48 protein-coding genes and 1 pseudogene (1 of these 49 cut by a window edge) are annotated in these 52,090 nt (G+C 67.2%); 24 read left to right on the top strand and 25 right to left on the bottom strand.

The features are described 5' to 3' along the window. The 5 genes from BLA15945_RS27880 to BLA15945_RS27860 all read right to left on the bottom strand — a co-directional run. On the bottom strand, positions 1-1,763 hold a 1,763-nt coding region (locus BLA15945_RS27880; RefSeq protein WP_265095825.1), incomplete at its 3' end, for an ESPR-type extended signal peptide-containing protein. A 961-nt stretch (positions 1,764-2,724) separates the two neighbouring features. After that, positions 2,725-3,627, bottom strand: a complete 903-nt coding sequence (locus BLA15945_RS27875; RefSeq protein WP_059239033.1) for a hypothetical protein — start codon at positions 3,625-3,627, stop codon at positions 2,725-2,727. A 95-nt stretch (positions 3,628-3,722) separates the two neighbouring features. After that, positions 3,723-3,941, bottom strand: coding sequence for a hypothetical protein (locus BLA15945_RS27870; protein ID WP_006480563.1), 219 nt, complete (start codon positions 3,939-3,941; stop codon positions 3,723-3,725). Positions 3,942-4,178: 237 nt separating this feature from the next. After that, on the bottom strand, positions 4,179-4,829 hold the full coding sequence (locus BLA15945_RS27865) for an NADPH-dependent FMN reductase (RefSeq protein ID WP_174993874.1): 651 nt from the start codon (positions 4,827-4,829) through the stop codon (positions 4,179-4,181). A 310-nt stretch (positions 4,830-5,139) separates the two neighbouring features. Further along, on the bottom strand, positions 5,140-5,445 hold the full coding sequence (locus BLA15945_RS27860) for an NIPSNAP family protein (RefSeq protein ID WP_059239038.1): 306 nt from the start codon (positions 5,443-5,445) through the stop codon (positions 5,140-5,142). A 281-nt stretch (positions 5,446-5,726) separates the two neighbouring features. Between BLA15945_RS27860 and BLA15945_RS27855 the strand changes: the two genes are divergently transcribed. From BLA15945_RS27855 to BLA15945_RS27845, 3 genes are all read left to right on the top strand, one after another. Continuing rightward, the gene (locus tag BLA15945_RS27855) at positions 5,727-6,515 is read left to right on the top strand and encodes a GNAT family N-acetyltransferase (protein ID WP_059239040.1); all 789 of its coding nucleotides are present in this window, start codon (positions 5,727-5,729) and stop codon (positions 6,513-6,515) included. Between the two features lie 361 nt (positions 6,516-6,876). Beyond that, complete coding sequence (gene kdpB, locus BLA15945_RS27850) at positions 6,877-8,961, top strand: potassium-transporting ATPase subunit KdpB (RefSeq protein WP_174993879.1); 2,085 nt, start codon at positions 6,877-6,879, stop codon at positions 8,959-8,961. A gap of 28 nt (positions 8,962-8,989) precedes the next feature. Continuing rightward, on the top strand, positions 8,990-9,688 hold the full coding sequence (locus BLA15945_RS27845) for a winged helix-turn-helix domain-containing protein (RefSeq protein ID WP_174993873.1): 699 nt from the start codon (positions 8,990-8,992) through the stop codon (positions 9,686-9,688). A 15-nt stretch (positions 9,689-9,703) separates the two neighbouring features. On the opposite strand, the gene BLA15945_RS27840 is transcribed toward BLA15945_RS27845, so the two are convergent. From BLA15945_RS27840 to BLA15945_RS27830, 3 genes are all read right to left on the bottom strand, one after another. Then, the gene (locus BLA15945_RS27840) at positions 9,704-10,276 is read right to left on the bottom strand and encodes a lytic transglycosylase domain-containing protein (RefSeq protein ID WP_226196202.1); all 573 of its coding nucleotides are present in this window, start codon (positions 10,274-10,276) and stop codon (positions 9,704-9,706) included. 185 nt (positions 10,277-10,461) lie between these two features. Continuing rightward, positions 10,462-11,820 (bottom strand): DUF3999 domain-containing protein, encoded by a 1,359-nt coding sequence (locus tag BLA15945_RS27835; RefSeq protein ID WP_174993872.1) that lies wholly within the window; start codon positions 11,818-11,820, stop codon positions 10,462-10,464. Then, complete coding sequence (locus tag BLA15945_RS27830; RefSeq protein WP_174993871.1) at positions 11,817-15,206, bottom strand: DUF2339 domain-containing protein; 3,390 nt, start codon at positions 15,204-15,206, stop codon at positions 11,817-11,819. The genes BLA15945_RS27835 and BLA15945_RS27830 overlap by 4 nt, the downstream gene beginning before the upstream one ends. A gap of 335 nt (positions 15,207-15,541) precedes the next feature. Here BLA15945_RS27830 and BLA15945_RS27825 point away from each other — a divergent pair. The 6 genes and pseudogenes from BLA15945_RS27825 to BLA15945_RS27800 form a co-directional block, all read left to right on the top strand. After that, positions 15,542-16,993, top strand: a pseudogene (locus BLA15945_RS27825) (quaternary amine ABC transporter ATP-binding protein); the annotation flags it as partial. Continuing rightward, positions 16,986-17,882: a choline ABC transporter permease subunit gene (gene choW / locus BLA15945_RS27820; protein WP_059239052.1), complete on the top strand. Its 897-nt coding sequence runs from the start codon at positions 16,986-16,988 to the stop codon at positions 17,880-17,882. The pseudogene BLA15945_RS27825 and the gene choW, both read left to right, overlap by 8 nt. A 109-nt stretch (positions 17,883-17,991) precedes the next feature. Further along, positions 17,992-18,990, top strand: a complete 999-nt coding sequence (locus tag BLA15945_RS27815) for a GlxA family transcriptional regulator (protein ID WP_046549694.1) — start codon at positions 17,992-17,994, stop codon at positions 18,988-18,990. A gap of 103 nt (positions 18,991-19,093) precedes the next feature. After that, complete coding sequence (locus BLA15945_RS27810) at positions 19,094-20,041, top strand: choline ABC transporter substrate-binding protein (RefSeq protein WP_059239056.1); 948 nt, start codon at positions 19,094-19,096, stop codon at positions 20,039-20,041. Between the two features lie 296 nt (positions 20,042-20,337). Then, positions 20,338-20,964 (top strand): trimeric intracellular cation channel family protein, encoded by a 627-nt coding sequence (locus BLA15945_RS27805; protein WP_174993870.1) that lies wholly within the window; start codon positions 20,338-20,340, stop codon positions 20,962-20,964. Between the two features lie 135 nt (positions 20,965-21,099). Then, positions 21,100-21,858 carry a hypothetical protein gene (locus BLA15945_RS27800; protein ID WP_059239060.1) on the top strand — a complete coding sequence of 253 codons (759 nt, stop codon included), beginning with the start codon at positions 21,100-21,102 and terminating at the stop codon, positions 21,856-21,858. A gap of 38 nt (positions 21,859-21,896) precedes the next feature. Here the strand turns inward: BLA15945_RS27800 and BLA15945_RS27795 are convergent, their stop codons facing one another. Continuing rightward, complete coding sequence (locus BLA15945_RS27795; protein ID WP_059240907.1) at positions 21,897-22,322, bottom strand: PACE efflux transporter; 426 nt, start codon at positions 22,320-22,322, stop codon at positions 21,897-21,899. Positions 22,323-22,469: 147 nt separating this feature from the next. On the opposite strand from BLA15945_RS27795, the gene BLA15945_RS27790 reads away from it, so the two are divergent. Then, the gene (locus BLA15945_RS27790; protein WP_174993869.1) at positions 22,470-23,414 is read left to right on the top strand and encodes a LysR substrate-binding domain-containing protein; all 945 of its coding nucleotides are present in this window, start codon (positions 22,470-22,472) and stop codon (positions 23,412-23,414) included. Here the strand turns inward: BLA15945_RS27790 and BLA15945_RS27785 are convergent. The 3 genes from BLA15945_RS27785 to BLA15945_RS27775 form a co-directional block, all read right to left on the bottom strand. Next, the gene (locus tag BLA15945_RS27785) at positions 23,401-24,549 is read right to left on the bottom strand and encodes a WD40/YVTN/BNR-like repeat-containing protein (protein ID WP_174993868.1); all 1,149 of its coding nucleotides are present in this window, start codon (positions 24,547-24,549) and stop codon (positions 23,401-23,403) included. The genes BLA15945_RS27790 and BLA15945_RS27785 overlap by 14 nt on opposite strands. A gap of 69 nt (positions 24,550-24,618) precedes the next feature. Beyond that, positions 24,619-24,888 carry a MoaD/ThiS family protein gene (locus BLA15945_RS27780; RefSeq protein ID WP_174993867.1) on the bottom strand — a complete coding sequence of 90 codons (270 nt, stop codon included), beginning with the start codon at positions 24,886-24,888 and terminating at the stop codon, positions 24,619-24,621. Positions 24,889-24,996: 108 nt separating this feature from the next. Then, positions 24,997-25,686, bottom strand: coding sequence for an aspartyl/asparaginyl beta-hydroxylase domain-containing protein (locus BLA15945_RS27775; protein ID WP_059239072.1), 690 nt, complete (start codon positions 25,684-25,686; stop codon positions 24,997-24,999). 210 nt (positions 25,687-25,896) lie between these two features. Here BLA15945_RS27775 and BLA15945_RS27770 point away from each other — a divergent pair, with 210 nt between their 5' ends. Together BLA15945_RS27770 and BLA15945_RS27765 are read left to right on the top strand one after the other, a co-directional pair. Further along, complete coding sequence (locus BLA15945_RS27770; RefSeq protein WP_059239074.1) at positions 25,897-26,241, top strand: DUF4148 domain-containing protein; 345 nt, start codon at positions 25,897-25,899, stop codon at positions 26,239-26,241. A 71-nt stretch (positions 26,242-26,312) separates the two neighbouring features. Beyond that, positions 26,313-26,588: a DUF4148 domain-containing protein gene (locus tag BLA15945_RS27765; protein ID WP_174993866.1), complete on the top strand. Its 276-nt coding sequence runs from the start codon at positions 26,313-26,315 to the stop codon at positions 26,586-26,588. Between the two features lie 177 nt (positions 26,589-26,765). Here the strand turns inward: BLA15945_RS27765 and BLA15945_RS27760 are convergent, their stop codons facing one another. The 3 genes from BLA15945_RS27760 to BLA15945_RS27750 form a co-directional block, all read right to left on the bottom strand. After that, complete coding sequence (locus BLA15945_RS27760) at positions 26,766-27,293, bottom strand: cytochrome b (protein WP_059239076.1); 528 nt, start codon at positions 27,291-27,293, stop codon at positions 26,766-26,768. 70 nt (positions 27,294-27,363) lie between these two features. Then, the gene (locus BLA15945_RS27755; RefSeq protein WP_174993865.1) at positions 27,364-28,779 is read right to left on the bottom strand and encodes an ATP-binding protein; all 1,416 of its coding nucleotides are present in this window, start codon (positions 28,777-28,779) and stop codon (positions 27,364-27,366) included. Further along, a complete protein-coding gene (locus tag BLA15945_RS27750; protein WP_174993864.1) occupies positions 28,776-29,435 on the bottom strand; it encodes a response regulator in 660 nt (219 codons plus the stop codon). Before BLA15945_RS27750 ends, BLA15945_RS27755 begins: the two co-directional genes overlap by 4 nt. Before the next feature lie 295 nt (positions 29,436-29,730). On the opposite strand from BLA15945_RS27750, the gene BLA15945_RS27745 reads away from it, so the two are divergent. The 3 genes from BLA15945_RS27745 (at position 29,731) to BLA15945_RS27735 (ending at position 32,398) form a co-directional block, all read left to right on the top strand. After that, a complete protein-coding gene (locus tag BLA15945_RS27745) occupies positions 29,731-30,081 on the top strand; it encodes a hypothetical protein (RefSeq protein WP_059239082.1) in 351 nt (116 codons plus the stop codon). Between the two features lie 62 nt (positions 30,082-30,143). Further along, positions 30,144-31,313: a bacteriohopanetetrol glucosamine biosynthesis glycosyltransferase HpnI gene (gene hpnI / locus BLA15945_RS27740; RefSeq protein WP_174993863.1), complete on the top strand. Its 1,170-nt coding sequence runs from the start codon at positions 30,144-30,146 to the stop codon at positions 31,311-31,313. Positions 31,314-31,315: 2 nt separating this feature from the next. Continuing rightward, on the top strand, positions 31,316-32,398 hold the full coding sequence (locus BLA15945_RS27735; RefSeq protein ID WP_059239086.1) for a lysylphosphatidylglycerol synthase domain-containing protein: 1,083 nt from the start codon (positions 31,316-31,318) through the stop codon (positions 32,396-32,398). A 28-nt stretch (positions 32,399-32,426) separates the two neighbouring features. On the opposite strand, the gene denD is transcribed toward BLA15945_RS27735, so the two are convergent. The 8 genes from denD to BLA15945_RS27695 all read right to left on the bottom strand — a co-directional run bounded on the left by denD (position 32,427) and on the right by BLA15945_RS27695 (position 40,581). Continuing rightward, complete coding sequence (denD, locus tag BLA15945_RS27730; protein ID WP_059239088.1) at positions 32,427-33,398, bottom strand: D-erythronate dehydrogenase; 972 nt, start codon at positions 33,396-33,398, stop codon at positions 32,427-32,429. A gap of 28 nt (positions 33,399-33,426) precedes the next feature. Continuing rightward, complete coding sequence (gene otnI / locus BLA15945_RS27725; protein WP_174993862.1) at positions 33,427-34,203, bottom strand: 2-oxo-tetronate isomerase; 777 nt, start codon at positions 34,201-34,203, stop codon at positions 33,427-33,429. 67 nt (positions 34,204-34,270) lie between these two features. Beyond that, positions 34,271-35,596, bottom strand: a complete 1,326-nt coding sequence (locus BLA15945_RS27720) for an MFS transporter (protein ID WP_059240909.1) — start codon at positions 35,594-35,596, stop codon at positions 34,271-34,273. Positions 35,597-35,713: 117 nt separating this feature from the next. Continuing rightward, complete coding sequence (gene otnC / locus BLA15945_RS27715; protein ID WP_059239092.1) at positions 35,714-36,352, bottom strand: 3-oxo-tetronate 4-phosphate decarboxylase; 639 nt, start codon at positions 36,350-36,352, stop codon at positions 35,714-35,716. Then, the gene (gene otnK / locus BLA15945_RS27710; RefSeq protein WP_174993861.1) at positions 36,349-37,638 is read right to left on the bottom strand and encodes a 3-oxo-tetronate kinase; all 1,290 of its coding nucleotides are present in this window, start codon (positions 37,636-37,638) and stop codon (positions 36,349-36,351) included. Before otnK ends, otnC begins: the two co-directional genes overlap by 4 nt. A 19-nt stretch (positions 37,639-37,657) precedes the next feature. After that, entirely contained in the window at positions 37,658-38,548 is an 891-nt protein-coding gene (gene ltnD, locus BLA15945_RS27705; protein ID WP_059239096.1) for an L-threonate dehydrogenase, read from the bottom strand. Positions 38,549-38,618: 70 nt separating this feature from the next. Continuing rightward, positions 38,619-39,323, bottom strand: a complete 705-nt coding sequence (locus tag BLA15945_RS27700; protein ID WP_059239098.1) for a FadR/GntR family transcriptional regulator — start codon at positions 39,321-39,323, stop codon at positions 38,619-38,621. A gap of 190 nt (positions 39,324-39,513) precedes the next feature. After that, a complete protein-coding gene (locus BLA15945_RS27695) occupies positions 39,514-40,581 on the bottom strand; it encodes a GlxA family transcriptional regulator (protein ID WP_059240910.1) in 1,068 nt (355 codons plus the stop codon). Positions 40,582-40,866: 285 nt separating this feature from the next. On the opposite strand from BLA15945_RS27695, the gene BLA15945_RS27690 reads away from it, so the two are divergent. From BLA15945_RS27690 to BLA15945_RS27655, 8 genes are all read left to right on the top strand, one after another. Next, positions 40,867-42,252: an L-serine ammonia-lyase gene (locus BLA15945_RS27690; protein WP_059239100.1), complete on the top strand. Its 1,386-nt coding sequence runs from the start codon at positions 40,867-40,869 to the stop codon at positions 42,250-42,252. Positions 42,253-42,267: 15 nt separating this feature from the next. Further along, positions 42,268-43,512, top strand: a complete 1,245-nt coding sequence (locus tag BLA15945_RS27685) for a sarcosine oxidase subunit beta family protein (RefSeq protein WP_006480591.1) — start codon at positions 42,268-42,270, stop codon at positions 43,510-43,512. A 14-nt stretch (positions 43,513-43,526) separates the two neighbouring features. Then, positions 43,527-43,826: a sarcosine oxidase subunit delta gene (locus BLA15945_RS27680; RefSeq protein WP_059239102.1), complete on the top strand. Its 300-nt coding sequence runs from the start codon at positions 43,527-43,529 to the stop codon at positions 43,824-43,826. Then, positions 43,823-46,834 (top strand): sarcosine oxidase subunit alpha family protein, encoded by a 3,012-nt coding sequence (locus BLA15945_RS27675; RefSeq protein ID WP_174993860.1) that lies wholly within the window; start codon positions 43,823-43,825, stop codon positions 46,832-46,834. Before BLA15945_RS27680 ends, BLA15945_RS27675 begins: the two co-directional genes overlap by 4 nt. Continuing rightward, on the top strand, positions 46,824-47,456 hold the full coding sequence (locus BLA15945_RS27670) for a sarcosine oxidase subunit gamma (RefSeq protein WP_059239106.1): 633 nt from the start codon (positions 46,824-46,826) through the stop codon (positions 47,454-47,456). Before BLA15945_RS27675 ends, BLA15945_RS27670 begins: the two co-directional genes overlap by 11 nt. Further along, positions 47,453-47,893 carry a dihydroneopterin aldolase gene (locus BLA15945_RS27665; protein ID WP_059239107.1) on the top strand — a complete coding sequence of 147 codons (441 nt, stop codon included), beginning with the start codon at positions 47,453-47,455 and terminating at the stop codon, positions 47,891-47,893. Before BLA15945_RS27670 ends, BLA15945_RS27665 begins: the two co-directional genes overlap by 4 nt. Positions 47,894-48,101: 208 nt before the next feature. Continuing rightward, positions 48,102-48,428: a helix-turn-helix domain-containing protein gene (locus BLA15945_RS27660; RefSeq protein ID WP_059239109.1), complete on the top strand. Its 327-nt coding sequence runs from the start codon at positions 48,102-48,104 to the stop codon at positions 48,426-48,428. Then, the gene (locus BLA15945_RS27655; protein ID WP_174993859.1) at positions 48,428-49,780 is read left to right on the top strand and encodes a HipA domain-containing protein; all 1,353 of its coding nucleotides are present in this window, start codon (positions 48,428-48,430) and stop codon (positions 49,778-49,780) included. Before BLA15945_RS27660 ends, BLA15945_RS27655 begins: the two co-directional genes overlap by 1 nt. Before the next feature lie 30 nt (positions 49,781-49,810). Here BLA15945_RS27655 and BLA15945_RS27650 read toward each other — a convergent pair whose 3' ends face one another. Next, positions 49,811-50,923, bottom strand: a complete 1,113-nt coding sequence (locus BLA15945_RS27650; protein WP_174993858.1) for an alkene reductase — start codon at positions 50,921-50,923, stop codon at positions 49,811-49,813. Positions 50,924-51,093: 170 nt separating this feature from the next. On the opposite strand from BLA15945_RS27650, the gene BLA15945_RS27645 reads away from it, so the two are divergent. Beyond that, entirely contained in the window at positions 51,094-51,969 is an 876-nt protein-coding gene (locus tag BLA15945_RS27645; protein WP_059239116.1) for a LysR family transcriptional regulator, read from the top strand. Positions 51,970-51,998: 29 nt separating this feature from the next. Here BLA15945_RS27645 and BLA15945_RS27640 read toward each other — a convergent pair whose 3' ends face one another. Then, positions 51,999-52,090 carry the 3' portion of a lysozyme inhibitor LprI family protein gene (locus BLA15945_RS27640; RefSeq protein WP_174993857.1) on the bottom strand. It continues 313 nt past the right edge of the window, so 92 of the gene's 405 nt are visible here — the last part of the coding sequence; its start codon lies off the right edge, out of view; the stop codon is at positions 51,999-52,001.

Below are 52,090 nucleotides of genomic sequence, written 5' to 3'. Positions count from 1 at the left end.
GTGGACAGCGAGCCGATCGAGCTGGTGGCCGACGAGAGGCCGGTCGACGTGGAAGTCGACAGCGACGTGATCGAGCTATTAGCCGACGACAAACCGGTCGAAGCCGACGTCGAAAGCGAGGTGACCGAGCTGTTGGTCGAGCTCAAACCGGTGGACAGCGAGCCGATCGAGCTGGTGGCCGACGAGAGGCCGGTCGACGTGGAGGTCGACAGCGACCTGACCGAGCTATTGGCCGACGACAGACCCGTCGAAGCCGACGTGGACAGCGAGGTGACCGAGCTGTTGGTCGAGCTCAGGCCGGTGGACAGCGAGCCGATCGAGCTGGTTGCCGACGAGAGGCCAGTCGACGTGGAGGTCGACAGCGAACCGATCGAGCTGTTGGCCGACGAGAGGCCCGTCGACGTGGAGGTCGACAGCGAGCCGATCGAGCTGTTAGCCGACGAGAGGCCCGTCGACGCCGAGGTCGACAGGCTTGCGATGCTCGACGTCGTCGTACTCGCGACCGAGTAGAGCTGGCTGCCGTTGATCGCATCGGTGCTGGTGGCGCTGACGAGGCCGGCTGCGACGTTCTGGATACGGCGTTCCGAGCCGACCTTGCCGACGCTGACGATACCGGCGGACGAGCTTGCGCCGGCATAGGTGCCGAACGTTTGGCTACCGATCGTCGTGCTGCTTACGCTGCCGGTACCGCCGGTTGTACCCGATGCGGTGCCGCTGGCGGTGGCGCCGGAGCCGATTGCGACCGAATTGGCGACGGTGGAGGTGGCGCCCGAACCCAGCGCGATCGAGCTGCCGCCCGACGCGGTTGCGCCGTTGCCGAGTGCGATGTCGTTCGCGGTAGTCAGCGAGCCGCTGACCCCAGCGACGGCGTTCGTGCCCTGTGCAATCGAGTTGTTTCCGTATGCCTTGGCGGTCGTACCCAGCGCGACTGCGCTGTTGGCTGCCGCCGTTGCGCCGGCGCCCAGCGCCATGCCGGCATCGATCACCGAGCTCGAATTGTCGACCGTTGCGCCGACGCCGAGTGCAACCGCACGCGTCGTGTTGTTCGACGTCGTGGCCAGCGCACCGACCGCGACGCTGCTGTTCTGCTGCAGATAGCCGTTCTGGTCGGCCGATGCGCCCGTACCGAGCGCGAAGCTTTGACCATAGCTCGTCGCGCCATTGCCGATCGCGATCGAGTTGATGTCCTGAGAGCCGCCCGTGGTCTTGGCACCCGTGCCGATGGCGATCGAACCGTCGGCTGCCGTTGCGGCATTGGCGCCCAGCGCTACGGATCCGACACCGCCTGCTGACGTGTTATAGCCGAGCGCGGTGCTCGACTGACCCGACGCGGTTGCCTGGAGGCCCGCAGCGAGCCCCCACTGAGCCGCATTTGAACCCATGCCGATGGCGACCGCTCCGGCGCCGGAAGCCGTCGTGAACGACCCGAACAGGGTCACCCCGGACAGGTTGTTGCCGTTGGCGCTACAGCCTGCGACGGAAGACCAGCCGCCGGTGCCGTCCTGAGGGTTGCTCCCCGCTGCATAGGTGCGCACACCGTCCGGGCCCGTACCGCTGCCGAAGCCACAATTGGCTCCGCCATTGCCTCCGCTGAACGAGTAGGTCCCCGCGTAGGCAGCGTGCCCAGCGCCAACCAGCAACAGGCTGACGAGCAATTTGACCGATGCAGAGCGTTTGCTCTTGCCCCGTGCCGAGTCGAGTTCAGATGCCGCGACCCAGGCGCCAAGGGCTTCGTTCCAGATCGAGCGGTATGTGCGGTTCATGTCCTGCTACCTCCAAATGTGCACGCCACACACCGGTCTCTTTTGTTAGAGGAATACTCCGTGCGCTCGCGCGAATCTCAAAATTGATGGGCGGAGTTTATTGGAGGTGAATTTTATAGATTGATAAAAAGTGATAAATAAGGGGTTTTGAAAGTTAAAAGATGGTTAATACATCGTGTTTTGATGTATCTATCGAGAATGATTTTGAAAGATGTAAGAATGTGTCGTGTAGGGTTTGAATTTTTCTGGAGAATCCTTGGTTTTTATATATAAATCAACGACTTGCTGTTGTTTTGTGCGGTAGGTGACATGCGTTTTCGTCTCAAAAGTAAGACAAATGAAATAGCAAACGTTTGCGCGCACCTCGATTCTTTCATCATTGTAATGTCAAGTGGCGTCTTGATTGATAATGTATTCATGGTTTTGTTGATTTATTGGGTTTCGATTTTGTATCTGGTTTGTTTCTGTTTTTATTGATTATCTATAAATCAATTAAATCTGAAATTCAGGATGTTGGACTGTGCTGATCTGCGCATTTCGCCAAGCGCAGTTGCCCGCGTGACGGGCGTTCCGGGCCGGTTGGCTCGTCGAATTTGTAAAAAAGTGCTACAGAGCGACAGATGGGACTTTCGGCATCCAGATATAGGATTTGTCCTATTGACGATATCGGTGATATCGGTGCTGCGACGGAATTGGGGCGCACGCCGGGCCGCCGAGGGCGCGGCTTCGGGACGGATGTCCCGCGCGATGCCGACGGGTTGTCAAAGACGAGGGGCGGCGGCCGGGGCCAGGCGCCCGAAATGTCAGATTCTGGGTGCGGCAATGTGTCCGCTACGCCGAGGGGGCGTCGGCGTGGCGGAGGGAAAAGGGGGCGGATCGATCGTGTCGGGCGTGTCGCATCCGGCCCACGAATGTGGGCCGAACCGGCCGCTTGCCGCATGGATTGCGGCAACGCTCGACCTTACTTCCTGAGAAACCGCAGCGCGAGCCGGGCCATCCGCGGCACGAACATCGGGCGCAGCAGGCGCCTGTCGTACCCGGCCATACGCCGGTCGTTCTCCACGAGACACAGCTCGATCAGCTCGCGCGGGTTCAGCGCGTCGCCGAGGTCGGCGGTGCCGGTTGCCGGAAAATTCGCGTCGCGCGCAGCGCCATCGGCATCGATGCCGCGCGCGATGTTCATGCGGTCGCGGATCAGTTGCACCCACACGGCCGCGACGCGGGCGAAGAACCACGGCCGGCGCCACCACGGCATGGTGCGCCAGTACCACGCGTACCAGTTCGCGAAGAACAGGATGTGGCGGCCTTCTTCCTGGATCACGGGCTCGAAGGTGTCGACGAGTTCGGGCGGGAAATAGCCGGAGCGCTGCGCGGAGCGGAACAGGCCGAACGCGAAGAAGCTGTCGATGCATTCGCTGAAGCCCGTCATCATCCACGACCACTCGGGATCGGCCGGCGCCGGGTAGGCCGGCTCGGGCGCGAGCCGGATGCCGTATGCCTCGACGAGCTTCGACAGTACGACCTTGTGGCGCGCTTCCTCGCCGCCGTCCATCTCGAGCGCGCGGCGCAGCAGCGGATCGTCGACTGTTGCCGCGTAGGTTGCCACGCGGATCGACGCGCGGCCTTCGGTCTGTACCGCGATGTCCCAGATCGGCAGCGACGTGAGCCGCCTGAGTTCATCCGGCTTGAGCGCCGGCCAGTCGATCACGGCCGGTTTGTACGGGTTGTGTGTGTCGAGCAGCATGCGGCAGAACATCTGCATGTGCGCATCGGAACCGATCCGGACCGGACCTTGCCTCTCGAAGGTCCAGTTGCGCATTGCGTGATCTGCGGCTGCATGCTCTTCCTGCAGCGTGTCACTCATGGCTGTTGTTATGCGATTACGGGTCGAAAGATTTTTGCATAGCTTCCGTAATCACGTATTTTCGAGCGGCCATGTGCGCGCCGGCCCCGCGCGCGTCACGCGTTCGTGTCGACCCAGAGGCGGCCCCAGCGCGACGCGTAGGCGAGCGCGTGTTCCTCTTCGAAGAAGAAATCGATCGCGTCGAACGACACGGAGCGCGGCGACGGCCCGCCGCTTGCCCGTTCGATCGTCAGGTTGGCGGCGAACAGCCCGTTCGGCAACCGGGCGGCGGCGGGGGCGACTTCATAGCCCTTGTAGCGGATCGTACGGTTCATGGCGTGCACGGAGAGAGTTCGGACTTTCAGCGTACGAAAACCTGCCGGCGACGTGAACCAATCTTTCGGCCAATGCTAATCACGCGGCAGGCTGAATCGTTATCGGGGCGGTACGCAGGGGAGGGGCGACGCGGGGGAGGCGACGGCGTGCATGGTCCGGCGCCGCGCATCCGAAGACGTGCCGCGCGCACCCGTCGAACCTCGTCGAGCGGGGGCGCGCGGCGCAATGCAGGGGGATTACTGGTTGGCGACCTTCAGCACGGGCGCGAGCGCATCGACCGATGCCGCATGCGAGGTCGCGCGATGCGACGCGAACGCGAGCGCGAATTCGGCGGCTTGCGCGCCGACCGTCTCGAGTTGCGCGACGACCTTCGGATCCGAGCAGCTGTCGGCGCTTTCGAAGCGCGTTTCCAGCGTGTTCACGGTTGCGCCGAACGGCGTCGGCCAGCCGCGCAGTGCATGAACGATCGACCGCAGCGACGTCAGCACCGTGCCGGCCGCCTGCCAGCCGTAGGCAGTGACGATCAGGCCGACTGCGCGGCCGTCGAGATACGGGCGTTCGTCCGTGCGCAGTTCCTCGAGCGTGTCGAGCGCGTTCTTCACGAGACCGGAGACGCCGCCGTGATAGCCCGGTGTCGCGATGATGATCGCGTCGGCCTGGCGCACGGCGTCGATCAGCTCGTGCTGCGCGTCGGTCAGCGTTTTGTGTTCGGGAGCGTAGTGCGGCAGCGTATGCAGGAACGGGCCGTCGAACAGGCGCGTACGGGCGCCGGCGGCCTGCGCGCCGCGCAGTGCGAACGACAGCGCGCGTTCGGTCGACGACGCGGCTCGGGTGGTACCGCCGATGCCGACGACGAACGGGCGGCGGTGTTGATCGAATGCAGTCAAGGGGCGCTCCTCGGGGATGGCTTGCCCGGCTAAGCACAGGCTTAAAACCAGATGGTAACGACCCTGTCGCCACTCTGAAAACGACTTTTCGTTCTATCGATATGCCGCGCGGCGGGGGCGACCGTGTGTGCGACCCCGCAGATCGATAGCAGAAATGCTTGGTTGGGACGGTACGCCGCGGTCGATAAGATGGGCCCGTCTCCTCCATGATGTCTCTACTGACATGGGTTGGCCCCGCCGCGCGGATGCAGGCGGGGCTTTTTTTCGTCCAGGCCAGGAAAAAGGGTGCGATGCCCCGGGCTGTCGCCCGTTATGCGAACACCGGCCGGAAGAAGCTGCGCTCGTAGCTGACGATGCACCGCGTTTCCTCCGCGTAACGGAACGCGGCCTGGCAGGCCGGATCGTCTTTCGAGCGCTCGCGATAGCGCTCGTATTCGGCGAGGCTCGGGAACGAGAACATCGCGAGCGCGATGTTGCTCGCGCCTTCGGACGGCAGAAAGTAGCCATGATGCGTGCCGCCGAACTGCTCGACGAGCGGAATCCACATCTTGCCGTAGGTTTCGAACTCGGCGAGCTTGTACGGATCGATGACGTAGCGGAGGTAGCAGGTAATCATGTGCACTCGCAATGCGGTGAGGGAGCCGCGAGTCTGGAGTGCGTTGCGGCACGTGTCAACGGCGCGCACGCAAGGCGTCGATTCGGTCGTGCGACGCGTTGCTTGCGTGAGCAACGATCGGTGCGCTTTCATGCGTTCGCAATGGCGAGCGCGGCGCGCCGGACGACACCGTCGTCATCGCGTCTGCCACGCCCGTTTCCCCAAACTTTTACGACATTTTTTCTTGCGACGGCGACCGGCGCGCTCATAGACTTCGTGCATCCCAACCACGGAGCATGGCAATGTCGATACCCTGGAACGCGATCGCCGAACGAACCCCTGCCGCGCCGCCTTCCGTGTGCGCCGATCGGGTGATCGTCCGGCGCTTCGATCCGGCAGTCGACAGTTATGCGCAACTCACGCCGATGCTGCATCGTGCGTTCGCGCGGCTCGGCGCGATGGGGCTGAACTGCACGTGCGTCGATCAGGACGAAGACGTTACGCGCCGCCGCGCGGAAGCGGGCGAGTGTTATGTCGCCGTGTGCGGCGGGCGCGTGATCGGCACGGCGACGCTGTATGCGACCGATCCGTCGTCGGCGTGCTCGCTGTACCGGCGCGAAGGCGTCGCGAGCGTGCGCCAGGTGGCCGTGGACCCCGAGTGCCAGAGCCGCGGGATCGGCGCGTTGCTGCTGTCGTTCGCCGAGCAGTGGGCCGCGTTGCGCGGCTATACGCTGCTCGCGCTCGATACGCCGCATCCGGCTGCGCACCTGCTGGCATTCTACGGCGCGCAGGGCTTCGAGGTGGTCGACGTGATGCGCTTTGCCGGCAAGCGCTACGAGAGCGCGATCCTCTGCAAGCGCCCCGTCGCGCGTATCTCGCGCCGCGTGTCGCCGGCGTCGCGGCTGGCGGCACGTGTCGCGGCCGTACGGCGTCTTGCGTATGCATTGCCGTCGCGCGTGGCCGCAGTGGCGCGGCGCGACCTCCGTGTGCGCCGCGGTGCCGGATGGGCGGCACGACGCGCGGCCGGCGCCGCAAGTTGCCGCTCGTCGCCGTGGCGGCCGCGTCAGCACGGGCGCTACACGTTCGGCTGAACGACGGGCGCCCGGTTCCTTTCCAGCTTTTGCCGCGTAGACATCGCGTGAGCGGAGTGTGGCGCTCCCGCTCGTGTACGGCCCTCGAGACACCCCCGCCGCATCGCGGCGAAACGGATGTTTACGCGCTTTTTATGCCCTGACGTGATCCTTTGCCGCGATCTTCACGCGAATCTTCATAAGATGGTTGCGTGGAAACGGAAGCCGCACGTGCGAATGCGTGCAGGCAGCCGGCTCGCCTGACCGATGCCGGCTGCCACCGCACCGCCGCGCCGGCAAAAGGAAAACCGCCATGTCTCTCGATCATGTGACAGGCCCGCGTCCCGAGCAGCGGGGCCATCCGCGCACCGCTGCGCGCTCGATGTTCGATCCCGCGCTCGTGCGTCCGGCGATCGCCGACGCGTTCAGGAAGCTCACGCCGCGCACGCAGTTCCGCAACCCGGTGATGTTCTGCGTGTACGTCGGCAGCATCCTGACGACGCTCCTGTGGATCGCGGCGCTCGCCGGCCAGGCCGAGGCGCCCGCCGGTTTCATCGTCGCGATCGCGCTGTGGCTGTGGTTCACCGTGCTGTTCGCGAACTTCGCCGAAGCGCTCGCCGAAGGGCGCTCGAAGGCGCAGGCCGCGTCGCTGCGCAGTGCGAAACACAACGTGGTCGCGAAGAAGCTTTCGGCGCCGCGTGCGAAGGCCGCCGTCGAGGTGATGGCGTCGACCGACCTGCGCCGTGGCGACGTCGTGCTGGTCGAGACCGGCGACGTGATCCCGGCCGACGGCGACGTGATCGAAGGTGTCGCGTCGGTCGACGAATCGGCGATCACGGGCGAATCCGCACCGGTGATCCGCGAATCGGGCGGCGATTTCTCGTCGGTGACGGGCGGCACGCGCGTGCTTTCGGACTGGATCGTCGTGCGGGTCGCCGTCAATCCGGGCGAGGCATTCCTCGACCGGATGATCGCGATGGTCGAAGGCGCGAAGCGCAAGAAAACGCCGAACGAGATCGCGCTGACGATCCTGCTCGTCGCGCTGACGATCGTGATGCTGCTGGCCACCGCAACGCTGCTGCCGTTCTCGATGTTCTCGGTCGAGGCGATGAAGGCCGGCCACGTGGTGACGATCACCGCGCTCGTCGCGCTGCTCGTGTGCCTGATCCCGACGACGATCGGCGGCCTGTTGTCCGCGATCGGCGTGGCCGGGATGAGCCGGATGATGCAGGCGAACGTGATCGCGACGTCGGGCCGCGCGGTGGAGGCGGCCGGCGACGTCGACGTGCTGCTGCTCGACAAGACCGGCACGATCACGCTCGGCAACCGCCAGGCGGCGGCGTTCGTGCCGGCGCCGTTCGTGACCGAGGAGGCGCTGGCCGATGCGGCCCAACTGTCGTCGCTCGCCGACGAAACGCCGGAAGGCCGCAGCATCGTCGTGCTCGCGAAGCAGCGCTTCAATTTGCGCGAGCGCGACATGCAGGCGCTGCGTCCGGTATTCCTGTCGTTCAGCGCACAGACGCGGATGAGCGGCGTCGACCTGTTTCCTGCCGGGGCGTCGCCCGGCGCGCCCGGCCGCGAGATCCGCAAGGGCGCGGCCGACGCAATCGCGCACTACGTCACGTCGCATGGCGGCCGGGTCACGCGCGAGGTCGAGACGGCCGTGACCGACATCGCGCGCCGCGGCAGCACGCCGCTGGCGGTCGCGGAGCGGCGCGACGGCGTGGCGCGCGTGCTCGGCGTGATCGAGTTGAAGGACATCGTGAAGGGCGGCATCAAGGAGCGCTTCGCGGAACTGCGCAAGATGGGCATCAAGACCGTGATGGTGACGGGCGACAACCGGTTGACGGCCGCGGCGATCGCGGCGGAGGCGGGTGTCGACGACTTCCTCGCGGAAGCGACGCCGGAAACCAAGCTCGCGACGATCCGCGAGTACCAGGCGGCCGGCCGGCTCGTCGCGATGACGGGCGACGGCACCAACGACGCGCCGGCGCTCGCGCAGGCCGACGTGGCCGTGGCGATGAACACCGGCACGCAGGCGGCGAAGGAGGCCGGCAACATGGTCGACCTCGATTCGAACCCGACGAAGCTGATCGAGATCGTCGAGATCGGCAAGCAGATGCTGATGACGCGCGGCTCGCTGACGACCTTCTCGATCGCGAACGACATCGCGAAGTACTTCGCGATCATCCCGGCAGCCTTCGCGACCACCTACCCGCAACTGCGCGTGCTCGACGTGATGCATCTCGCGTCCCCGGCGTCGGCGATCCTGTCGGCGGTGATCTTCAATGCGCTGATCATTGTCGCGCTGATTCCGCTCGCGCTGAAGGGCGTGCGCTATCGTCCGCTCGGCGCGGCGCCATTGCTGCGCAGGAACCTGCTGCTGTACGGCCTCGGCGGCGTGCTGCTGCCGTTCCCGTTCATCAAGCTGATCGACGTGGTGCTGGTTGCATGCGGATGGGCGTGAACAGGGTGACGCGCGGAGGCATGACCGCATGAGCGAGCCGACCGTCGTCATCGCGATCGTCGACGAAGACAGGTTCATCCGGCATTTCGTCCGCGTCGCGCTGAAGGCCGAACGCATGCACGTGTACGAGGCCGCGACCGGCGCCGCAGGCGTGGCTGCCGTGACCGCCCGTCCCCCCGACCTGATCGTCGCGGATACGAACCTGCACGATCTCGGTGGCGCCGAACTGATCCGTGCGCTGCGCGCGTGCTCGGATGCGCCGTTGATCGTGCTGTCGGCGCGGAGCGCGGAATGCGACAAGGTGGCCGCGCTCGACGCGGGCGCGGACGACTATCTGACCAAGCCGTTCGGCGTGGCCGAGTTGATCGCGCGGATGCGTGCGCAACTGCGGCGGCAGGCCGGCGGCGGGCGCATCGATGCGGTGCGCGTGCGCCTCGGCGACGTGATCGTCGATCTCGGCGATCGCCAGGTGGTGCGCGGCGGCGAACGCGTGCATCTGAGCCCGGTCGAATACCGGCTGCTGGCTGTCCTCGCGCATCACGCGGGACGGCTGCTGACACACGACCGGTTGCTGAGCGAGGTGTGGGGCAAGGCGCACGGCAAGGATGCGCACGACCTGCGCGTGGTTGTCGGCCATCTGCGGCGCAAGCTGGAGGCCGAGCCGCGGCGGCCCGAATACATCGTGACGGAGAGGGGCGTCGGCTACCGGCTTGCCGGCGCCGCGTAACGTGGAGCGGTGTGTTCAGGGGTTTGCGGCCGTCCGCAGTTCGTCGGCCGGCATGCCGCTCGACCGGCGCAACTGCGCATCGAATTGCTGCACACGCAGTGCGACGCGCTGCGCATAGCGCTTCGTACCGCCGTTGTAGCGTACGAGCGCGCTCTCGACGTCGCCGTCTGCATCGTCGAGATAGCCGCGGAAGATCGCTGCGCCGATCCGTACGTTGGTCGCCGGATCGGACAAATCCGTTACATGCGCGACGAGATCGCGATGCGCGGCGGGCAGTACCTGCATCAGTCCGCGCGCACCCGCGACGCTGGTCGCGTGGCGATCGAAGCCCGATTCGACCGCGATGATCGCGAGCAGCAGCGCCGGGGCGAGCCCGTAGCGGTCCGACTCGGTCTGCACCGCGCGGGCGATCGTGCGTGCTTCGGCATACGCGATGTGAAAGCGGTTGCGCAGCGCCGTGACGATCGTGTCGAGGGTGGGAGGCGGTGATGCATCGGGCGTGCTGGCGGCGCCGACCGGTGCCGCCGGCATGTCGTCGGCACGCGCGGGCAGTGTGGCCGATAGCGACAGCGCGATCGGGAAAAGCAACAGAAGCCGCTTCAGTGGCAGGGCCGGGCACATACGCATGCGTTGTGCCGGCCGGTCATGCGATGGATAGGTTTCCTGCATGTCGTCGCATCGTGGTTCCGATGCGACGACTGTACGCAGTTACGCGTTGCGAGCGTCGAAAGAAACAGGTGTGCCGGATAAACGCCGCATAAAGACGCGGGATGTCACTCGTCGCGGCCGCGCGCGTCGCCGCCGCCTTTCGCGAGCCGCCATGCGATCGTGCCGAGCACGCCCACCGCGACAACCAGCGCGCCCCACAGCACGTAGCGGCGCGTCGCGTCGGTATCGGCTGCCGGCACCGGCGCGACCGCCGATACCGGCAGCGCCGCGCCGACCCGCGCGGGCCGCACTTCGGGCGCCATGCCGACCAGCATCGCATCGCGGCTCGCGGCCGACGACACGAGCGACGCATCGCCGACGCCGAGCGTAAACGGCGGCGTGCCGCGCGCGACGAAGGTCAGCGCGGCAGGATGCCAGCCGACCGCGATGGCCGGCTGGCCGCCGCCGAACCCGCCGTTGCGCATGTCGACGACGATCCGCCATGCGCGATCCGTATTCGCCGCGAATTCGAGCGGCGGATTGCGCTGCTCGCCGGCCTTGCCCTGCAGCCGGAACAGCACGGCGCCCGCAACGTCGCGCCACGGCGCCTGTGCATCGGGGCGGCTCTGCAGCGTCGCGCGTGCGACGGTGTTCGGCTGCGGCAGGTCGATGCGTACGCGATCGACCGGATACGCGCCGTCGGTGTCGAACAGATACTCGCCCGGCGCGCTGCCGGCGTGCACACGCACGGCGTCGCGCCACTGGCGCGGCACGGATGCGGTATCGGTCCCGCGACTGTCACGCGGATGCGTCTCGACGTCGATCGACGCGATCGCGGGCGCGCCGTCGAGCCAGTCCAGCCGCAGGTAGCGCGGCGCCGCGCCTTCGAGCGCGATGCGTTCCTGCACCAGCATGTCGTCGCCGCGGCCGACCTTCAGCAGCTGTGTGCTGCCGAGCGACCGCCAGCTGCGCAGGTCGTCGCTCGCTTCGATCGCGACACGCCCCTGGTAGCTGGCGTCACCCACATGCACGAGCAGCGCATCGAGAGTGCCGTCCGCATGCGACAGGTCGACGAGATCGGCGCCGTGCTTCGTGCGCGCCGGTGCGGCGGTCGCCGCGCGCAGCGCGCCGTCCGGGCCGACCGTCACGCCGAGCGGCGCGTTGCCGTTATCGGCGCGGGCGGGCGGCAGCGGAAACCAGTGCACCGGCGTGCGCGCCGGCGGTACGGCGGGCGCGGCCGCGACGGGGGCATCGAGCGAATACGGCACCGGCTCGCCCGCACCGTTGAAGATGCGCACGTCGCCGAGATCGTCGCGCCGGCTCGCCGCATACACGGGCTGCGGCACGGTGAGCTGGTAATACGCGGCGCTGCCGTCGAGGTCGAGCGCGAAGCGTTGCGTGACGCGTCCGGCGTCCGGCGCACCGTCGGCGGCCGCGAACGACGCGAGCAGGCTCAGTCCGAGCAGGGCGGCGAGTCGCTTCATGGCTGGTCGTCCTGTTGCGCGGCGGCCTTCGGCGGCAGCGGCGAGAAATACCCGATCAACAGCAGCAGCACGCCGATGCCGATGAACGACACGATGCGCTCGATCCCGGTCACGTGCGACAGGTCGAACAGGAACAGCTTGACGACCGTCAGCGCGAGCAGGGCGGCGCCGACGAACCACAGCGGGCGCAGTCCGCGGCGCGTGGCCCAGATCGTGATCGCGAGCGCGCAGAGGGTCCAGTACACGGACACCGACGCCTGCACGAGCGTCGATTCGGCCATCGCGCCGAATTCGTACGGCACGCCGGCCCAGTGGTGCAGCGTGCGCAGCAGGATCGCGTTCAGCCACAGGAACGCGGTGGCGCCAGCCGCGCTCAGCAGTTCGACGCGGTACTTGCCGAACGACCAGCCGAGCTTGCGCGCACGCACGAACCACGATGCGGCAAGCGCATAGACGACCACGAGCACGAGATCGAGCGGATTGAAGAGCGGCACGCGCGCCCAGCTTCCGCCGTCCTGCGTGAAGTTTGCGTAGAAGGTCCACACCCACATCACGACGATCAGCGGCAGCGACGCGAACGCACAGATACGGGCGATGCCGTCGCGGCGCGTCAGCCACATCCCGGCGAACGCGAACAGGCTCCAGCCGACCATGAACACCTGCTGGATGCCGAACGACGACAGCACGGTGTCGACGTCGTAACCCAAGTGGAAACGGTGATGCAGCGTGCGCAGCATCAGCACGTTGAACCACAGGAACACGGTCGCGAGCGCCGCATAGTCGACGACGCGCGGATGCCACGCGATGCCGAGCGTTTTCAGGCGGCGCAGCCATACGGCGAATGCAACGAAGACGAGGCACTGCGCGACGTCGAGCGGATTGAGCAGCGGCAGCCAGAAGAGCGGCGCGGCGCTGCCGTCGCTGATCGTGCTGGCGAGGCTCCACAGCCACAGCAGCGCGGCGAGCGGCGCCGCGCCCCACACCTGGTAGGCGCGCGGGAACGCCGCGACGGGCCAGCGCAGGCGCGAGCCGGGGCCCGACACGAGCAGGAGCAGCGCGCCGAAGCCGTACGCCCACGCGCTCCAGCTCCATGCCCCTTCGGGGACGAACGCGCGCAGGCGCCAGAACCCTTCGAGCGACAGCAGCCCGCACAGGGTCCAGAACGTCAGCGTATGCAGCGGCGCGATGATGCCGGCAGCGATCGATGGCACCGTGCCGTTCGCGGTCCCGGCGCCGGCCGTGCCGCGCGACTGGCGCCACAGCAGCGCAAGACCCGCGCCGACGACGATGGGCCACGCGAACGCACCCATGCCGGACAGCGGCGCTTCATGCGCATCGAACGCGCGCAGCGCGAGCAGGGCGAGCACCGGCGCCAGCGCGAGCGCGGGCCATTCGGCGAGCGGCCACGCAAGCCGGCGGCGCGCGACATGCGCGAGCCACGCGGTGCCGGCGGCGAACAGCGCGGTCGTATCGACGACGAAGCGATCGACATGCAGGTCGACGTGACGGCTCGCATAAACGAGGATCTCGTGCAGCCCGCCGCTGACCCACCACAGCAGTCCCCATGCGGCAGCGGCAGCACCGATTTCAGGCATCCACGCGTGCCACGCGCGCGCGTCGTCGCGTCCGTGCAGCCACCAGCCGGTAAACACGCCGGCCAGCGCGATCAGCAGCATCGCGATGTACGGGCTGTTGAGTACGGGCAGCGTGGTGGTGTCGGCCGCCCCGAGGAGGCTGGTGAAGAACGCGCCGGCCGCGGCGACCTGCATCAGCAGACCGAAGCCGAACGGCAGCAGGCGCTTCTGGCGCACGGCGAGCCATACGATGGCCGCGCCTTCGATCGCCCACGCGGCGCTGGTCGTCGGGCCCGAGAATGCGAGCGGTACGGCCAGCGTCGCGAAGATCACCGCGAGCGCGAGCATCGATTCGAACAGCAATCCGAGGCGGTCGCGGCGCCGCGCGAGCCAGGCCGCGACCGCGACGTAGAACGCCGACAGCGCGACCGCGCTCCACGCGAGCCCGAATGGCATGCCCTTCACGAGCGACGCCTGCAGCGCGGTCGCGACGATCGGCGTGCCGAACACGAGCGTGCCGTCGACGTAGTGCCGTAGCGCGAGTTCGCGTTTCACCGCATACAGCAGCGCGATGCCGACATACATCAGGAAGAACAGGATCAGGAACGGCTCGGTGCTCGCGAACAGTGCGGGACGATAGGCCGTCACGCCCCACGCGGAGCCGATCGTGAACGTGAACACGAAGCCGAGCAGGTTCAGCGGGCGCCAGGCCTTGAACCACGCGATCGCGAAGATGCCCGCGTTCAGCAGCGCGTAGTAGCTGAACAGCGCGACGTGGTTGCCCTGGCCGGTCGACAGCAGCACCGGCGCGAGGAAGCCGCCTGCGCTGCCCATGAACGCGAGCGGCAGCGCGTTCTGCCGCACCGCGAGGAACGCGCTCAGCGCGCAGACCGCGACCATCAGCGGGAACGCGGCGCCGACGGGCAGCAGCGCGTAAAGCTTGGTCGCGGCGAAGATCGTCAGGTACAGGATGCCGACGCCGCCACCCTGCAGCACGAGGCCGTAAGCGGCGCGTCGCGCGCGCACGCGCCAGCCGATCGCGAGCAGCGCGGCCGCGGCGAGCGCCGTGCCCGCGAGGCGGAATTCGATCGGCAGCATGTTGTTGTCGGCCGCGTACTTGAGCAGGAACGCGACGCCGAAGAACAGCACGATGATCCCGACGCGCACCACCGTGTTGCCGCCCAGCAGCCAGTCGCGCGCGGCGCCGAATGCACGGTCGACGATGCCGGGTTCGCGCGGCGCGGGCGGGGCAGGGCGGGCCGGTGCGGCGGGGGGCGTTGCCGTGGTGTTGACGGGAGCGGGCGCCGGTGCGCCCGGGCGTGCCGCGGATGCTGGCGCGGGCAGTGCGGGCGGTACGGCAGGCGCCGGTACCGAGGTGGCGGCCGGTGTGCCTGCCCGTGCAATGGCAGGTTGTGCGGGTTGTACGGGCGGCGTCGGGACGGGCGTCGACGGCGGCGCGGATGCCGCACCGGCCGACGCCGTTTGCGCGACGCCACCGGCGGTTGCCGCGCCGGCCTTCGCGCCTGCCAACTGGGCGCGCAACGCGTCGAGTTCGCGCGTGAGCGTGTCGACGGTCGCTTCGAGGCGCGCGACGCGATCGGCAAGCGGCAACGGCGTGGGCGTCGGGGTCGCGGACATCGCGAACGCATCGGGCGCGGCTGGCTTGTTCTTGAGCTTGTGCTGCCGCAGCGCGTGACCGATGCAGAACCCGACGGCGGCCCCGAGCAGCGAGCCGTTCGCGGCCGAGAAATCCCCGATCAGGGCGGCGATGCCGCCCACGACGAAACCGATTACGGCGAATGCCCAGTTCAACGCCTTGCTCCCTCTCACTATCGTTATCGTCCATCGATCGCGGATCGCACCGGATCGAGGCGGTTTCAGCACGGCCGGCAGGCGAACCGGCATGCGCGCGCCGTATGGGTGGACCCTCGTGCGAAAGGCCTGCGGCAACGTCGCGATCAGCGTGTTTGCGGGGAATGTATCACAGCGGCCCGTCGCGGATTTCCGGGCTTCGCGCGGTATCGCGGCGTGCGCCGTCCGGTGTCGTCGAACGGCTTTTTGCACGGTCATGCTTTTTACCGGCGAATGCGATACGTGTTTTCGTCTGAGCAGATCGCCGCCGGATCGGACGTGAATTTGTCGGAAAGCGACGTGCGGCCGATGCGCATTGGCGCAAATTCTCGTGCGATGCGCGCCGCGCTGCTGCGCACAAGTCCGACGGGCGACGCCCGCCGTTGCTGGGTGTGCGCGTACTGCGCCGCCGCAATCGGGTGCCGCCGCATGGCGCGGCCCGCCAGGCGGGGCTGGAGCCCGTGTCGTATTTGCGCAAGCGTTTGTCGTAATTCGTCGGCAGGTCGGGGTTTTTTCTGGCAACTATGTAGGCACGCTATGACAAGCGCGAGTCCCCGCTACACGAGGAGAAGGTTTCGATGGATGCCCCCAAGGTCGTGGTCGAAGGTCTGTGCAAGGTGTTTGGAAGCAATCCGCAGCAGGCGCTCGACATGCTCGCCGCCGGCGCGACGAAAGACGATGTGCTCAAGCGCACCGGTCAGGTCGTCGGCGTGCACAACGTCTCCTTCGATGTGCAGGAAGGCGAAATTTTTGTATTGATGGGCCTGTCCGGCTCCGGCAAGTCCACGCTGATCCGCCTCGTGAACCGGCTGGTCGATCCGAGCGCCGGCAAGGTGATGATCGACGGGCTCGACGTCGCGTCGGCGCGCCGCTCGGCGCTGACCGCGCTGCGCCGCAAGGACATGAGCATGGTGTTCCAGTCGTTCGCGCTGATGCCGCATCGCACCGTGGTGTCGAATGCCGCATTCGGCCTGGAAGTCGCGGGCATGGGCAAGAAGGAACGCGAACGCCGCGCGATGGAAGTGCTCGAGCAGGTCGGCCTGGCGCCGTTCTCGCACAAGCTGCCGTCCGAGTTGTCGGGCGGCATGCAGCAGCGCGTCGGCCTCGCCCGTGCGCTGGCCGTGAACCCGTCGCTGATGATCATGGACGAGGCGTTCTCCGCGCTCGACCCGCTCAAGCGCCGCGAAATGCAGGATGTGCTGCTGCAACTGCAGAAGGAACAGCGCCGCACGATCATGTTCGTGTCGCACGATCTGGAAGAAGCGCTGCGCATCGGCAACCGCATCGCGATCATGGAGGGTGGCCGCCTCGTGCAGGTCGGCACGCCGCAGGACATCATCGCGAACCCGGCCGACGACTACGTGCGTGCGTTCTTCGACGGCATCGACACCAGCCGCTACCTCACGGCCGGCGACCTGATGCAGACGGGCGCCGTGCCGATCGTGTCGAAGTGCGATGCCGCGAACGTCGCGGCGACGCTGAACGGCAGCGCCGAATACGCGTTCGTGCTCGACGCCGCCCGCAAGATCCGCGGCTTCGTCACGCGCGACGCGATCGGTCAGGACACCCCGTCGGTGCGGCCGATCGAAAGCATCCGGCGCGACGCGTCGCTCGAACATGTCGTCGCGCGTGTGGTCGCCAGCCCGAATGCACTGCCCGTCGTCGACGACGACGGCTGCTACTGCGGCTCGGTCGATCGTGCACTCATCCTGAAGGCCATCACGCGTTCGCGAGGCTCCCATGTCTGAAATGATTCCGCTCGGTACCTGGGTCGACCAGTCCGTTCACTACCTGCTCGACCACGATGCGAAGACGTTCGACGCGATCGGTCAGGCGATCGAAGGTCTCGCGGCATTCGTCGAGCACAGCCTGCAGGCGATCCCGATGTGGCTGATGATGGCGATCTTCATCGGCGTCGGGCTGTGGCGGGTGGGCTGGCGCTTCGCGCTGTTCACCACCGCGTCGTTGCTGCTGATCTTCGCGACGGGTTTCTGGGATCAAACGGTCATCACGCTCGGCCTCACGCTGTCTTCGACGATCATCAGCCTCGTGCTTGGCATTCCGCTCGGCGTCTGGGCCGCGAAGAGCAAGTGGGTTGCCGCGATCGTGCGCCCGATCCTCGACCTGATGCAGACGATGCCGGCCTTCGTCTACCTGATTCCGGCCGCGATGCTGTTCGGTCTCGGCCGCGTGCCGGGGATCCTGTCGACGGTGATCTTCGCGATGCCGCCGGCGGTGCGCCTGACGAGCCTCGGTATCCGCCACGTGAACCGCGAGATCGTCGAAGCCGGCCAGGCGTTCGGCTGCACGCCGTGGCAGCTGCTGTACAAGGTGCAGTTCCCGAATGCGCTGCCGTCGATCATGCAGGGCGTGAACCAAACGATCATGATGGCGCTGTCGATGGTGATCATCGCGTCGATGGTCGGCGCGGGTGGTCTCGGCAACGACGTGCTCGCCAGTATCCAGCGCCTCGACATCGGCCTCGGTTTCGAAAGCGGTCTGTCGGTCGTGCTGCTCGCGATCATTCTCGACCGCATCACCGAAAGCTTCGGCCGCGCGCCGGGCACCGTGAAGGCACCGCTGTTCGCCGGTCTCAAGCAGCTCTTTCGTGTGAAGGCTGCGCCCGCACAGGCGTGACCTCCGGCGGCCGGAGTGCCTCCGGCCGCTCACCCTGAATATAGATAACGACTTCCGCGGCTTCGGCCGCGGGGGTGGCCCCCTGCAACCTCCTCGCCAGGAGACCGATGTGACGTCCGCCGTCGCTGTCGCGCCCGCCGCCTGCGTTTCACCGGTTTCGTCCCTCGCCCATTTCGGCTTCCTGACGCTGCCGAACTTCTCGATGATCGCGTTCTCGAGCGCGGTCGAAGTGCTTCGGATGGCGAATTACGTCGGGCGCGCCGACCACTACAAGTGGTCGATCTACTCGCTCGACGGCGCACCCGCACACGCCAGCAACGGTATCGCGGTGCGGCCCACGCAGGCGCTCGACTACACGAACCTGCCCGACGTGATGATCGTGTGCGGCGGCATCCGTATCCGCGACGTGGTAGACGAGGGCGCACGCGACACGCTCGCGGCGCTCGCCGAACGCGGGCTGCCGCTCGGCGGCATCTGCACGGGCGCGTACGCGCTGATGTCGAGCGGGCTGCTCGACGGCTATCGCTGTACCGTGCACTGGGAGAACCTGTCGGCGCTGCATTCCGAGTTTCCGCAGGTCGGCTTCGCCGACGAGCTGTTCGTCGTCGACCGCGACCGGCTGACCTGTACCGGCGGCACCGCGCCGCTCGACCTGATGCTGAATCTCGTCGGCATGCGCTTCGGCCAGCAACTGGCCGCGCAGGTGTCCGAGCAGTTCATCCTGGAGCGCATCCGCAGCTCGACCGATACGCAGCCGATTCCGGTGGATGCGCGTGTCGGCTTCTCGCGCGCCGAGCTGATCGAGGTCGTGCGGCTGATGGAAGCGAACATCGAGGAGCCGCTGTCGCTCGAGGAACTCGCGCGGCTCGTGCGGCTGTCGCAGCGGCACCTGCAGCGGATGTTCAAGGTGTATTTGAACGTATCGCCGACCCACTATTACCTGACGCTGCGCCTGAAACGCGCGCGCGACCTGCTGCGCACGACCGACGCGTCGATCGCGCGCGTGACGACGGTTTGCGGTTTTCATTCGCCGTGTCATTTCAGCAAAGCCTACCGCGCGCAGTTCGGCCACGCGCCGAGCTACGAGCGCCGGTTGCCGGGGCGCTGATCGACGGATGCATCCGGTCCGCGACGTCGCCGGGATCGCGGCGCGCGGCTTCAATAAACGATCCCGCATTCAAGCAAACGACATCACTTTGAGGAGAAGCAAGATGAAGCGCCTATTGATCGCAGCGGTGTGCGGAATCGGGATAACCGCGCCGATGTCGGCCGTTTATGCGGCCGATCCGCCCGTATGCAAGAACGTGCGCTTCGCGGATGTCGGCTGGTCCGACATCGCGGCGACCACGGGTCTCGCGTCGACGATGCTGCAGGGCCTCGGCTACAACCCGACGAAGACGATCGCCTCGGTGCCGATCACGTTCGCCGGGATCAAGAGCAAGCAGATCGACGTGTTCCTCGGCTACTGGTCGCCGACGATGGACCCGATCATCCAGCCGTTCACGAAGGCCGGCACGATCAAGGTGCTCGCGACGCCGAACCTGACCGGCGCGAAATACACGCTGGCGGTGCCCGACTATGTGTACCAGGGCGGCCTGAAGTCGTTCGCGGACATCCAGAAGTACGCGGACAAGCTCAACGGCAAGATCTACGGGATCGAGCCGGGCAACGACGGCAACCAGTTGATCAAGAAGATGATCGACAGCAACCAGTTCGGGCTCGGCAAGTTCAAGCTGGTCGAGTCGAGCGAGGCCGGGATGCTGGTCGAGGTGAACCGCGCGGCGCGCGACAAGCAGTGGATCGTGTTTCTCGGCTGGGAACCGCATCCGATGAACGTGCAGATGAAGATCGATTACCTGACCGGCGGCGACGACGTGTTCGGTCCGAACTACGGCGAAGCGAAGGTGCTGACGGCCACGCCGCCCGACTACTCGCAGCGCTGCCCGAACGTCGCGAAGTTCGTGTCGAACCTGCAGTTCACGACGACGATCGAGAACCACGTGATGGTGCCGATCATGAACAAGGAAGACCCGAACAAGGCGGCGGCCGAGTGGCTGAAGGCGAACCCGCAGGCGCTCGACAAGTGGCTCGCCGGCGTGACGACGCTCGACGGCAAGCCGGGTCTGCCGGCGGTGAAGGCCTACCTCGGCGTGCATTGAGCCTGACGCATCGGGCTGTGCGGTTTCGGCCGGAAGCCTGACGTGTTCTCGAGCCGGCGGAAGCGGGATGCCCATCCTGCTTCCGCCGGCTTTTTGCTTGTCGCGTCACGCGCGGCCCGTCGGTGAGCGGACGATGCGCTAGACTGCTCGATCCCGATCGAGGAGGCGGCAATGATCCGCAGTACGTTTGAAGTGTCCGGATGGCGGCAGGAAGCTGACAGGCGGCCGAACGGCGCGTCAGCGCGTCGCGACGCAGGCTGCAGCCGGACGATGCCGCATCGCGGCCATTCACGCGCATGAAGCGCATCGAACAAGTCGTGCTCGCCGCCGATCTCGCGGGCACGGTGGTGTTCGCGATCGAGGGCGCCAATGCGGCGATCGGCGCCGGGCTCGACCTGTTCGGCGTGATGGTGTTGTCGCTTGTCGTCGCGCTTGGCGGCGGCGTGATCCGCGACCTGCTGATTGGCGCGCGGCCGCCCAGTGCCGTCAGCGACTGGCGTTATCCGGCGCTCGCGTTCGCGGCCGGGTTGTTCGCGTTCGTCTTTCATGCGCGGGTGGCCGAGTTTTCGCCGTCGATGCTCACGACGCTCGATGCGGCCGGCCTCGCGTTGTTTGCGGTCGCGGGCGCGGTGAAGGCGCTCGAATTCCGCGTCCACCCGTTCATCGCGACGCTGATGGGCGCCGTGACCGGTTGCGGCGGCGGCGTCGTGCGCGACGTGCTGCTCGCGCGGATACCGGTCGTGCTGGTCACGGATATCTATGCGAGCGCGGCGCTGCTGGGCGCGGTCGTTGTCGTGTCGTGCAGGCGGCTCGGATGCCCGCCCGTCGGCGCGGCCGTGCTCGGCGGCATCGCGTGCTTTGCGCTGCGGATGGCGGCCGTGCGCTACGGCTGGCAGCTGCCGAAAATCGCCGCCGGCGCGTAAGAAGCCGTTCCAGAAAGATATTTCACGCTGTCGCATCCGCTTGCCTCCCGGCGGGGGATCGGACAGCATCGCGACGATTGAACCGGACCGGACGTCCGTTTCGCGCAGTGCAGTGGATCGCAATCGGGTATGCCTATGTCGCCTCTCGTCGAAGCAATCCTGGGCTGGACCACGCTGGTGCTTGCCGCACTCGGCCTGCTCTGCATGATGATCTGGCCGCTGACGCCGGACCGGTGGGTGTTCGAGGCCGGTTATGCGTGCGTGCCCGACGGTCGAAACCTGATCCTGTCGCCGCGGCGCATGCGCGTCGGTCACTTCGTGTGGTGGTCGTTCGGCTTTGGCCTGAGTGCGTTGGGACTGGCCTGCATGACCGGCGTACCGCTGCTTGCCGGAAGCGTGACCGGCGACGAATTGCAAGCATGGTACGAATGGCTCGGGCTCGGCGTCTTCGGTGTGTTCATCGTCGGAGTGGGCGCGCTGCTGATCTGGATCGGCCGCAAGCTGATGCGTTCGCGCTGGTTTGCCGGCCCGCTGCGCGAAACCCGCTTCTGCTGGCGTGACGACGAACGGTGGATCGATATCAGCACCACGCGCCTGCTGCGCAAGCCGGTGCTGAATACCTACGCGTGCCGCGATCTGGCGCATCTGCTGGTCGGCGGTCGGCGAAGCATCGACGGCGCAGTCGTGGGCGGCTCGCTGGTGAGGATCCAGAACGATCTGGCGCAGCTCGTGCTCGTGTTTCGCAACCACCGGCCGATCGACCTGATGGGGCGGATCAACGATGGCGAGCAAGCGCGCCGCACGGCCGGCATGATCGGCGCGTGGTGCGGCGTCGACATACAGCGGGTCGACGGCTTGCCGGACGTGACGCCGTTCAACTTCGACCGGATCTGATCGCCCCTGTCATCTACAACGAGCGCCATGCGCCCGCGTCACAACCCCTTCGTCGCCGCCGGCACATCGAATACGCGATCGAACGCCCACTGGAACACGAACGCGTAGCAGAAGAAAAATGCGAACAGCCCGATATCGACGACGAACGCGTCGAACCACGAGATGTCGAGCCACCACGACACGACCGGCACGAGGATGAAGATCAGCCCGCCTTCGAATCCGGTCGCATGCAGGATCCGCCGCCCGAGCGTACGCGCCGGCTGCCGGCGCGATGCTTCCCAGCGCTCGAACAGCGCGTTGAAGATCATGTTCCACAGCAGCGCGATCGCCGACATCGTCGCCGACAGCGCGCCCGAATAGACGAGATCCTGCTTGAAGATCGCCGCGATCGCGGGCGAGATGCAGGAAATGGCGATCGCTTCGTAGAGCACCGCCTGCGTGATCCTGCGCGGTAGGCCTTGCACGTTGTTCCTCCGGTTCGACGGCACCCGCCGCGGCATCGTGCCGCGACGTCCCGCAAGGCTACCCGCGTTGCACGCCCGCTTCAATTCACCTAATCTCACCCCGATTGAATCGAATTCAACCCGGCCGGATCCGGCCCGCGAGGCCCCGTGTTCTCGAAAATTCCCCTGACCGCATTGCGTGTATTCGAGTCGTCGGCGCGGCTCGGCACGTTCAAGGCCGCCGCGGACGAACTGTCGGTGACGCCGGCCGCCGTGTCGCACCAGATCAAGTCGCTCGAAAGCCGGCTCGGCGTGTTGCTGTTCGAGCGCGGCGCGAGCGGCGTGCGGCTGACGGCGGCAGGGGAGCAACTGTTTCGCACGAGCCACGATGCGTTGCTCGCGCTCGGTCGAGGGCTGGATGCGGTGCGACCCGACACTTCCGGCGAGCGCACGCTCGTGCTGACCACCACGCCCGCCTTTGCGGCGATGTGGCTGATTCCGCGTCTAGGCGCGTTTCGTCGCGTCGATCCGCACCTACACATCAAGGTCGAAACGGGCAACACGCTTGCCGATCTCGAACGCGATGCGCGGATCGATCTCGCGATTCGCGCGACGTCGCGCACGTTTCCCGCGCTGCACGAGATTGCGCTGATCGACGAGTATTTCGGCGCGTACGCGGCTGCCGGGTTCGATGCGCATCGCCCTGACGAGCCGCTCGACTTGATCGAGACCGTATGGGATACGCCGTTGCCGGTGTCGGTCGACTGGGCATCGTGGTGTCGCGCGGCGGGCCGCGAAGCGTGGCTCGAACGCGCGGTATTCCGTCACTACGACGACGAGCATTACGCGTTGCAGGCCGTGCTGCACGGGCAGGGTGTCGCGCTGCTCAGTTCGGTGCTGGCCGCCGAGCACGTCGAGCGCGGGGCGCTGATGCCGATCGAGCCGTCGGTGCGGCTCGACGGCGCGCGTTTCGTCGCGCTGTGCCGCCCCGGGCGGGAGCGCGAGCCGCAGGTCAGGCGGTTTCTTGACTGGCTCGAAGCGGAAATTGCACGCACGCGTGCGGCGGTGGCGCGGATGACGCCGGATGACCGCCGCGCCGCTACCCGAACCTGACGCCATACACCGGCGGCAAATGCGCCGACACTTGTTGCCAGTGTTCGCCGCCATCGACGGACGTCCATAACCCGCCGGTCGTCGACGCCATCGCGAGGCGCATGCCGGAATCGTCCACCGCGAGCCCGTGCCGGTACACGAGGTCGTATGCCGGCGCGGCCGGCAATCCGTTCGACAGGCTGTCGAAACTGCGCCCGCCGTCGCGCGTACGCGTGACGACGAACCGGCCGTTCACCGGAATCCGGCACGCGTCCTTCACGGCCGGCACGAACCACGCGGTGTCCGGTTCGTGCGGATGCACGGCCACCGCGAAGCCGAAGCTCGACGGTTGCGCCTCGATCCGCCGCCAGTGTTCGGCGCCGTCGGTCGAGCGGAAGATCGCGCAGTGATGCTGCGTCCACAGGACATCCGGGTTGGCCGCGCATTGCACGACGCGGTGCGGATCCTGCATGTTGGGCTCGCCACGCCGCTCGGGCGGCATGTAGTCGGCTTCCATGCCTTCTGCGGTCACGCGCCACGTCGCGCCGCCGTCGGCGGTCTGCCAGACGCCGCCACACGAGATGCCGACCGTCACATGCCGGCTGTCGCGCGGATCGACCATCACCGAATGGATGCCCGGCGCATCGTATCCGCCGCCGCCCCATTCGGCGCGTTCGGGGCGGTCCCACAGCGCGCGATTGAGCACCCACGAATCGCCGTGGTCGTCGGAGCGGAACAGTCCGCCGGGAATCGTGCCGGCCCACAGCACGCCGGGCTCGTCGGCGCCGCCGGTTTCGAGCGACCAGATCTGCTGAAGCGTCCACGGCGGTTGCGGCGCACCGGGCGGCTCGTCGTCGGGGTCGCCGGTGGCGGCATGCGCGCCAGTGCCGGCGGGGCGTGTGTCGGCGGGCTGCGGTGGATAAACCGGGACTGCGCATTCCTCCCAGTCGGTGGCGCCGGCTCGCAGGCGATGCAGCTTCACGCCGAAATGCCCGAGGTTGAGCGCCGCATACAGCGTGCCGTCGCGCGGGTCGGCGAGCGACATGCTGACGGGCTCGCCGATGAAATGCGGTTCGCCGAGGGTCCAGCGGCCGTTACCGTCGGGCGCCAGGACGAACAGGCCCTTGCGGGTGGCGACAAGCAGTCGATCGTTCATGTCGGATGTCTCCTGATGGTCCGGCCGGTGCAATGGCGCAGCCGGGTATCGGCCCGTGCATCCGTCCCTTTATCCGCCTGTCAGCGCCTGGACGACATACACCCGGCTGGCATTGCCGAGCGCGTCGGACAGATGCTGCCGGTCGCGTATCGGCTGGCCGTCGACGAATACCGACAGATGTTTCCGCAGCGCGCCCTGGTCGTCGACGATGTAGCCGCGCAGCCGCGGCTGTTCGCGGAAAACGGTGTCGAATGCTTCGCCGACCGTCTGCGCGTCGATGTCGCGCTCGGGCGTTTCGACATGCCGCTGGATCGACGCGGCGAAGAAGAGGTGCGCCATGGCGGTGGCTGGCAGGAGCCTCGCGGTGGGGACGGTCTGTAGTGTAGGCGATCTGCCGGTAGCCGAAAGTCGGGAGGGCGCTGCGCCCCGTGCGTTCCGCCCGGTGCGCTAGACCGGAATCGACCGCCCGCGGATCCGGATGCCCAGCCGCACGACGCCGATTACCGCGTTCGACAGCCAGGTGAGCAAGCGCGGCATCCCGCGCCGGCGGATATCGAGCAGCAGCACGATCCGCACTTCGTCGCTGTCGTTCCACACCTCGTGCATGAACGTGTCGTCCCACAGCAGGAAGCGGCCTTCGTCGAGCCGGTAGTCGCGGCCGTCGACCTTGAGCACGGCGGCCGGCGTACCGTCCGCGCGCTTCGGCATCGACAGCACGAGATAGCCGCGCAGGATGCCGCGAAACGGCCCGCGATGCGGCGGGATGTGCTTGCCGGGCGCGAGGAACGACAGCGATGCCGACAGCACGTCCGGCGATGCCGCGACGAGCGACGCGATGGTCGGGCAGCGCGACAGGTTGCGCGGGAACGGCTGGCCGTACGCCTGCATGATGAACATCCGCCAGTCGCGCGCATCGTTGGCCGAGATGTCGTACTGCTCGCGCATGATTTCGTGAAAGCGCGGGATGCGCGGCATGTCGCGCGCCACGTCGAGCGCTTCCGCCCGGATCGCGGGCCACGCGCGCACGAAACGCTCGGCGTCCGGGAACGCGGCCGTGTCGAGCACGGCGCCGCCATCGATATGGCGGTCGTACAGCGTGCGCAGCAGGCCGGCTGCATAGTCGTAAGCGACGGACATGGTCGATCGGAACGCGATCCGTATGAGGTGACGTCAGTCTGCCCGAACCGCAAAGGGCGCTGCGTTACGTCAGGTTACGCCGGCTGACGAATGAATGACAGTTTGATGAATGCGCGGCACGAGCGGACCGGAAGGCCGGGAATAAACGCAGCCCCTCCGTCGTCATACGGGTGTAGCACGTCGTCTCGTTGACTTCTGAAGGAGTGGAACATGAACAAGCATTGGCTGGTGGCCGCCACGGTGGCGGCAATGTCTCTCGCGGGTGTCGCGACGCAAGCGTCGGCACAGGCACTCACGCGCGCACAGGTCCGGCAGGAACTGATCGACGCGGAAAACAACGGGTTGCGCTTTGTGACCGATACGTCGTACCCCGATGTGAGCCCGCTGTTTCAGCAACAGGCCGACCAGATGCCGCAGCGTCAGGCCAGCACGGCGGTCGGCAGCGATCCGGCCATGTCGTCCGAAGCCGGCAAGCCGGCGGCGCTGTCGCGGCATCAGGGCTCGGCCGCATGCGTCGGCCCCGCGAGCTTCTGCGCGATCTATTTCGGAAGCTGATACACCCGCCTGCATCGGCAGGTCACGCATTCACCACGGTTGATCGATACGCAACATTGAAGGAGTTCATGATGAAAACATATATCGTACTACTGACGATGATCGGAGCGATCGTCGGTCAGTCCGCATTCGCGCAATCGGCCGCGCCGCTGACGCGCGCGCAGGTTCGCGACGAACTGATGCGTCTGGAAGCGGCCGGGTACGACCCGGCGAAGGGCGACGATGGCGAGTATCCGGCGGACATCCAGGCCGCGGAAGCGAAGCTCGCCGAGCAGGATCGTGCGCGGATGGCGGCGGCCGCCGCGCATGCGCCGGTGCCCGGCATGCCGGCGCAAACCAGCAACTAGGTGCCGACATGATCGTGTGTGAAGTCTGGCCGTCGTGTTCGCGGGACGGCAAACCACTTGCCCTTCGCGCCACGCGACGTGGCCGAAGGGCGCCGGCTGCGATGCCGCTCATTGCACGCCGCTTCGCGCGGCGTCGCGATCAGCTCGTCGGCCGGTCGCGATGAGCCGGCAGGTCGATCACCACGGCATCATGCGCTGCACGACCTGGTCGCGCAGCACGAAGCGGTGCATCAGCGCGGCCGCCACGTGCAGGCCGATGCCGGCGAACAGCACCCACGCGAGGATGCCGTGCACGTCGCCCATCGCGTGGCCGAAGCCGGAGCCGGCCGTCGACAGCGCCGGCAACGGGATGACGCCGGCCAGCGTCACGGCCCATGCGCGCGACGACGCGTTGATCCAGCCGAGCAGCGGCACCGCGATCAGCAGCACGTACAGCGCGCCATGCGTGACGCCCGACAGCGCGCGCATCGCGGGCGACAGGTTGCTCGCAGGCGGCCGATGCGTCGCGCGCCACAGCACGCGGCACGCCATTGCCGCGAGCAGCGCCGTGCCGACGATCAGGTGCGCGGCGATCAGGCCGACGGGTTGCGTGTCGCGATGCACGTCGGGCATCGTCCAGCCGATCGCGTATTGTGCGACGACCAGCGCCGCGATCAGCCAGTGAAGAAGACGGGCGACGGCGTCGTAACGGGCGGGTGCGGACATGAAGGCTCCTGATGGGCGGCAGGGATGGCAGGTTTCGGGCGGATTCTACGATCGAATCCTTAACGAAACGTTAAGCAGGCGCCGTCGATCGGCCCGCACCCGCCGACGGCAGTGCGATCGCCACGCCGAGGCCCCGGCCGCCGATACCGGACTCGAACTGCACGGTGCCGCCGAAATACTGCGCGATGCGTGTGACGATCGACAACCCGAGCCCGCTGCCGGGCGACTGCGCACCGGTGCCGCGATAGAAGCGGTCGCCGAGCCGTTCGTGCTCGTCGTGTGCGACGCCGGGCCCGTCGTCGCGCACGACGATACGTTGCAGTGCGCCGTCGTCGTGTACGCCGAGTTCGATGCGCCCGCCGTGGCGGCCGTACTTGACGGCGTTGTCGACGAGATTGTCGAGCAGGATGCCGATCAGGATCGGATCGGCGTCGATCGCGCGTGCGGAGAGATCGCCGGTCACGATGGCAATGGCTTTGTCCGCGGCCTTCGCCAGATGGCGATCGATGGCCGCATCGACGAGTTCGCGCACGACGACCGCACGCGTCGGGATGCGTTCGTACTCGTCGAGCCGCGCGAGCAACAGCAACTGTTCGGCGAGCCGCGCACTGCGGTCGACGCCTTGCACGACGCGCTGCATCGCCAGTTGCTTGCGCGCCGGATCGTCGGTCGCGATCGCCACCTGGGCCTGCACCTTGATTGCGGCGAGCGGGGTCTTGAGTTCGTGCGCGGCGTCGGAAGTGAACGCGCGCTCGCGCACGATCGATTGCCGCAGCCTTGCCAGCAGGCGGTCGATCGCGTCGACCAGCGTGCGCACTTCGTCCGGTACGGTCGCGACGCCGAGCGGTTCGAGCGATCGCGCATCGCGCGCGCCGATCAGCGCGGACAGCGTCTTCAACGGCGCGAGGCTGCGGCCGATCGTGACCCAGAGCAGCAGCGCGAGCACCGGCAACGCGACAATCAGCGGCAGGACGATGCCGCGTGCGATGCCGGTCGCCAGATCGCTGCGCGTATTGATGGTCTCCATCACCCGCACGCGGCGCCCCGACGTGTTGTCGCGCAGCGCGTAGGTGCGCCACTGCATGTCGCCGATCGCGATCGTCTGCGGCGCGCCGTGCGGGTCGCGCGCATCGGGCCGCCCTGCCGCGGCAGCGGGAAGGCTCGACGCAACGACGTTGCCTTGCGCGTCGCGCACGTCGAACAGCACGTCGCGTGGCAAGCGGTCGCCGTCGTTGTCGGACCCGTGTCCTGGCGCGCCGAATGAGAGTTCGACGCGCGCGTCGGGCGGCACGCGGGCAAGGCGGTCGAGGTCGGCCGGTGCGAGATTGACCAGCAGCGACGCGTACTCGGCGAGGCGGGCATCTTCCCATTCGCCGATCTCGCGCGTCGCATAGTGGATGCTGCCGAACACGGCGACGAGCCATACGACGGTCACGCAGCCGATTGCCATCAGCGACACGCGGCGTCGTATCGAGCGGGCGATCATGCGAGGTCGACGACGTAGCCGATGCCGCGGACGGTGCGGATCAGTTCCGCGCCCAGTTTCTTGCGCAGGTTCGAAACATGGACCTCGATCGCATTGCTTTCGATGCCTTCCTGCCAGCCGTACAGGCTGTCCTCGAGGCGCGCGCGCGACTGCGGCATGCCCGGGTGGCTGACGAGCTGAACGAGGATCGCCCACTCGCGCGACGTGAGCGCGATACGCGACGCATCGCGCGTCACCGTATGGGCGGTCAGGTCGATCGTGATGTCGCGCCACACGATTTCATCGCCGGCGCGGCCCTGCGAGCGTCGCACGAGCGCGCGGCAGCGGGCGAGCACTTCGGACAGCTCGAACGGTTTCGCGAGATAGTCGTCCGCGCCGTCGTCGAGGCCGCGGACGCGGTCGGCCACGGTGCCGCGCGCGGTCAGCACCAGCACGGGGACCGTATCACCCGCGTCGCGCAGCGCGCGCAGCAGTTCCGTTCCCGATTTCCCGGGCAGGCCGAGGTCGAGCACGACGAGCGCGAAGCGCGTCGTCGCGAGCGCCGCGGCGGCCGTGTGACCGTCGCGCAGCCAGTCGACGTGATAACCGGCGTGGCTGAGGCTGATCTCGAGGCCGCTGCCGATCAGGTCGTCGTCTTCAACAAGGAGGAGTCGCATGGTCGATTGATGTGCAGGCATTCGCGATTGTACGAGCCTGGCCGCGTGCGCCGTGCAATGGAATGTAATCGGACCCCGTTCAAATGCTGCGCGATTCTGAAGAACGCTTAAGGTTGGGCGCCGGCAATCCCGCTACCATCGGCCACGACATTTCTCGGGCGGTTCTCCGCTTCCCCCGATCCCGAACCGGGTCGGGCATGTCCGGCACGTGCCGGATGCACCCGCCCGCCAACCCGCGACCCTTTCGATCGACGTACGGTCGATGCGCATCGCCCGTACGGGAGGTTCAATCCTGATGGCACCCTCGACGACCGGGCGATGGCGCGCCTATCTGCTGATCGCCGCACTGGCCGGCATGTTCATCCAGTGTTTCGTGCTGGTTTCGTTGCTTGCATGGCGCGTACCCGAATCATTTTTCACCACGATGACGTTTCGCTTCTGGATCGTCGTGGCCGTTGCCACCGCGATCCTGTCGGCCCGTAAGCTTGCCGGCGCGGCATTCAAGGCCGCAGTCGCATGCGGCTACGTGCGGGTGACCGGAATCGATCGCCGCACGGTAGTTGTGTCATCTGATTGCGCGTACCGTCGGTTGGTCGTTCTTCATATCCGGCTCAACGGGAACCGATACGGCGGCGTGCACGGGTGAGTCCGCGTGCACGCGGCCGTTCCCGGGCGTCGCGGTTGTACGGGTCACCACTGGGGAGAAGCATGGTTTTGCTGCATGTGCTGCGCGCGCTGGCCGGCGCAATGTCGATTGCCTGCGGGTTGGGCGTGTTGCTGGGCATTGCGTACACGCTCACGGCCAGCGTGCTCGTCGGCCGGTTCTTTTCCCGGGCGGCGGCGGAACCGCGCACGTATCCGGGCGTCACCGTCGCGAAGCCGCTGCATGGCGACGAATGGGATCTCGTACAGCATCTCGAAAGCTACTTCGTGCAGAATTATCCGGGGCCGGTCCAGCACCTGTTCGGCGTGCACGATGCGGGCGACGCGGCACTCGCGGCCGTCGAGACGCTGCGCGCACGTTACCCGGACGCGAACATCAAGGTCGTCGCCGATGCGCGGCTGTACGGGCCGAACCGCAAGATCGCCAATCTCGTGAACATGCTCGAACACGCGGAGTATTCGGTGCTCTGTTTTGCCGACAGTGACGTGGTGGTCGAGCGCGATTATTTGCGCGCCGTCGTCGGCGCGCTACAGCAGCCGGATGTCGGCATCGTGACGAGCGTGTATCGCGGCGTCGCATCGCCGGGGTTCTGGCCCGGAGTTGCCGTCGCGATGACGAACTACCATTTCCTGCCGGGCGTGATCACCGGGCTCTTCATCGGGCGCGCGCGGCCGTGCTTCGGACAGACGATTGCGATCACGCGCGAGACGCTCGAACGCATCGGCGGGCTGGCGCGTTTCGCGCATCACCTGGCGGAAGATCACGCACTTGGCGAAGCGGTGCGCCAAGCGGGCGCGCAGGTCGTCATTCCACCGTTCGTCGTCGGGCACGCGTGTGTCGAAGAGACGTTCGCCCGGTTGTACGCTCACGAGTTGCGCTGGAGCTGCACGATTCGCGCGGCGGACCGGCTCGGTCATCTCGGCTCGGTACTGATGCATCCGGTGCCGCTCGCGCTGCTGGCGGTGCTGTTTTCCGGCGGCGCTGCCGCCGCGTGCGCGCTGACGGTCGCGGCGCTGGCGGCGCGCGCACTGCTGATGCTGAGAACGAGCCGCGCAACCGGCGCCGGCCTGCGCGGCGCACTCTGGCTGCCGTTCGTCGATCTCCTGCAATTCGTGATCTTCGTCTCGAGCTTCTTTGCGTCGCATGTGGTGTGGCGCGGCACGCGGTTTCGCGTCGACCGGGAAGGCCTGCTGTCGCCGGCGGGGGAATCGTGACGATGGCGCCGAACACCGGCACCCCCCGTGCGGACCCGGGCGCCTCGCGCGGCGACGCACGGCTTCGCCATGCGGGGCGCGTGGCCGCGCTCGGCGGGCTGGCGCTCGCGGTGTGGCTGATCTGGCGCGAGCATCCGCTGGACATCCTGCATCGCCTGCAGATCGCCGGCGCCGGGCTGCTGGTCGCTGCGCTCGCGCACATCGTGCCGATGCTCGCGAATGCGTGGGACTGGCGGATGCTGATCCGCGGCCCGCGCCGGCCGTCGTTCATGACGATGCTGAAGCTCGTGTGGATCCGCGAATCGATCAACGGGTTGCTGCCGGTCGCACGCATCGGCGGCGAGATCGTGTCGTTCGGCTTGCTGCGGCAGGCCGGCGTGCGCCCGGCGACCGCCGTGGCGAGCCTCGTCGCCGACATGCAGCTGACGCTGATCAGTCAATTGATCTTCGCACTGGTCGCGATCGGCTACGTGCTCGAACGCGTGTCGTCCGATGCCGCACGCGTGGCCGCGAACCTCGCGATCGGCATGGCCGCGCTGGTGCCGGTGCTGCTGCTGTTCGCGCTGGTGCAGCATGCGCGGCCGTTCGAGCGCGCGATGCGCGTGCTCAATCGCGTCACGAGCGGCAAGGTGGTGGCGCTGGTCGGCGAATCGGCGCGTACCGATCAGTCGATCCGGTTGATCTGGAGAAAGACGGGCATCGTCGTGCGCTACCTGGGGATCTGGCAGACGCTGCAGTTCGCGGGCTATGCGCTGGAAATCTGGCTGGCGCTGTATTTCCTCGGCGCCGATCCGACCTTTGCGCAGGCGCTCGCGATCGAGGCGCTGATCCAGCTGGTGAGCAGCATCGCGTTCCTGATGCCGGGCGGCCTCGGCGTGCAGGAGGGCGGGTTCGTGCTGATCGGCGGGCTGCTCGGGTTCGACCCGCCGACCTGCCTGGCGCTGGCCGGCGCCCGCCGCGTGCGCGACCTGCTGTTCTATCTGCCGGGCCTGCTCGCGTGGCAGTGGGCGGCCGGTTCGTCGAACCGGCCGGGCGGCACGAAGCCGGCATCGTTACCCATCGGGGAATCCGCCCGGCCGCGCTGACGCAGCCGGGCGCGACGCGGCGCGCGAATCAGCGCTGTGCGTCGGCGATATGGCTGCGGATCACGTCGGCAAACGACGTATCGCCCTTCAGCCCGAGTGCTTCCGCACGCGACGTGTCCCAGCGACCCGGCCAGCTGCCGACGATTTTCTCGACCCGCTCGTCGGGCGCATGACGAATCAGCTTCACGACGTCGTCGCCCGCGACTTCGCGCAGCGCTTCAATCATCTCGTCGACCGATACCGACAGGCCCGGCAGGTTGATCACGCGCTTGTTGCCGAGCCTCGCGCTGTCGATCTCGCAACCGGCGACGAGCGCTTCAATCGCGCCGCGCGGCGACAGCAGCCACAGCCGCGTCGAACCGGGCACCGGGCATACGCTTTCCTCGCCGTTCAGCGGTTCGCGGATGATGCCGCTCGCGAACGACGACGCGGCCGCGTTCGGGCGGCCCGGCCGCACGCTGATCGTCGGCAGCCGCAGCACCCGGCCGTCGACGAAGCCGCGCCGCGCGTAGTCGCACAGCAGCAGCTCGGCGATCGCCTTTTCGGCGCCGTACGACGATTGCGGATTCAGCGCGGTGTCGTCCTGCACGACGTCGGGCAGCGCGCCGCCGTACACCGCGACGGAGCTCGTGAATACGACGCGCGGCTGATGGCCGCGTGCGCGGCACACGTCGAGCAGCGTGCGCGACGCGTCGAGATTGATCCGCATGCCGAGATCGAAATCGGCTTCGGCCTGCCCGCTGACGATCGCCGCGAGGTGGAAGATCGCGTCCGTCTGCGTGTCGATCGCGCTTTCGAGCACCGCGCGATCGGCGATGTCGCCGACGATCGACGTCACGCGCGCATCGTCGAAATCGTTGCCCTTGACGACATCGAGCAACACCAGCTCGTCGATCTTGCCGGTCCGGCCGTCGGGGCCCGTCAGTTCGCCGCGTTCGAGCAGCTTGCGCGCGAGACGCTGACCGAGAAAGCCGGCGCCGCCGGTGATCAGTACTTTCATGTTCGTTACCCTCTGAGGAATGCTTGAATTACAGGTACGGCCTGAGCCAGCCGAGGCCCTCGGACGTGCCGGCCTTCGGGCGGTATTCGCAGCCGATCCAGCCGTCGTAGCCGAGTGCGTCGATCAGCGCGAACAGGTACGGGTAGTTGAGTTCGCCGACATCCGGCTCGTGGCGCTCGGGCACGCCCGCGATCTGGATATGGCCGATGCCCGCGAAATCGCGCTTGAGCTTCATCGCGAGATCGCCTTCGACAATCTGGCAGTGGTAGCAGTCGAACTGCACCTTCAGGTTCGGCACACCGACTTCCGCGCAGATCGCCTGCGCGTCGTCCTGGCGGCTCAGGAAATAGCCGGGCATGTCGCGCTGGTTGATCGGTTCGATCAGGATCGTGATGCCGTGCGCGGCGGCGGCCTGTGCCGCATGGCGCAGGTTCGCGAGGTAGGTGTCGCGATGGCGCGCGCGGTCGGCGCCCGGCGCGACCATGCCGGCCATCACGTGCAGCTTCCGGTTGCCGAGCACGCGCGCATAGTCGAGCGCCTGGTCGATACCGCGGCGGAACTCGTCCTCGCGGCCCGGCAGCGACGCGATGCCGCGTTCGCCCGCGGCCCAATCGCCCGGCGGCGCGTTGAACAGCGCCTGTTCGAGGTTGTGCGCGTCGAGGCGCGCGCGGATGTCCTCGGCGGCGAAATCGTACGGGAACAGGTACTCGACGGCCTTGAAGCCGTCGTACGAGGCAGCGGCGAACCGTTCGAGGAACGCATGCTCGGTGTACATCATCGAGAGGTTGGCGGCGAAGCGTGGCATGGCAGCGGGTCCTGTGAATGAGTGGGGCGGGGCGCCATGCACCCCGCGTCGAACGAAGGCGGCCGGATCAGCGGTTCACGAGTTTCGCGGGCGTGAGCCACACGGCGATCGCACCGATCACGAGCATCGCGGCCAGCACGTACATGCCGGACGACGTGCTGTGCGTGACGTCCTTCAGGTAGCCGATCACGTACGGGCTCGCGAAACCGGCGAGGTTGCCGACCGAGTTGATGATCGCGATGCCGGCCGCCGCCGCGGAGCCCGCGAGGAACGCGGTCGGCAGCGACCAGAACAGCGGGGCGCAGGTCAGCACGCCGCCTGCCGCGAGCGACAGGAACACGATCGACACCGCCGTATTGTGCGAGTACGACGCGGCGACCGCAAACCCGACCGCGCCCATCAGCGCCGGCACGATCAGGTGCCAGCGGCGCTCGCGGCGTTTGTCCGCGCTGTGGCCGAACAGGTTCATCACGACGATCGCGACGAGGAACGGGATCGCCGACAGCAGGCCGATCTGGAGCGTATCGGTGATGCCGGTCGATTTCACGAGCGTCGGCATCCAGAACGTGAGGCCGTACTGGCCCGTGACGAACGCGAAGTAGATCAGCGACATCCACCACATGCGCGGGTCCGAGAACACGGCCTTCAGCGAATGGCCGTGCTTCTGCTGTTCTTGCGGCTGCGCGGCGATCTCGTCCTCGAGGAGCTGCTTCTCGCGCTCGTCGAGCCACTTCGCGCCGCGGATGCTGTTGTCGAGATACAGGATCGTCGCGATGCCGACCAGCACGGCCGGCACGGCCTCGATCATGAACATCCATTGCCAGCCGTGGAAGCCCGAGCCGCCGTGAAAGCGCTCCATGATCCAGCCCGACAGCGGGTTGCCGAAGATGCCCGACACGGGAATCGCGGACATGAACACCGCGATGATCTTCGCGCGGCGATGCGACGGGAACCAGTACGTGAGGTACAGGATCACGCCGGGATAGAAGCCGGCTTCCGCGAGGCCGAGCAGGAAGCGCAGCACGTAGAACTGCGTCGGCGTCTTCACGAACGCGAACAGCGCGGACAACAGGCCCCACGTGATCATGATCCGCGCGATCCAGATGCGCGCGCCGAGGCGGTGCATCAGCATGTTGCTCGGCAATTCGAACAGGAAATAGCCGAGGAAGAAGATGCCCGCGCCGAGTCCGAACACGGTTTCGCTGAACGCGAGATCCTGCGACATCTGCAGCTTGGCGAAGCCGACGTTCACGCGGTCGAGATACGCGACCACGTAGCAGAGCATCAGGAACGGCACGATGCGCCAGAACACTTTCTTGTAGGTGCGGTCGAGTTCGGCCGCATGGGCGGGCGCGGCGGGCGAGCGGCTTGCGGCCGCGTCGAGAGCAGTCATCGTCGTCTCCATGAATATCGTGTGCCGGCGGCGCGTACGCCGCCGGATCGTGTGTGTGCTGACGGAAGGGCCCGCGCACACGGCGGGCATGGGAATCGGTGCGTGACGCGCGCCGGGTTACCAGCGTGCGCCGAAGGTCTGGCGCAGTTCGTCGAGCGCAGCGTCGGACAGCGGCTCGGGCTTCGGTTGCGTCATGAGCCACAGCCGTGCCGTTTCCTCGAGCTCTTCGAGGGCATACGACGCTTGCGATACCGACGGCCCCCACATCACGGGGCCGAGGCGCTCGAGCAGCACGCCGCGCACCTGACCGGCCAGTGCCGCGACTTCGGCGGCGACGGCCGGGTCGCCAGGGCGCCGGTAGCGGATCAGCGGAATGTGGCCGACCTTCATCACGTAGTACGGCGTGATCGGCGGCAGCACGTCGGTGTCGCGCCACACGCCCGCGAGCGTCAGCGCGACGAGGTGCGTCGAATGCGTGTGGACGATGCCGTTCGCTTCTGCGTTGCGCGCGTAGATGCCGCGATGCAGCGCGAGCGTCTTCGACGGCTTGCCGCCCGATACGGGCTGGCCGTCCGTGCCGACCTTCGCGATGTCGTTCGGGTCGAGCCGGCCGAGGCACGCGTCGGTCGGCGTGATGAGCCAGCCGTCAGGCAGGCGCGCACTGATGTTGCCGGCGCTGCCGACCGCATGGCCGCGCGCATACAGGCTCGCGCCGACCACGCAGATCTCTTCGCGCAGTTTCGCTTCGTTGCTCATCGCTCGGCTCCGTCCAGCGCGCGCAGCGCCTTGTCGAAAAAGTCCGTCGTGCCGAAGTTGCCGGATTTCAGCGCGAGGCCGAGCGGTTGCGCGTCGATGGTGGCCGTGGCCGGCACGCCCGGATCGATCTGCGCGCCGATTTGCAGCGACTTCACGTCGAGCGCCTGGACGACCGCGCCGGACGTTTCGCCGCCGGCAACGACGAACTTGCGCACGCCGAGTTCGCGCAGGCCGCGGGCGATCGCCGCGAGCGTGCTTTCGACGAGATGGCCGGCCGCCTCGACGCCGAGCGCGTGCTGCACGGCCTTCACTTCGTCGGGCGTCGCGGTCGCGTAGATCAGCACGGGTTGCGGCAGGTGCGAGCGCGCAAAGGCGAGCGCCTGGTCGACGACGGGTTCGCCGCGCGACGCCGCGAGCGGATCGATGCGGAAGCTCGGCCGGGTCGCGCGCCACGCGGCGACCTGCGCGTTGGTGGCTTTCGATGCGCTGCCGGCGAGCACGGCCGACAGCCCGTCGATGCGCGGCAGCGATGCCGCGTTGTCGCGCTCGGGCAGTTGCTCCGCGCGGCGGAAATTCGCGGGCAGGCCGAGCGCGATGCCCGAGCCGCCGGTGACGAGCGGCAGGCCCGCGCACGCTTCGCCGAGTACGTAGAGGTCGCGGTCCGACAGCGCGTCGGCGATCGCGAAGCGCGCGCCTTCCGCACGCAGCTGTTCGATCCGCGTACGGACGGCAGCCGCGCCGAGCGCGATCGTGTCGTAGCGGATCAGGCCGACCGCCGACTTCGTCTGCCGCTGCAGCACGCGCACGAGGTTCGCGTCCTTCATCGGCGTGAGCGGATGGTTTTCCATGCCCGATTCGTTCAGCAACACGTCGCCGACGAACAGGTGGCCGCGATAGATCGTGCGGCCGTTCTCCGGGAACGCCGGGCACGCAATCGTGAAGCCGCCGCCGGCCGCATCGAGCAGTGCGTCGGCCACGGTCCCGATGTTGCCCGCGTCGGTCGAGTCGAACGTTGAGCAGTACTTGAAGAAAAACTGGCGACAACCTTGCGCGCGCAGCCATTCGTACGCGGCGAGCGATTGCGCGACGGCGTCGGCCGCGGGGATCGTGCGCGACTTCAGCGCGACGACGATCGCGTCGGCATCGAGCGCGGCGCCGTCGGCGGGCACGCCGATCGTCTGCACGGTGCGCATGCCGCTCTTGACGAGCATGTTCGCGAGATCGGTCGCGCCGGTGAAGTCGTCGGCGATGCAGCCGAGCAGGGGACGGGAAGCGGTAGCGGTCATGGCAGGAACGTCGTTCGAATCAGCGGGCGGGCGGCAGCGTGATGCCGGGGAAAGTCTTGATCACGGCGGAGTCGTCTTCGCCGCCGTGGCCGGCGCTCGATGCGCTCATGAACATCTGGTGCGCGGTGGCCGACAGCGGCAGCGGGAATTTGCTGCGGCGCGCGGTATCGAGCACGAGGCCGAGATCCTTCACGAAGATGTCGACGGCCGACAGCGGCGTGTAGTCGCCGTTCAGGATGTGCGGCACGCGGTTCTCGAACATCCACGAATTGCCTGCGCTGTGCGTGATCACGTCATACAGCGCATCGGCGTCCACGCCTTCGCGCAGGCCGAGCGCCATTGCTTCGGCGGCCGCCGCGATATGCACGCCGGCCAGCAGCTGGTTGATGATCTTCACTTTCGAGCCGATGCCGTGCGCGTCGCCCAAGCGATAGACCTTGCCGGCGATCGCGGCGAGCACGTCTTCGCAGCCCGCGTACGCGGCGGCCGGGCCCGACGTCATCATCGTCATCTCGCCGGAGGCCGCGCGTGCGGCGCCGCCCGACACGGGCGCATCGAGCATCTGCAGGCCGGCGGCCTCGATGCGTGCGCCGAGCGCGACCGCGAATTCCGGCGCGACGGTCGCGCTCGCGATCACGACGCCGCCCGGCTTCATCGCCGCGACCGCGCCGTGTTCGCCGAACAGCACCGTTTCCGTTTGCGCGGCATTGACGACGAGCGTGACGACGACGTCGCACTGCGCGCCGAGTTCGGCCGGCGTCGCGCAGGCCACGCCGCCTTCGGCGGCGAACGCCTGCAGCACGGTGTCGCGCACGTCGCATGCGTGGACGCGCAGGCCGGCGCGCAGCAGCGAGCGTGCGACGCCGAGGCCCATCGCGCCGAGGCCGATGACTCCAACATTTCGTGACATGGTCAACCTTGATCGATTCGGGAGAGGTTCGTGACGGCGGCGGCGCCCGGCCGGGCAGCGGCCGCTGGCTTCAGCAGATGCCGGCTTCAGCGAGACGGCGGGCGGCGTTGTACATGTGCGTGCGCGCCGCGTTGCGCGCGGCCATCGGGTCGCGCGAGCGGATCGCGTCGGCGATCGCCGCATGTTCTTCACGCACCTGGCGCGAGAAGTCCTCGCGCGTCGCCTCGTTGCGCCGCGTGACCTTCACGCCGGCTTCGAGGTACTGGTTCAGGAACTGCAGCGTCTTCAGGAAATACGGGTTGCCGGTGACGGCCGCGATCGTGCGATGGAACGCGACGTCTTCCGCGACGCCGTCGCGCCCTTCGGCCACCGCATCGTCGATCTTGCGCAGCGCGTCGTCGATGTCCGCCATGTCGTCGGCGGTGTGGTGCAGCGCGGCTTCGGCCGCGACTTCAGCCTCGATCGCGCGGCGCACCGCGAGCAGGTGCGGCAGCGAGCTCGCCTCGACGGCTTCCGCGTAATCGATCCGCAGCGGCCGGATCGCGCCGTGCTGGTTCACGAACACGCCGCTGCCCTGGCGCGGCTCGACCACGCCTTCGTTCTTCAGCCGCGAGATCGCTTCGCGGATCACGGTGCGGCTCACGCCGAATTCCTGCGCGAGCACCGCTTCCGTCGGCAGTTTGCCGCTGGCCGAGAAACTGCCGGCTTCGATCTGCTTGAGCAGTTGCTGCGCGACATGGTCGCTCATCGCACGGGCGGGAATTTTCTCGAACATGATGCTCAGGTTTGTAAGGTGATGTGGTCATCATACAAATTTGAACGAGCATCAGCATCCGGGATAACCCTCGATTTACGACGCGCAACGTCAGTCAAATTGCGTGGAACCGGTTCCAAATGAATCGAAACCGGTGCGAACGTGTGTCGTTCGGCGGTCGGTCAGGGAAGGGGTGGGTGCCCCGTGGCCGTCAGTCGGCGATGTCCTCGACGGGATCGGCCGCCGCCGGTTCGGCGGCTTCGGCCACTTCGCCGCCGCGTTCGCGGTAGGTCGCCGGCGGCACGCCGAACTGCTTGCGGAATTCGCGCCCGAGGTGCGATGCGTCGGCGAATCCGCAGCTCGACGCGATATCGGCGACCGTGCGGTCCGAGCTCGTCAGCAGCCACGCGGCCGTGCGCAGTCGCACCTGCTTCGCGAACGCCTGCGGGCTCTTGCCGGTCTCGGCCTTGAACAGCCGCTCGAGCTGCCGCGTCGACAGATCGAGCTTGCACGCGAGTTCCTCGAGCGGCAGCGCGCGCCCGACATGCTGTTCCATCAGGAGAATCGCGCGCTTGACCTTCGGGTGCGTGGCCGGTTCGAGGCCCGGCGGATGCGGTTGCGGCGCGTTGCCTTTCTGCATCTCGCCGACGAGCAGGATGCGCAACGCTTTCTGCACCGTGGCGTGATCGAAATGGCGCAGCAGGATCGCGGCGGCGACGTCGATCGACGCACGGCCGCCAGAACAGGTGATCCGGCGCCGGTCGATCACAAACAGCCGGTCGGCGATCAGCAGGTCGGGATCGGCTGACGGAAAGCGCTCGATGAAATCCCAGTAGTGGAACCAGCTCACGCAGGTGCGGTAGTCGTCGAGCACGTTCGCGCGCATCAGCGTAAACACGCCGGTGCAGATCCCGACGATCGTCGCGCCGCGCGCCGCCGCGCGGCGGATGAAGTCGAGCGTTTGAGGGCCGGCTTGCGGCCCCGAATGCAGCAGCCCGCCGACCACCACCACGTAATCGAACGGCTCGGCCGCGTCGAACGTCTCCCACGGCGTGATCTGGATCCCGCAACTCGCGCGCACCGGCGCGAGCGTCTCGCCGATCACGCTCCACGCGCAGCGCACGGGCTTGCTGTAGTCGCCGTCGTCGGCCGACAGCCGCAGCATGTCGACGAAGCCGGAGAAGGCCGTCAGCGTGAAGTTCGGCAGCAGCACGATGCCGAAGCGGATGCGCTGCGGCGCAGGTTCAGCGAGGGGGGAAGCGGGTACGTCGGGTGTCATCGCGGCCAATCTCGTCACGCCGGGCGGGCGGTCTCACTCGTTTCACTCTGTTTGCAGGTTACGGCTGCCGGGGCGGCACGGATGCAGCCAGCGTCGCCGATCGGCTGCGGCCGGACTTGTGGTTTTTCGTCGCGAACCATCGCCAAAACGCACTTCCGGCCCGGCCGGTGCGGGGTTTGGCGGCGTTATCCCACGCCGATGCCGTTTTTGTTCTATCGGCCGATTTTACGCTTTGATGTACTGATGCCCAACGACATTTCACGCATGCCACCCAGAGGAAGCCAGATGAACGTCAGCGCGTTCGACCTGTTCAAGATCGGTATCGGCCCGTCCAGTTCGCATACGGTCGGCCCGATGATCGCCGCGTGCCGCTTCGCGTCGCACGTCGAGGACGCGAACCTGCTCGGCTTCGTGCGCCGCGTGCGGGTCGAGCTGTACGGTTCGCTCGGCGCGACCGGCAAGGGCCACGGCACCGACAAGGCCGTGCTGCTCGGCCTCGAGGGCCACCTGCCCGACACGATCGATCCGGACCTGATCGAGCCGCGCCTCGCCGCGATCCGCGCGGAGAAGTCGCTGTCGCTGCTCGGCAAGCAGACGGTGCGCTTCGAGGAAAAGGAACACATCGGCTTCTATCGCAAGCTGATGAGCGGCACGAGCATCGTGCACCCGAACGGGATGCGCTTCCAGGCGTTCGACGAGCACGGCCAGCTGCTCGTCGAGAAAGAGTATTACTCGGTCGGCGGCGGCTTCGTCGTGAACCGCGACGGCGATCGCGTGAACGGCGTGCGCGCGGCGGTCGAGGTGCCGTACCCGTTCCGCACCGGCGACGACCTGATGCGGCAGTGCCGCGAACACGGGCTGTCGATCGCCGAGCTGATGATGCGCAACGAATGCGCGCTGCGCTCCGCCGACGAAGTGCGCGCCGGGCTGCTCGCGATCTGGCGCACGATGGCCGCCTGCGTCGAGCGCGGCTGCAAGGTCGAGGGCGACCTGCCGGGCCCGATGCGCGTGAAGCGCCGCGCGGCCGAGATGAACGGCCACCTGCGCGCCCGTTCGGAAGAGTCGCTGCGCGACCCGCTGTCGATGCTCGACTGGGTCAACCTGTATGCGATGGCCGTGAACGAAGAGAACGCGGCCGGCGGGCGTGTGGTCACCGCGCCGACCAACGGCGCGGCCGGCGTGATCCCCGCGGTGCTGCACTACTACGTGAAATTCGTGCCGGGCTCGAACGAAGCCGGCATCGTCGAATTCCTGCTGACGGCCGCGGCGATCGGGATCATCTACAAGGAAACCGCGTCGATCTCCGGCGCGGAAGTCGGGTGTCAGGGCGAGGTGGGCGTTGCGTGCTCGATGGCCGCCGCCGCGCTCGCCGCCGTGATGGGCGGCACGCCCGACCAGGTCGAGAACGCGGCCGAGATCGGCATGGAGCACAACCTCGGGATGACCTGCGACCCGGTCGGCGGGCTCGTGCAGATCCCGTGCATCGAGCGCAACGCGATGGGCGCGATCAAGGCGCTGAATGCGTCGCGCATGGCGCTCAAGGGCAACGGCCAGCACTACGTATCGCTCGATTCCGTGATCAAGACGATGCGCGAAACCGGCGCCGACATGAAGACGAAATACAAGGAAACGTCGCGCGGCGGTCTCGCCGTGAACGTCATCGAATGCTAACGAAGGATCACTAACATGAGCCGCTACTCGATATTCAGCCTGTTCCGCAACGGCCTCTCGTATCACGAGAACTGGGAAAAGCAGTGGAAGAGCCCGGAACCGAAGAAGGAATACGACGTCGTGATCGTCGGCGGCGGCGGCCACGGCCTCGCAACCGCGTACTACCTCGCGAAGGAACACGGCATCACGAACGTCGCGATCCTCGAGAAGGGCTGGATCGGCGGCGGCAACACCGCGCGCAACACGACGATCGTGCGCTCGAACTATCTGTGGGACGAATCGGCCGCGCTGTACGAGAAGGCGATGAAGCTGTGGGAAGGCCTGTCGCAGGACCTGAACTACAACGTGATGTTCAGCCAGCGCGGCGTGATGAACCTGGCCCATACGCTGCAGGACGTGCGTGACACCGAGCGCCGCGTGAACGCGAACCGGCTGAACGGCGTCGACGCGGAATTCCTGACGCCCGCGCAGATCAAGGAAATCGAGCCGACGATCAACCTGAACAGCCGCTATCCGGTGCTTGGCGCATCGATCCAGCGCCGTGCAGGCGTCGCGCGTCACGACGCGGTGGCGTGGGGCTTCGCGCGCGGTGCGGACCGCGCCGGCGTCGACATCATCCAGAACTGCCAGGTGACGGGCATTCGCCGTGAAGGCGGCGCGGTGGTCGGCGTCGATACGGTGAAGGGCTTCATCAAGGCGAAGAAGGTCGCGGTGGTCGCGGCCGGCAACACGACGACGCTCGCCGACATGGCCGGCGTGCGCCTGCCGATCGAAAGCCACCCGCTGCAGGCGCTGGTGTCCGAGCCGATCAAGCCGGTCGTCAACTCGGTGATCATGTCGAACGCGGTGCACGCGTACATCAGCCAGTCCGACAAGGGCGACCTCGTGATCGGCGCGGGCATCGACCAGTACACGGGCTTCGGCCAGCGCGGCAGCTTCCACATCATCGAAAGCACGCTGCAGGCGATCGTCGAGATGTTCCCGGTGTTCTCGCGCGTGCGGATGAACCGCCAGTGGGGCGGCATCGTCGACGTGTCGCCGGACGCGTGCCCGATCATCACCAAGACCGACGTGAAGGGCCTCTATTTCAACTGCGGCTGGGGCACCGGCGGCTTCAAGGCGACGCCGGGCTCGGGCTGGGTGTTCGCGCACACGATCGCCCGCGACGAACCGCATCCGCTGAACGCGCCGTTCGCGCTCGACCGCTTCTACACGGGCCACCTGATCGACGAGCACGGCGCTGCCGCCGTCGCGCACTGAACGAGGAGAAACACATGTTGCTGATCGAATGTCCGTGGTGCGGGCCGCGCGCCGAATCCGAGTTCTCGTGCGGCGGTGAAGCCGACATCGTGCGCCCGGTCGCGAACGAGAACATGACCGACCGCGAATGGGGCGAGTACGTGTTCATGCGCGAGAACAAGCGCGGGCTGCACAAGGAGCAATGGCTGCACACGCAGGGCTGCCGCCGCTGGTTCAAGGTCACGCGCGACACGGTGACCTACGATATCAAGGGCTACGAAAAATTCGGTGGCGCCGCTGCCGGCAACGCACACGAAGAGGGTACGAGCAAATGAGCCAGAAAGACCGTCTCGGCACCGGTGGCCGGATCAATCGCGCGATTCCGTTGACTTTCACGTTCAACGGCCGCACGTACCAGGGCTTCCAGGGCGACACGCTCGCGTCCGCACTGCTCGCGAACGGCGTGCACTTCGTCGCGCGCAGCTTCAAGTACCACCGCCCGCGCGGGATCGTGACGGCGGATGTGGCCGAACCGAATGCCGTCGTGCAGCTCGAGTCCGGCCCGTATACCGTGCCGAACGCGCGCGCGACCGAGATCGAGCTGTACCAGGGGCTCGTCGCGACGAGCGTGAACGCCGAGCCGACGCTCGAGAACGACAAGTACGCGATCAACCAGAAGTTCTCGCGCTTCATGCCGGCCGGGTTCTACTACAAGACGTTCATGTGGCCGCGCAACATGTGGCCGAAGTACGAAGAGAAGATCCGCGAAGCGGCCGGCCTCGGCAAGGCGCCTGAAGTGCTCGACGCCGATCGCTACGACAAGTGCTACGCGCATTGCGACGTGCTCGTGGTCGGCGGTGGCCCGTCGGGCCTCGCCGCCGCGCATGCGGCCGCGACGGCCGGCGCGCGCGTGATCCTCGTCGACGACCAGCGCGAACTCGGCGGCAGCCTGCTGTCGTGCCGCGCGGAGATCGATGCGAAGCCCGCGCTGCAGTGGGTCGAGAAGATCGAGGCCGAACTGCGCAAGCTGCCCGACGTGACGATCCTGTCGCGCAGCACCGCGTTCGGCTACCAGGACCACAACCTCGTGACGGTCACGCAGCGCCTGACCGATCACCTGCCGGTGTCGATGCGCAAGGGCACGCGCGAACTGCTGTGGAAGGTCCGCGCGAAGCGCGTGATCCTCGCGACCGGTGCGCACGAGCGTCCGATCGTGTTCGGCAACAACGACCTGCCGGGCGTGATGCTCGCCGGCGCGGTATCGACCTACGTGCATCGCTTCGGCGTGCTGCCGGGCCGCAACGCGGTCGTGTTCACGAACAACGATCGTGCGTACCAGACCGCGCTCGACCTGAAGGCATGCGGCGCGAAGGTGACGGTCGTCGATTCGCGCGCCTCGTCGAACGGCGCGCTGCCGGCTGCTGCCAAGCGGCAGGGCGTGACGGTGATGAGCGGCGCGGTCGTCACGGCCGCATCGGGCAAGTGGCGCGTATCGTCGGTCGACGTCGCGTCCCTCTCGAACGGCCAGGTGGGCGGCAAGCTGCAGACGCTGCCGTGCGACCTCGTCGCGATGTCGGGCGGGTTCAGCCCGGTGCTGCACCTGTTCGCGCAGTCGGGCGGCAAGGCTTGCTGGAACGACGAAAAGGCGTGCTTCCTGCCGGGCAAGCCCGTGCAGGCGGAAGCGAGCATCGGTGCGGCGGCCGGCGAATTCGGCCTGGCGCGCGCGCTGCGGCTCGCCGTCGATGCAGGCGCGGAAGCAGCGAAGGCCGCGGGCTTCGCGGCCGCGCAGCGTCCGCCCGCACCGCAAGTCGCCGAAGCGGTCGAAGGCGCACTGCAGCCGCTGTGGCTCGTCGGCAGCCGCGAGGCAGCCGCACGCGGGCCGAAGCAGTTCGTCGATTTCCAGAACGACGTGGCGGCTGCCGACATCCTGCTCGCCGCGCGCGAAGGCTTCGAGTCGGTCGAGCACGTGAAGCGCTACACGGCGATGGGCTTCGGCACCGACCAGGGCAAGCTCGGCAACATCAACGGGATGGCGATTCTCGCGGGCGCGCTCGGCAAGACGATTCCGGAAACGGGCACGACGACGTTCCGCCCGAACTACACCCCCGTGTCGTTCGGGACCTTCGCCGGCCGCGAGACGGGCGATTTCCTCGACCCGATCCGCAAGACGGCCGTGCACGAATGGCACGTCGAGCACGGCGCGGCGTTCGAGGACGTCGGCAACTGGAAGCGGCCGTGGTATTTCCCGAAGAACGGCGAAGACCTGCATGCGGCCGTGAAGCGCGAATGCCTCGCGGTGCGCAACAGCGTCGGCATCCTCGACGCGTCGACGCTCGGCAAGATCGACATCCAGGGCCCCGACGCGGTGAAGCTGCTGAACTGGATGTACACGAACCCGTGGAACAAGCTCGAAATCGGCAAGTGCCGCTACGGGCTGATGCTCGACGAGAACGGGATGGTGTTCGACGACGGCGTGACCGTGCGCCTCGCCGACCAGCATTTCATGATGACCACCACCACCGGCGGCGCCGCGCGCGTGCTCACGTGGCTCGAGCGCTGGCTGCAGACCGAATGGCCCGACATGAAGGTGCGGCTCGCGTCCGTCACCGATCACTGGGCGACGTTCGCGGTGGTCGGCCCGAAGAGCCGCAAGGTCGTGCAGAAGGTGTGCCAGGACATCGACTTCGGCAACGAGGCGTTCCCGTTCATGAGCTACCGGAACGGCACCGTCGCGGGCGCGAAGGCGCGCGTGATGCGGATCAGCTTCTCGGGCGAGCTGGCCTATGAAGTGAACGTGCCGGCGAACGCGGGCCGCGCGGTGTGGGAAGCGCTGATGGCGGCAGGTGCCGAGTTCGACATCACGCCGTACGGCACCGAGACGATGCACGTGCTGCGCGCGGAGAAGGGCTACATCATCGTCGGCCAGGATACCGACGGCTCGATCACGCCGTACGACCTCGGGATGGGCGGGGTCGTCGCGAAGTCGAAGGACTTCCTCGGCAAGCGCTCGCTGACGCGCTCCGATACCGCGAAGGAGGGCCGCAAGCAGTTCGTCGGCCTCCTGACCGAAGACGAACAGTTCGTGCTGCCGGAAGGCGCGCAGATCATCGCGAAGGACACGCAGGTGTCGGCGATCGATCCGACGCCGATGATCGGCCACGTGACGTCGAGCTACTACAGCCCGATCCTGAAGCGCTCGATCGCGCTCGCGGTGGTGAAGGGCGGCCTGAACAAGATGGGCGAGAGCGTCGTGATTCCGCTGGCCAACGGCAAGCGCATCACCGCGAAGATCTCGAGCCCGGTTTTCTACGATACCGAAGGGGTGCGCCAGCATGTGGAATGAAACGAGAAACCAGACGCAGGTGGCGGGCGCGGGCGGCGTGACGCTTGAATCGCCGTTCGTCGGTGCGGCCGACGTGCTGAAGCCGCACCAGGCGCGCGCGTCGAAGAAGTTCATGCTGCGCGAGCGGCCGTTCCTCGATCTCGTCAACGTGCGCGGCGAGTTGAGCGATCCGGCGTTCGTCAGCGCGTTCGAGCGCGTGGTGGGCTGCCGGCCGCCCGCGCAGCCGAACACGGTCGCACGTGGCGCCGATTACGACGTGCTGTGGCTCGGCCCCGACGAATGGCTCGTGCGGTCGAACGGGCCCGTTCAGGCGGGCGTGCTCGAGGCGAAGCTGGCGGAGGCCGTGCAGGGTGCGTATGCGGCGGCCGTCGATGTCGGCAGCGGCTATACGGTCGTCGAGATCAGCGGCGAACGCGTGCGCGACGTGATCGCGCGCGGCTGCCCGCTCGATCTGCATCCGCGCGTGTTCAAGCCGGGCCAGTGCGCGCAGTCGCACTACTTCAAGTCGCCGATCACGCTGATCCCGACCGGCGACGACACGTTCGAGATCGTCCTGCGTCGCAGCTTCGCCGACTATTTCGTGCGCATCATGCTCGACGCCGCGGCGCCGCTCGCATCATGAAGCCGTTCGACGAACCGTTCGTGGCGATCGACGCGCCGCGCCTGCGCGGGCGCGGCTGGAGCGTGTTCGTCGACGAACTGAAAGTACCCGCGCGGATCGGCATTCATGCGCACGAGCATGAATCGCCGCAGCCGATCGTGATCGATGCGCGGCTCGGGTATCGCTGCGAGCCGAGCGAGCAGGGCGAGTGGATCGACTACGACGGCTATTGCGCGCGCGTCGCGTCGTTCCTGTCGCACAAGCCGCATACGCGGCTGCTCGAAACGCTCGTCGCCGATATCGCGGTGCTGTCGTTCCGTGAGTGGCCGGCGCTGGAGTCGCTGACGCTGTCGGTGTACAAGCCGAAGATCCGGCCCGGGACGAAGCGCGTCGGCGTATCGCTCGACTGGACACGCGGCGATTACCTGCGGTGGACGGGGGCGGCGGGGCAGCTTTGAGGTCAAGGCAGCGCGGTCGTCCCGGTTCGTCGAGAACAGTAATTCCTGAAATATGAGAATAGTTTGAGGGCTGGGAGTTCGGGTTGCTTTGTTCCTGAAATACAAGAACAATCGGCGGCCTGAAGCTTTTGCGAGTATAGTTCTGGTGTTTTCGTAACAATGGTGCCAAACCTGGCTGGCGCCACTTTGTTCCTGGAATTCCGGAATTATGGCCCGTACCTTACCTCGCCCGATTGCGAACCCCGATCCGCTGGCACTGGATCTGGCCGCGCTGGGGGCGCTCGTGCGCAACCGGCGAGCGCAGAACCAGATGCGGATCGACGACGCGGCCGATATGCTCGGTGTCTCAAAGGACGTGTTGTCCCGGCTGGAAAACGGCCGGGCGGTGAGCCTCGATAAATTGTTCAAGGTGCTCGACGGCCTGGGTCTCAATCTGCTTGTCGTGCCGAAACGCGACGTCCCCGTCGCCCGCAAGGCGTTGCACGAACACATGGCATCGCAGGCTGTTGCGCCAGGGTCGCAGGAGTCGGCCTGATGGTCCATCGCCTGAGCATTTCGACCAACGGCTCGCCGGTCGGCCGGTTGACCTACGACGCCCGTCAGGACGACTACGGTTTTGCGTACGATCCGTCGTGGCAGGCGCGCGCCGACGCGTTTTCACTGTCTCCGTGCATTCCGCTCGACGGCGGCCCGCTTCCCGCGGGCGCGGTCCAGCGCTTCATCGGCAATTTGCTGCCCGAGGGCCGCGCGCTCGAAGTGGCCGCGGCGATGTATCAGATATCGAAGGACAACGTCTTTGGCTTGATCCGCATGCTTGGGAAAGAGCCAGTCGGTGCGTTGAGCTTCGTTCCCGACGATGGTGCCGATGTGCAGGCGCCGGAGGCCGTCGAACCGGTGCGGCGTGTGATATCCGCGGAGGAGTTGACCGACCGGATTCGCAAGCGAGACGCAATTCCATTTCCCGTCTGGGACGACCGGGTTCGCCTGTCGATTGCTGGTCATCAGGACAAACTGCAGGTACTGGTCGAGGGCGAGCAATTCGCGCTCGTCGAGGGGGCGCTCAGCAGCACGCATATCCTGAAGCCCGAGTCCCGCAATCCGCACGCCCCGTTCATGGTTGCCAACGAACATTTCTGCATGACGCTGGCTGCCCGAATGGGGCTGCCGGTGGCGCATGTCGAGATGCGGCGCATTCCCGAACCCATTCTGCTTGTCGAGCGATTCGACCGGATCGTGACGATGGAACCGGGAGACCCGCAGCGTGTCCGTGCAGTGCGGCGCCTCCACATCATCGATGGATGCCAGGCACTGGATTTGCCGGCAACGCTCAAGTACGAACGCAACCTCGGGAACAATGCGGACGTCCGCAATATTCGGGAGGGCGTGAGCTTCGAGAAGCTGTTTTCGTTGGCACCGTGTCTCGAGACTCCGGCCGCCGCGCGCTCGGCGATGTTGCGCTGGGCGCTGCTGCAATTGCTGATCGGCAACAGCGACGCACACGGCAAGAACATCTCGTTTTTTGTCGGTAGCGGCGGTCTCGCTCCCGCGCCGCTTTACGATCTCGTTTGCGTCAATGTGTACGGCGACGCATATGTCCAGGACATGGCGATGGCTTACGGTGACGTATTCCGTCCCGAGGAACTGACCGCTTTCGCGTTGGCGGATTTTGCGCATCGCGTGCACATCCGGCCGGCGTTCGTCGCACGCGAATTGACGAAGATGGCGACGCTGGCCAGGAAGCTGGCTCCCGAGTTGGCCGAGTCGGACGTGTACACGGACGAGGAGCGCGATTGGGTGCGAAATATTTCGGACTGCATATGCGATCAGGCCGAAAAGACGCTGCGTATCGCACCCGTGATTGCCAAGGTCAACGTCGATCTTCTGTGAGGCGCCGCGGCATCGCGCCGTGCGGGCGCGTCAAGCCGCAGCCGTCCCGTTCAACGCCGGATAGTCGACATACCCGCGCGCATCGCCGCCGAAGAACGTGTCGCGCTGCGCGTCGTTCATCGGTGCGCCCGTTTTCAGCCGCGTCACGAAATCCGGATTCGCGAGCACCATCTGGCCGTACGCTTCGAGATCGGCGAGGCCCGTCGCGACATCCGTGCCGATCGCATCGCGCGTGCGGCCCGGCCGGTTCACGATCAGCGTGCCGTTCCAGCGTGTGCGCAGGTCCGCGAGCAGCGGTTCGTCGCCCTGGTGCATCACGTGCAGGTACGCGAGGCCGAGCCGGTCGAGTGCTGTCGCAAGGTGGCGATACAGGTCAGCGCTTTCCGGACCTTCGTCGATGCCCCACAGCGTCGTGCCCGGCGACAGGCGGATCGCGGTGCGGTCCGCGCCGATCTCGTCGGCGATCGCCCCGGCCACCTCGATCGCGAAGCGCGCGCGGTTCTCGATCGGGCCGCCGTACGCGTCGGTGCGGGTGTTGGCGTTCGGTGCGAAGAACTGCTGGACCAGATACCCGTTCGCACCGTGGATCTCGACGCCGTCGGCGCCGGCCTCGATCGCGCGGCGCGCGGCAACGCGGAAGTCGTTCACGGTGCCGCGCACTTCGTCCGTCGTCAGCGCGCGCGGCGCCGGAATCTCCTGCATCCCTTTCATCGTGAACATCGGCACGCCCGGCGCGATCGCGGAAGGCGCGACGCCCTGGCGATGGTGCGGCGTATTGTCGGGGTGCGACATGCGTCCCACGTGCATCAACTGGATGAACAGGCGGCTGCCGCGCGCGTGTACGCGCTCGCTGACCGCCTTCCAGCCGGCGACGTGCGCATCGGTGTAGATGCCGGGCGTCGTCAGGTAGCCCTGGCCGTCGTCCGACGGCTGGGTGCCTTCGCTGACGATCAGGCCGAGGTCCGCGCGCTGCGCGTAGTACTCGGCGGCCAATGCGCCGGGCGTGCCGTCGGATGCGGCGCGGCTGCGCGTCATCGGCGCCATGACCAGGCGGTTCTGCAGGTCGTAGCGGCCGACGCGGACCGGGGCGAACAGTCGCGGCGCTGCCTGGCCGGCTTGAGCGGGAACGAAAAGCGGTTTCATCGCGTATTTCCTCATCGAAGTTCGGGCGACGGCACCGGGGTGGTGCCGCATCGGGCGAGGGTCGCGCACGTTGTGCCGGCCGTGACGCCATACCTGCATCATCCATTGCTCCTTTTTCGAGATAAAGTAGGTCTCGTGGAGAACATTGATCCATAGATGGAGCACTGGGCATGGAACTGCTGAACGACATGGCGCTGTTCGTGGAAGTCGTGAAGGCGCGCGGCTTTCGCAGCGCCGCGCAGGCGCTGGGGATGCCGAATTCGACGCTGTCGCGGCGCATTGGCGCGCTGGAAAAGGCGATCGGCCTGCGGCTGCTGCACCGCACGACGCGCCGAATCGAGCTGACGGAAGCCGGGCAGCTGTATTTCGAGCGCTGCAAGCGCATCGTCGACGAGGCGCGGCTCGCGCACGAGCAACTCGGCGGGCTGCTGGCCGAACCCGCCGGCGTGTTGCGTGCGTCGTTTCCGGTCGATTTCGCGGTGATCTACCTGACGCCGTTGATCGTCGAATTCGCGAACCGCTACCCGAAGCTCACCTTCGATTTCGAGCTGACGTCACGGCGCGTCGACCTCGTGAGCGAGCCGTTCGACGTCGCGATCCGGATCGGCGAATCGGCGGATTCGCAACTCGTCGCGCGGCGGCTCGCGACGTTCCGCAACTACCTGTATGCGTCGCCGCGCTATCTCGAACGTGCGGGCGAGCCGCTCGAACCGGGCGACCTGGCGCGGCACCAGTGCTTGAGCGTGCAGCGCGTCGCCACCTGGACGCTGCGCCGCGGCGAGCAGGCAGTCGAGGTGCCGGTGGGCGGGCGGTTCGTCGTGAACAGCGTGGGCATGAACCGGCAACTGGCCGTGCATGACGCGGGGATCATCCAGCTGCCGGAGGAAGTGGTGGCCGACGACGTCGCCGCCGGCCGGTTGCGGCGCGTGCTGCCTGAATGGGAGGGGGCGCTCGTGCCCGTCTTCGCGATGACCGAAACGCGTTTGCTGCCCGCGAAAACGCAGGTTTTCATCGAGTTTCTGCGCGCGCATTTCGCACCGGCGTGACGGGGGCACACGCCGCGCCCGTTCTCAGGTCACTTTTGCGCCGATGGCGGCGCGTCCGCTTGCGCGGCCCATTTGTTCAGGATGCGCACGCGCGCCTGGCTGAAATCGACCCAGCAGTTCA

Source organism: Burkholderia arboris (assembly GCF_902499125.1).
GTDB lineage: Bacteria > Pseudomonadota > Gammaproteobacteria > Burkholderiales > Burkholderiaceae > Burkholderia > Burkholderia arboris.
The sequence above is the reverse complement of the archived record's forward strand: the minus strand, read 5'-3'. Positions and strand labels throughout refer to the sequence as shown.

Coding starts and splice junctions, on each gene's coding strand:
- denD (WP_059239088.1), bottom strand. CDS start 33,398: ATGAAAGTACTGATCACCGGCGGCGCCGGCTTTCTCGGTCAGCGTCTC.
- BLA15945_RS27870 (WP_006480563.1), bottom strand. CDS start 3,941: ATGAACCGTACGATCCGCTACAAGGGCTATGAAGTCGCCCCCGCCGCC.
- BLA15945_RS27750 (WP_174993864.1), bottom strand. CDS start 29,435: ATGCGACTCCTCCTTGTTGAAGACGACGACCTGATCGGCAGCGGCCTC.
- BLA15945_RS27875 (WP_059239033.1), bottom strand. CDS start 3,627: ATGAGTGACACGCTGCAGGAAGAGCATGCAGCCGCAGATCACGCAATG.
- BLA15945_RS27660 (WP_059239109.1), top strand. CDS start 48,102: ATGGCCCGTACCTTACCTCGCCCGATTGCGAACCCCGATCCGCTGGCA.
- BLA15945_RS27805 (WP_174993870.1), top strand. CDS start 20,338: ATGAAGCGCATCGAACAAGTCGTGCTCGCCGCCGATCTCGCGGGCACG.
- kdpB (WP_174993879.1), top strand. CDS start 6,877: ATGTTCGATCCCGCGCTCGTGCGTCCGGCGATCGCCGACGCGTTCAGG.
- otnK (WP_174993861.1), bottom strand. CDS start 37,638: ATGACCGCTACCGCTTCCCGTCCCCTGCTCGGCTGCATCGCCGACGAC.
- BLA15945_RS27700 (WP_059239098.1), bottom strand. CDS start 39,323: ATGTTCGAGAAAATTCCCGCCCGTGCGATGAGCGACCATGTCGCGCAG.
- BLA15945_RS27685 (WP_006480591.1), top strand. CDS start 42,268: ATGAGCCGCTACTCGATATTCAGCCTGTTCCGCAACGGCCTCTCGTAT.
- BLA15945_RS27785 (WP_174993868.1), bottom strand. CDS start 24,549: ATGAACGATCGACTGCTTGTCGCCACCCGCAAGGGCCTGTTCGTCCTG.
- BLA15945_RS27655 (WP_174993859.1), top strand. CDS start 48,428: ATGGTCCATCGCCTGAGCATTTCGACCAACGGCTCGCCGGTCGGCCGG.
- BLA15945_RS27695 (WP_059240910.1), bottom strand. CDS start 40,581: ATGACACCCGACGTACCCGCTTCCCCCCTCGCTGAACCTGCGCCGCAG.
- BLA15945_RS27770 (WP_059239074.1), top strand. CDS start 25,897: ATGAACAAGCATTGGCTGGTGGCCGCCACGGTGGCGGCAATGTCTCTC.
- hpnI (WP_174993863.1), top strand. CDS start 30,144: ATGGTTTTGCTGCATGTGCTGCGCGCGCTGGCCGGCGCAATGTCGATT.
- choW (WP_059239052.1), top strand. CDS start 16,986: ATGTCTGAAATGATTCCGCTCGGTACCTGGGTCGACCAGTCCGTTCAC.
- BLA15945_RS27720 (WP_059240909.1), bottom strand. CDS start 35,596: ATGACTGCTCTCGACGCGGCCGCAAGCCGCTCGCCCGCCGCGCCCGCC.
- BLA15945_RS27645 (WP_059239116.1), top strand. CDS start 51,094: ATGGAACTGCTGAACGACATGGCGCTGTTCGTGGAAGTCGTGAAGGCG.
- BLA15945_RS27680 (WP_059239102.1), top strand. CDS start 43,527: ATGTTGCTGATCGAATGTCCGTGGTGCGGGCCGCGCGCCGAATCCGAG.
- BLA15945_RS27670 (WP_059239106.1), top strand. CDS start 46,824: ATGTGGAATGAAACGAGAAACCAGACGCAGGTGGCGGGCGCGGGCGGC.
- BLA15945_RS27665 (WP_059239107.1), top strand. CDS start 47,453: ATGAAGCCGTTCGACGAACCGTTCGTGGCGATCGACGCGCCGCGCCTG.
- BLA15945_RS27845 (WP_174993873.1), top strand. CDS start 8,990: ATGAGCGAGCCGACCGTCGTCATCGCGATCGTCGACGAAGACAGGTTC.
- otnC (WP_059239092.1), bottom strand. CDS start 36,352: ATGAGCAACGAAGCGAAACTGCGCGAAGAGATCTGCGTGGTCGGCGCG.
- BLA15945_RS27745 (WP_059239082.1), top strand. CDS start 29,731: ATGGCACCCTCGACGACCGGGCGATGGCGCGCCTATCTGCTGATCGCC.
- BLA15945_RS27760 (WP_059239076.1), bottom strand. CDS start 27,293: ATGTCCGCACCCGCCCGTTACGACGCCGTCGCCCGTCTTCTTCACTGG.
- BLA15945_RS27860 (WP_059239038.1), bottom strand. CDS start 5,445: ATGATTACCTGCTACCTCCGCTACGTCATCGATCCGTACAAGCTCGCC.
- BLA15945_RS27835 (WP_174993872.1), bottom strand. CDS start 11,820: ATGAAGCGACTCGCCGCCCTGCTCGGACTGAGCCTGCTCGCGTCGTTC.
- BLA15945_RS27765 (WP_174993866.1), top strand. CDS start 26,313: ATGAAAACATATATCGTACTACTGACGATGATCGGAGCGATCGTCGGT.
- BLA15945_RS27675 (WP_174993860.1), top strand. CDS start 43,823: ATGAGCCAGAAAGACCGTCTCGGCACCGGTGGCCGGATCAATCGCGCG.
- BLA15945_RS27775 (WP_059239072.1), bottom strand. CDS start 25,686: ATGTCCGTCGCTTACGACTATGCAGCCGGCCTGCTGCGCACGCTGTAC.
- ltnD (WP_059239096.1), bottom strand. CDS start 38,548: ATGTCACGAAATGTTGGAGTCATCGGCCTCGGCGCGATGGGCCTCGGC.
- BLA15945_RS27735 (WP_059239086.1), top strand. CDS start 31,316: ATGGCGCCGAACACCGGCACCCCCCGTGCGGACCCGGGCGCCTCGCGC.
- BLA15945_RS27810 (WP_059239056.1), top strand. CDS start 19,094: ATGAAGCGCCTATTGATCGCAGCGGTGTGCGGAATCGGGATAACCGCG.
- BLA15945_RS27800 (WP_059239060.1), top strand. CDS start 21,100: ATGTCGCCTCTCGTCGAAGCAATCCTGGGCTGGACCACGCTGGTGCTT.
- BLA15945_RS27650 (WP_174993858.1), bottom strand. CDS start 50,923: ATGAAACCGCTTTTCGTTCCCGCTCAAGCCGGCCAGGCAGCGCCGCGA.
- BLA15945_RS27780 (WP_174993867.1), bottom strand. CDS start 24,888: ATGGCGCACCTCTTCTTCGCCGCGTCGATCCAGCGGCATGTCGAAACG.
- BLA15945_RS27755 (WP_174993865.1), bottom strand. CDS start 28,779: ATGATCGCCCGCTCGATACGACGCCGCGTGTCGCTGATGGCAATCGGC.
- otnI (WP_174993862.1), bottom strand. CDS start 34,203: ATGCCACGCTTCGCCGCCAACCTCTCGATGATGTACACCGAGCATGCG.
- BLA15945_RS27855 (WP_059239040.1), top strand. CDS start 5,727: ATGTCGATACCCTGGAACGCGATCGCCGAACGAACCCCTGCCGCGCCG.
- BLA15945_RS27690 (WP_059239100.1), top strand. CDS start 40,867: ATGAACGTCAGCGCGTTCGACCTGTTCAAGATCGGTATCGGCCCGTCC.